The 43,720-nt window shown below is 69.9% G+C and carries 35 protein-coding genes and 5 pseudogenes; 16 read left to right on the forward strand and 24 right to left on the reverse strand.

Annotated features, from left to right (window positions below; all coding sequences use genetic code 11):
• Both HCC78_RS22305 and HCC78_RS22310 read right to left on the reverse strand, forming a co-directional pair.
• Nucleotides 1–871, reverse strand: a pseudogene (locus HCC78_RS22305) (hypothetical protein); the annotation flags it as partial.
• A gap of 139 nt (nt 872–1,010) precedes the next feature.
• Nucleotides 1,011–2,060, reverse strand: coding sequence for a LacI family DNA-binding transcriptional regulator (locus HCC78_RS22310; RefSeq protein WP_172331004.1), 1,050 nt, complete (start codon nt 2,058–2,060; stop codon nt 1,011–1,013).
• 144 nt (nt 2,061–2,204) lie between these two features.
• Here HCC78_RS22310 and HCC78_RS22315 point away from each other — a divergent pair, with 144 nt between their 5' ends.
• From HCC78_RS22315 to HCC78_RS22330, 4 genes are all read left to right on the forward strand, one after another.
• Nucleotides 2,205–3,164: a sugar phosphate isomerase/epimerase gene (locus HCC78_RS22315; protein ID WP_172331005.1), complete on the forward strand. Its 960-nt coding sequence runs from the start codon at nt 2,205–2,207 to the stop codon at nt 3,162–3,164.
• Between the two features lie 85 nt (nt 3,165–3,249).
• Nucleotides 3,250–4,224, forward strand: a complete 975-nt coding sequence (locus HCC78_RS22320; protein WP_172331006.1) for a substrate-binding domain-containing protein — start codon at nt 3,250–3,252, stop codon at nt 4,222–4,224.
• A 198-nt stretch (nt 4,225–4,422) separates the two neighbouring features.
• A complete protein-coding gene (locus HCC78_RS22325) occupies nt 4,423–5,469 on the forward strand; it encodes an ABC transporter permease (protein WP_172331007.1) in 1,047 nt (348 codons plus the stop codon).
• Nucleotides 5,470–5,477: 8 nt separating this feature from the next.
• Nucleotides 5,478–6,299: an ATP-binding cassette domain-containing protein gene (locus tag HCC78_RS22330; protein ID WP_172331008.1), complete on the forward strand. Its 822-nt coding sequence runs from the start codon at nt 5,478–5,480 to the stop codon at nt 6,297–6,299.
• 70 nt (nt 6,300–6,369) lie between these two features.
• Here HCC78_RS22330 and HCC78_RS22335 read toward each other — a convergent pair whose 3' ends face one another.
• A complete protein-coding gene (locus HCC78_RS22335) occupies nt 6,370–7,206 on the reverse strand; it encodes a cyclase family protein (protein ID WP_172331009.1) in 837 nt (278 codons plus the stop codon).
• A gap of 162 nt (nt 7,207–7,368) precedes the next feature.
• Entirely contained in the window at nt 7,369–8,034 is a 666-nt protein-coding gene (gene betI / locus HCC78_RS22340; RefSeq protein WP_172331010.1) for a transcriptional regulator BetI, read from the reverse strand.
• 131 nt (nt 8,035–8,165) lie between these two features.
• Here betI and choX point away from each other — a divergent pair, with 131 nt between their 5' ends.
• Together choX and HCC78_RS22350 are read left to right on the forward strand one after the other, a co-directional pair.
• Nucleotides 8,166–9,080 (forward strand): choline ABC transporter substrate-binding protein, encoded by a 915-nt coding sequence (gene choX, locus HCC78_RS22345; protein ID WP_172331038.1) that lies wholly within the window; start codon nt 8,166–8,168, stop codon nt 9,078–9,080.
• A 2-nt stretch (nt 9,081–9,082) separates the two neighbouring features.
• Nucleotides 9,083–9,979: an alpha/beta fold hydrolase gene (locus HCC78_RS22350; RefSeq protein ID WP_172331011.1), complete on the forward strand. Its 897-nt coding sequence runs from the start codon at nt 9,083–9,085 to the stop codon at nt 9,977–9,979.
• Nucleotides 9,980–10,069: 90 nt separating this feature from the next.
• Here the strand turns inward: HCC78_RS22350 and HCC78_RS22355 are convergent, their stop codons facing one another.
• Complete coding sequence (locus HCC78_RS22355) at nt 10,070–11,476, reverse strand: uracil-xanthine permease family protein (RefSeq protein WP_172331012.1); 1,407 nt, start codon at nt 11,474–11,476, stop codon at nt 10,070–10,072.
• Between the two features lie 120 nt (nt 11,477–11,596).
• A complete protein-coding gene (locus HCC78_RS22360; protein WP_172331013.1) occupies nt 11,597–12,505 on the reverse strand; it encodes a LysR family transcriptional regulator in 909 nt (302 codons plus the stop codon).
• A gap of 106 nt (nt 12,506–12,611) precedes the next feature.
• Here HCC78_RS22360 and HCC78_RS22365 point away from each other — a divergent pair.
• Both HCC78_RS22365 and HCC78_RS33895 read left to right on the forward strand, forming a co-directional pair.
• Nucleotides 12,612–12,906, forward strand: a pseudogene (locus tag HCC78_RS22365) (transposase); the annotation flags it as partial.
• Between the two features lie 118 nt (nt 12,907–13,024).
• A pseudogene (locus HCC78_RS33895) lies at nt 13,025–13,165 on the forward strand (IS256 family transposase); the annotation flags it as partial.
• An 856-nt stretch (nt 13,166–14,021) separates the two neighbouring features.
• On the opposite strand, the gene HCC78_RS22370 reads toward HCC78_RS33895, so the two are convergent.
• The 3 genes from HCC78_RS22370 to HCC78_RS22380 form a co-directional block, all read right to left on the reverse strand.
• On the reverse strand, nt 14,022–14,897 hold the full coding sequence (locus HCC78_RS22370; RefSeq protein ID WP_216671262.1) for a Rossmann-like and DUF2520 domain-containing protein: 876 nt from the start codon (nt 14,895–14,897) through the stop codon (nt 14,022–14,024).
• A gap of 135 nt (nt 14,898–15,032) precedes the next feature.
• Entirely contained in the window at nt 15,033–15,950 is a 918-nt protein-coding gene (locus HCC78_RS22375; protein ID WP_371743907.1) for a glutaminase, read from the reverse strand.
• A gap of 476 nt (nt 15,951–16,426) precedes the next feature.
• Entirely contained in the window at nt 16,427–18,067 is a 1,641-nt protein-coding gene (locus HCC78_RS22380) for a calcium-binding protein (RefSeq protein ID WP_172331016.1), read from the reverse strand.
• A 282-nt stretch (nt 18,068–18,349) separates the two neighbouring features.
• Between HCC78_RS22380 and HCC78_RS22385 the strand changes: the two genes are divergently transcribed.
• Both HCC78_RS22385 and HCC78_RS22390 read left to right on the forward strand, forming a co-directional pair.
• Nucleotides 18,350–19,912 carry a phospholipase D family protein gene (locus tag HCC78_RS22385; RefSeq protein WP_172331017.1) on the forward strand — a complete coding sequence of 521 codons (1,563 nt, stop codon included), beginning with the start codon at nt 18,350–18,352 and terminating at the stop codon, nt 19,910–19,912.
• A gap of 120 nt (nt 19,913–20,032) precedes the next feature.
• Entirely contained in the window at nt 20,033–21,031 is a 999-nt protein-coding gene (locus HCC78_RS22390; protein WP_253949308.1) for a tyrosine-type recombinase/integrase, read from the forward strand.
• Nucleotides 21,032–21,667: 636 nt separating this feature from the next.
• Here the strand turns inward: HCC78_RS22390 and HCC78_RS22395 are convergent.
• Both HCC78_RS22395 and HCC78_RS22400 read right to left on the reverse strand, forming a co-directional pair.
• On the reverse strand, nt 21,668–22,750 hold the full coding sequence (locus HCC78_RS22395) for a ParB N-terminal domain-containing protein (protein WP_172331019.1): 1,083 nt from the start codon (nt 22,748–22,750) through the stop codon (nt 21,668–21,670).
• A complete protein-coding gene (locus tag HCC78_RS22400; protein WP_172331020.1) occupies nt 22,743–24,056 on the reverse strand; it encodes an AAA family ATPase in 1,314 nt (437 codons plus the stop codon). Before HCC78_RS22400 ends, HCC78_RS22395 begins: the two co-directional genes overlap by 8 nt.
• A gap of 382 nt (nt 24,057–24,438) precedes the next feature.
• Between HCC78_RS22400 and HCC78_RS22405 the strand changes: the two genes are divergently transcribed.
• Complete coding sequence (locus HCC78_RS22405) at nt 24,439–25,143, forward strand: MarR family winged helix-turn-helix transcriptional regulator (RefSeq protein ID WP_172331021.1); 705 nt, start codon at nt 24,439–24,441, stop codon at nt 25,141–25,143.
• Nucleotides 25,144–25,149: 6 nt separating this feature from the next.
• Here the strand turns inward: HCC78_RS22405 and HCC78_RS22410 are convergent, their stop codons facing one another.
• The 3 genes from HCC78_RS22410 to HCC78_RS22420 are packed head-to-tail and all read right to left on the reverse strand — an operon-like array spanning nt 25,150 to nt 29,405.
• Complete coding sequence (locus tag HCC78_RS22410; RefSeq protein ID WP_172331022.1) at nt 25,150–26,334, reverse strand: efflux RND transporter periplasmic adaptor subunit; 1,185 nt, start codon at nt 26,332–26,334, stop codon at nt 25,150–25,152.
• A 3-nt stretch (nt 26,335–26,337) separates the two neighbouring features.
• Complete coding sequence (locus HCC78_RS22415; RefSeq protein ID WP_172331023.1) at nt 26,338–28,695, reverse strand: FtsX-like permease family protein; 2,358 nt, start codon at nt 28,693–28,695, stop codon at nt 26,338–26,340.
• Nucleotides 28,689–29,405: an ABC transporter ATP-binding protein gene (locus tag HCC78_RS22420; RefSeq protein ID WP_172331024.1), complete on the reverse strand. Its 717-nt coding sequence runs from the start codon at nt 29,403–29,405 to the stop codon at nt 28,689–28,691. Before HCC78_RS22420 ends, HCC78_RS22415 begins: the two co-directional genes overlap by 7 nt.
• 448 nt (nt 29,406–29,853) lie before the next feature.
• Between HCC78_RS22420 and HCC78_RS22425 the strand changes: the two genes are divergently transcribed.
• The 3 genes from HCC78_RS22425 (at nt 29,854) to HCC78_RS22435 (ending at nt 34,739) form a co-directional block, all read left to right on the forward strand.
• Nucleotides 29,854–30,420, forward strand: coding sequence for a class I SAM-dependent methyltransferase (locus HCC78_RS22425; RefSeq protein WP_172331025.1), 567 nt, complete (start codon nt 29,854–29,856; stop codon nt 30,418–30,420).
• A 78-nt stretch (nt 30,421–30,498) separates the two neighbouring features.
• Entirely contained in the window at nt 30,499–33,843 is a 3,345-nt protein-coding gene (locus HCC78_RS22430; RefSeq protein ID WP_172331026.1) for an ATP-binding protein, read from the forward strand.
• Nucleotides 33,840–34,739 (forward strand): response regulator, encoded by a 900-nt coding sequence (locus HCC78_RS22435; RefSeq protein ID WP_172331027.1) that lies wholly within the window; start codon nt 33,840–33,842, stop codon nt 34,737–34,739. The genes HCC78_RS22430 and HCC78_RS22435 overlap by 4 nt, the downstream gene beginning before the upstream one ends.
• 21 nt (nt 34,740–34,760) lie before the next feature.
• Here the strand turns inward: HCC78_RS22435 and urtE are convergent, their stop codons facing one another.
• The 10 genes from urtE to HCC78_RS22485 all read right to left on the reverse strand — a co-directional run bounded on the left by urtE (nt 34,761) and on the right by HCC78_RS22485 (nt 42,774).
• On the reverse strand, nt 34,761–35,480 hold the full coding sequence (gene urtE, locus HCC78_RS22440; protein WP_172331028.1) for an urea ABC transporter ATP-binding subunit UrtE: 720 nt from the start codon (nt 35,478–35,480) through the stop codon (nt 34,761–34,763).
• 5 nt (nt 35,481–35,485) lie between these two features.
• Complete coding sequence (gene urtD / locus HCC78_RS22445) at nt 35,486–36,256, reverse strand: urea ABC transporter ATP-binding protein UrtD (protein ID WP_172331029.1); 771 nt, start codon at nt 36,254–36,256, stop codon at nt 35,486–35,488.
• A complete protein-coding gene (gene urtC / locus HCC78_RS22450) occupies nt 36,253–37,323 on the reverse strand; it encodes an urea ABC transporter permease subunit UrtC (protein WP_172331030.1) in 1,071 nt (356 codons plus the stop codon). The genes urtD and urtC overlap by 4 nt, the downstream gene beginning before the upstream one ends.
• Nucleotides 37,324–37,326: 3 nt before the next feature.
• A complete protein-coding gene (gene urtB, locus HCC78_RS22455; protein WP_172331031.1) occupies nt 37,327–38,220 on the reverse strand; it encodes an urea ABC transporter permease subunit UrtB in 894 nt (297 codons plus the stop codon).
• A 62-nt stretch (nt 38,221–38,282) separates the two neighbouring features.
• Nucleotides 38,283–39,479: an urea ABC transporter substrate-binding protein gene (urtA, locus tag HCC78_RS22460; protein ID WP_172331032.1), complete on the reverse strand. Its 1,197-nt coding sequence runs from the start codon at nt 39,477–39,479 to the stop codon at nt 38,283–38,285.
• A 115-nt stretch (nt 39,480–39,594) separates the two neighbouring features.
• Nucleotides 39,595–40,359 (reverse strand): MipA/OmpV family protein, encoded by a 765-nt coding sequence (locus tag HCC78_RS22465; RefSeq protein WP_172331033.1) that lies wholly within the window; start codon nt 40,357–40,359, stop codon nt 39,595–39,597.
• Nucleotides 40,360–40,938: 579 nt separating this feature from the next.
• On the reverse strand, nt 40,939–41,994 hold the full coding sequence (locus HCC78_RS22470) for a hypothetical protein (protein ID WP_172331034.1): 1,056 nt from the start codon (nt 41,992–41,994) through the stop codon (nt 40,939–40,941).
• Nucleotides 41,991–42,203 carry an AlpA family transcriptional regulator gene (locus HCC78_RS22475; RefSeq protein ID WP_172331035.1) on the reverse strand — a complete coding sequence of 71 codons (213 nt, stop codon included), beginning with the start codon at nt 42,201–42,203 and terminating at the stop codon, nt 41,991–41,993. The genes HCC78_RS22470 and HCC78_RS22475 overlap by 4 nt, the downstream gene beginning before the upstream one ends.
• Complete coding sequence (locus HCC78_RS22480; RefSeq protein WP_172331036.1) at nt 42,200–42,577, reverse strand: hypothetical protein; 378 nt, start codon at nt 42,575–42,577, stop codon at nt 42,200–42,202. The genes HCC78_RS22475 and HCC78_RS22480 overlap by 4 nt, the downstream gene beginning before the upstream one ends.
• Nucleotides 42,577–42,774 carry a hypothetical protein gene (locus HCC78_RS22485; RefSeq protein ID WP_172331037.1) on the reverse strand — a complete coding sequence of 66 codons (198 nt, stop codon included), beginning with the start codon at nt 42,772–42,774 and terminating at the stop codon, nt 42,577–42,579. The genes HCC78_RS22480 and HCC78_RS22485 overlap by 1 nt, the downstream gene beginning before the upstream one ends.
• A gap of 4 nt (nt 42,775–42,778) precedes the next feature.
• Between HCC78_RS22485 and HCC78_RS22490 the strand changes: the two are divergent.
• Both HCC78_RS22490 and HCC78_RS22495 read left to right on the forward strand, forming a co-directional pair.
• Nucleotides 42,779–43,120, forward strand: a pseudogene (locus HCC78_RS22490) (hypothetical protein); the annotation flags it as partial.
• Between the two features lie 179 nt (nt 43,121–43,299).
• Nucleotides 43,300–43,452, forward strand: a pseudogene (locus HCC78_RS22495) (integrase core domain-containing protein); the annotation flags it as partial.
• Nucleotides 43,453–43,720 lie beyond the last annotated feature (268 nt).

The following is a 43,720-nucleotide window of genomic DNA, read 5'->3' on the forward strand; positions in this document are numbered from 1 at the left end:
TTGACTTCCGTGGCGTCCTGCCGGATCGGGACGGGACCGCCGGCGGCCCGGATGCGCAGGGCGGACGCCGCGGAATGCCCCAAGGGGATCCCGTCTCCGCTGGCAGTCCCGCCGGAGAGGAACCGGCGGCCGCCTCGGCGTCCGGCCGGTCCCGGACCGCCGCGGGCAGCGGTTTCCCCGGCCGCTCCCCAAGGGCCCCGGGCATCGCCCCGAGCCTGCGGTCCAGCCGCCCGTCCCCCGGACCGCAACCGGCGGCCTCCGGTTCGACCCGGCTCCGTGCCATGCCCGCACCCAGCGCATCCGGTGCCGCATGGCGGCTCATGGCCCTATCGCCGCCGCCAGGGCCAAGGCTGGCAGGCGAACCAATTCGCCGCACCAACTTGTGGGGCACTGCAAGCCCGGTCGTGTGGTTTCGCATGAAGAGGAACAGCCCCGGCTCGCGATGGATCGCCGGAAGCCTGCGGTCAGCATCCGCGTCGGCCAGCTTGTCGCTTGCCCGGTCCGGGCCGCTGCGGGGGAAATCGTCGGCCGCGGCCTGTGTCACCAGCTGCTTGCAGTCGAGCGCGACGACCGACTGGTCGAGATCGGACAGCCTGCCCTGGAAGTCGATCCCGCGGTTCGGCAGGCCCTTGCCGGCTGTCAAGACGTTCAGCGTCTCATGGCAATGGTTGCACACCAGCCGGCAATTGAAACCGGCCGGCGGCGGCGCGGTCACGAACGGCAGGGCGATGCAGTTCCAGCCGAAGGGCTGATCCTCGTTCCTGTTCTTCCAGATGCCGGGAAGGACCTTCAGCGGACCCAGCTGATCGTCGAAAGGGTGGCGACATCGACGCTGCGCGTCTTCGAAAGCGGACAGCCCAGCAGTCATCATCAATTTTCTCCAAAAATATCTTCTTCGAAAAAGGAGTGCCGAACAAAACGCGGCCGACACCGGGGCCGACAGCACAAGTGCTTGCCCAGAACGAAGCACTTCTCTCCGGACCCGCCTGCTGCCGCTCGACCGCCCGGCGCTACCGCGCCATGTCCAGCGGAATGTTCTCCGGGCTGTACAGCACGACTTCCAGCGGCTTCGTGTCGTAGATGTCGACATCCTCGCCGGCCGCAGCGAAATCGAAATGCTTCAGGACATGCGACACCGCCAGCTTGGCCTGCACCTCGGGCGACTGGTCGATGGCCAGCGACATGATCCCCTCGCGCAGCATCCGCGCCGAATGCAGCGTCAGCTCGTGGCCGACGAAGACGGGGGGCGCATCGAGGATCGCCGCGCGGATCGCCGCCTCCACCCCGAGATTGGCCGCGCCCACGTTGTAGACCGCCACCGCCTCCGGCGCCTCGGCGAAGGCCTTGCGCAGCAGCGCCTCGGAGCGAACCCGGTCGTCGCGCCCCTCCACCACGCCGCGGATGCGGAAGCCCGGGCCCTGTTCCTTCATGAACGCCTCGATCCCGCGGATCCGCGCGCTGTGGCTCTGGATGTCGCGCGAATTGCACAGCACGATCACCGTGCCCGGCGCCCGCGCCATCGCCCGGATGAAGAACCCCGCCGTCCGCCCCGAGCGGTAATGGTCCGGCCCGGCATAGCCGATCCGCGCCGTCTCCGGCAGGTCGGAGATCAGCGTCACCACCGGCACCCCGCGGGCATCGAGCGCCGCCACGGCATCCCGGATCGCCGGATCGTTCCTCGCATAGACGATCACCGCATCGCATCCGGTCCGCCGCAGCGCCCGCGCCACCGCCGCCGGTTCCTCGGTCTTCAGCATCGTGCGGTGCAGCACGATCGAGGCATCCAGTGCCGCCGCCAGCCGCCGGAACTCCTGGTGCATCCGTGCGATCAGCGGCAGTTCCGGCCGCACCAGGATCACCTCGATCCGGATCAACCGCCGGTGCGACTGCGGCAGCCGCCGGTTCAGCCCCAGCTCCCGCGCGACCGCCAGCACCTTGCGGCTCACCTCCTCCGAGACATTGCCGCGCTCGTTGACCACCCGGTCCACCGTCGCGCTGCCGACCCCCGCGGCCTGCGCCACATCCGCCAGCGTCACGCGCCGGCCTGCCCTCTTTGCCATTGCCGCATCCTCCAGGACTGCAACATGCATTGCAGCGCTGATGGAAATCAATCACCTTTGCCGCTGCGGTAGCGCTGACAGCCCGGCATGGTCGCCGCCATGGGACCGCGCCCCGGGCGCCCGTCCCGGCACGGGAGGACATTCATGAAGATCGGATTCGTTTCCGACAGCCTCGGGGGCATGGCCTTCGAGGACATGCTCGACACGGCCCAGCGGCTGGGCGTCGACGGGGTCGAGATGAACACCTGCGGCTGGTCGACCGGCCCGCATCTCGACCTGGAGGCGCTCGCGACCAGCCGCCAGGCGCGGCAGGCCTTCTCGGAGGCCTTCGAGCGCCGCGGGCTGGAGATCATCGCGCTCAACGCCAACGGCAACCCGGTCCATCCGGGCGATCCCGCCCAGGGCGAGGGGCTGCGCCGGACCATTGTCGCCGCCGGAGAGCTGGGGCTCAAGACCGTCTGCACCATGTCCGGCCTGCCCGGCGGCACGGCGTCCGACGCGATGCCCAACTGGGTCGTCTCCAGCTGGCCGCCCGAGACCCGCGCCATCCTCGACTACCAGTGGAACGAGGTGCTGATCCCGTTCTGGACGGACATTGCCCGGCTCGCCGCCGATTGCGGGGTGGAGCGCATCGCTCTGGAGCTCCACGGCAACCAGTGCGTCTACAACCTGCCGACGCTCAGGCGCCTGCGCGAGGCGATCGGCCCGGTGATCGGCGCCAATCTCGACCCGTCGCACCTGTTCTGGATGGGGGCCGATCCGCTTCTCGCCGCCGACGGACTGGGCGAGGCGATCTACCATGTCCATGCCAAGGACACGATGCTGAACCCGCCGGTGCAAGCCGGGACGAGCCTCCTGGAAAACGGCGGGCTCACCGACATTCCGGCCCGGTCCTGGTCCTACGTGACCCTCGGGATCGGCCATGACGAAACCTGGTGGCGGCAGTTCTGCTACCGGCTGAAGATGGCGGGCTATGACGGCTGGCTGTCGATCGAGCACGAGGACATCCTGCTCAACTCGCTCGAAGGGCTGGAGCGCTCGGTGCGGCTGCTCGACGCCGTCGCCCCGCGCCAGCCCGCGGATTTCGCGCTCCAGGCGATCTGAGGCGCCTTCACCCGCCCTGCCCTGCATCCCTCGGGAGGCGGATCGCGGTCAGGGCCCCAAGACCGGAACCCCAGGGAGGAACTCCATGACCCGTCACACCCGTCCCGGCGCCGCGCTCGCGGCCGCCGCACTGCTCTGTGCATCCGCAGGCATCGCCAGCGCCGCCGACATCGCCGTGATCGGCGGCAAGTCGGACGATCCGTTCTTCAACCTGATCAAGAAGGGCATCGACGATGCCACCCAGGTGGTCGAGGCCAATGGCGGCTCGGTCAACTACCTGCCGCTGCAGAGCTACGACAATATCGGCGCCGATGCGGCGCAGCTGGTGCGCACCGCGATCAGCCAGGGCGTCGACGGCATCGCCGTGCCGAACTGGGTGCCGGATTCCGAGGACGAGGCGATCCGCGCCGCGGTGGACGCGGGCATCGCCGTGATCCTGATGAATGCCGGCGGCATCGACAAGGCGAAGGAGCTCGGCGCGCTGAACTATGTCGGCTCCGACGAATACCTGGCGGGCAAGGCCGCGGGCGAACGCTTCGGCGAGATGGGCACCAAGAACGTGCTCTGCGTCAACACCGTGCCCGGCGCGGCGACGCTGGAAGCGCGCTGCCAGGGCGTGATCGACGGGGTGACGGCGGCCGGCGGCACGGCCGAGCAGCTGCCGCTCCCGGCCAGCGCCAACGGCGACCAGACCGCCGTGTCGGAGGCGGTGAAGGCGACGCTGCTGCAGAACCCGGATGTCGACGGGGTGATCACCGTCTCGGCGCCCGATGCCGATGCGGGCGCCATGGCGATCATGCAGTCGGGACGCATGGGCCAGGTCGCCTTCGCCACCTTCGACCTTTCCGGCTCGATCCTGTCGCGGATCGAGGAAGGCACCCAGGCCTTCGCCATCGACCAGCAGCCCTATCTGCAATCCCTGCTCTCGGTCCAGCTCCTGGCATCGCATGTCGATTTCGGCACCCAGCTCCCGACTGCGCCGATCCTCACAGGACCCGGCATTGTCGATGCCGACAATATCGGAGCCGTTCTCGAGGGGGTCAGCAAGGGGGCGCGCTAACGGCGTTCCGGCTCCGGCCCGGGGCTGAGCCCATCGCCTTCTGCACTGGACCCTCCGGTTTCAGCCCGCAGCGGAGATGCAGCCTCGGGGCGGAACGCAACCAGCGCCCCCGACGGGGCGGTCCGGCCGCAACTTCTTCCCGGGCCGGGCCGCCGCCCCTGACCCCATTCCACTGACGATCGCAGACGAGGATACCCCATGACCACCAAGACCATCGACTCGCCCGGCAATTCGCCCGGCTCCTCCTCCGGCCCCGACCTCTCGATCGGCGGCTTCCTGCGCCGCCCCGAGGCCGGGGCGCTTCTCGGCCTGCTCTTCGTGCTGGGCTTCTTCATCATCTTCGGCAGCGCCAACTTCCTGAAGCCCGCCGGCGCCGCCAGCTGGCTGAACGTCGCCGCCAATCTCGGCATCGTCGCCATCCCGGTCGGGCTGCTGATGATCGCGGGCGAGCTCGACATCTCCATCGGCGCGATGATCCCGGCAGGCTCGATGACCGTGGCGATCCTCTCGGGCCATTTCGGCCTGCCGATCTTCGTCGGCATGATCGGCGCGATCCTCGTCGGCGTCGCCGTCGGCTTCGTCAACGGGCTCGTCGTCGTGCGCACCGCCGTGCCCTCGCTGATCGTGACGCTCGGCATGCTCTTCGCCATCCAGGGCCTGATGCTCGGCCTGTCGGTCCTGCTGACCGGCACCACCTCGGTCGCGCTCTCGGCGGCTCCCTGGGCCAAGTTCCTGTTCGGCCAGTTCCTCTTCAACTCCTTCCAGGTCCTGATCCTGTGGTGGCTGGCGATCACGGCGATCTTCGTGTTCTTCGTCCACTATTCCCCCTACGGGAACTGGATCTTCGCCATGGGCGGCGACAAGACCAGCGCGCGCAATGCGGGCATCCCCACCGACCGGCTGACCATCCTGCTCTTCGTCCTCTCGGCCACCGCGGCCAGCTTCGTCGGCATGTGCCAGGCGATCCTGTTCAACTCGGCACAGGTCTCGGGCGGCATGATCTTCATCTTCAACACGATCATCTCGGTCGTGGTCGGCGGCGTGCTGCTGACGGGCGGCTTCGGCTCGGTGATCGGCATCTTCTTCGGCACGCTCACCTTCGCCATTGTCAACCAGGGGATCTACTTCACCTCCTTCGACCGCAACTGGGCCTCGCTGATCATCGGCGTGATGCTGCTAGCGGCCGTGCTGATGAACAACACCTTCCGCAAGATGGCGCTGTCCTACAGCCCGAAGAAGAAGTGACGCGCGAGATGACCGATCCCATCCTGGAAATGGTGAACGTGGACAAGTCCTTCGGGCCGATCGAAGTGCTGCGCGACATCAGCCTGCGCGTCCATGGCGGCGAGGTGCTGTGCCTGCTGGGCGACAACGGCGCGGGCAAGTCGACCCTGATCAAGACGCTTGCGGGCGTTCACAAGCCGACCTCCGGCACGCTCAAGTTCGAGGGCGAGCCGGTCTCCTTCGACACCCCGCGCGAGGCGCAGGACCTGGGCATCGCCACCGTCCACCAGTTCGGCGGCACCTTCCCGCTGATGACCATCGGGCGCAGCTTCTTCGTCGGCGACGAGCCCACGAAGAAGATCGGCCCCTTCAAGGTCTTCGACCGGAAAACCGCGAACGACATCGCCGTGAAGGCGGTGCGCGATTTCGGCATCACCCGCATCGACGACGGCGACCGGCTGATCGGCGGGCTCTCGGGCGGCGAACGCCAGTCCCTCGCCATCGCCCGGGCGGTGCATTTCGGCGCGCGCGTGCTGATCCTCGACGAGCCCACCGCGGCGCTCGGGGTGAAGCAGGCCAGCCATGTGCTGAGGATCATCCTCGAGGCCCGCGCCCGCGGCCTGGCCGTGATCTTCATCACCCACCAGGTCACCCATGCGATGGCCGTCGGCGACCATTTCGCCGTGCTGATCCGCGGCGCCCTGGCGGCAAATTTCCGCCGGGGCCAGAAGACCCGCGAGGAGATCACCGACCTCATGGCCGGCGGCGAGGCGCTCGCGTCTCTCGACAGCGGAATCGAGGGCTACATGGCCACCCATAAGGGCCACGCGCCGCCGGTGGCCGCCATCTGATCCCGGCCAGTGCCTTGCCGGCGGGGCCCGAAGCTCCGCCGGCACAGGGCCTTCCGCAGCGGGAATGCCGTCAGTGGAAGGCCACGATGCGCGACGGGCCGCCGCTCGCGCCCTCGACCTTCGGACCGCCGACGAAGATCCAGGCCCCGGCCTCGGGGACGGTGTCCAGGCCGGTCAGGCATTCCGCGCCCCAGCGGCCGGAGCCGAGCCAGTCGTAATGCACCGGGAAGTCGCCGGAGGCGAGACCGCGGTCAAGCGACAGCGTGTCGACCGCGATCCCCTTCACCGAGCGCTCGGAGATCAGCATCGCCGCCGCATCCTCGTGGAAGCCCGGAGTGTGGTTGCGTCCCTCGCTGTCGCGCCCGGCAAAGCGCGGGCCGCGCAGATGTGCCGCCCAGCCGGAATTCATCGCCACGCAGGCGCCTTCCGGGATCCCGCCGTTGCGCGCCTCCCAGGCAGCGATGTCCTCCGGCGTCAGATACGCATCCGGATCCTCCGCCGCGCGGGCGCGGATATCGATCACCACCAGCGGGCAGAGCAGGTCGCCCACCGGGATCATGTCGGCGCTCATCCCGTCCTCGGAGAAATGGATCGGCGCGTCCAGATGCGTGCCGGTATGCTCCATCAGCGTCCAGCGGTTCAGGTTCACGCGGTCCTTCTCCCAGGTCACGGGATGCTCCATCTCGAACCACTTGTCCCCTGAAAACGTCGGGAAGCCCTCGAACAGTGGATGGCTCAGATCGGTGATCTCGCTGAAGCTGACCGGACCGCGGGCGGCGGCCACAGCGCGCGGGGCGGCGGCGAAACTGCCGAGGCCCGCAGCCGCGCCAAGGGTGAATCCGGCCTTCAGCAGGCCGCGGCGGGTCGCTTTCCCGCAGATCGCGTGGAGGCAGTTCGGGGGGCACATGGCAGCGTTCTCCTCTGATGCTGTCCGGACGCGCGCCCTGCGGAACCTCCCCGTCCCGCGCCGCCCGGATTGCGGCCATCCGCGCGCCCTCCGGGAAATGTACGGAACAGTTAATTCAAGTCAATGCCGACCTCCGGAGCGGCGGCCGGCCGCCTCCGTCCGTCAGGCGCCGCCGGTCTCGATGCCCTTCGAGGCCATGAGAACACGGCAGGCCCCCGCCATGGCGTCGCGGGCATCGGCGCGCTCGGGGCTTTCGGGGAAGCGGGCGTCGAGCAGCAGCTCGAACTGCGCCTTGGCCTCCGCCGCGGTCATGCCGCCCAGGCTGAGGCTGCAGCGCAGCCAGACCCCGTCGATCACCGAGATCATCGCCCCGGTCATCAGCTCGGCCGTTGCCGCATCCGACAGCTCGCGCAGCGGCCCCACCAGGTTCGACCGCGTCCGCGCATAGATCACCGTCTGGATGCGCTGGTACTGGCGGTTGTGCGGCACCGCCGCCGAGAGCGAAATCCAGCCATGCGCGATCGGCGGCCGGAAGGCGCGCGGCGACAGGTTCGCCTCGATCACCGCATAGATCCGTTCCCAGGGGTTGCGCGCCACCCTCATCATCGCCGCCACCTCGTCGCGCAGCCGCGAATTGCCGTGGCGCAGCGCCGCCTCCAGCAGCTCTTCCTTGGTGCGGAAGTAATGCAGCACGCTGGCCTTCGACACCCCCGCCTCTTCGGCGACGCGGGCCAGCGTCGTGCCGGGCATGCCGTGCCGCGCCAGGCTGGCATGCGCCGCCGCCGCCAGTTCCCTGCGCCGGATTGCCGAAAGTGCCTTGCGTCCCATGTCCTGCCCCGCTGCCCGAGCGGCAGGGGTAGAATAGATTGACTCTGCGGTCAATAAATTCTACCCATCGATTCATTGACCCAAGGGTCAGCTTATAGACCCGACGCACAGTGGAGTTTCCCGTGAAGACCATGAAGGCCGCGCTCGCGACGGGCGCCTTCCTTGCCGCCGCGCCCATGGCGCTTGCCGATTGCGGAACCGTCCGCCTCGCCCAGCCCGGCTGGACGGACCTGGCGCTGACATCCGGTATCGCCGAGATCCTGCTGGAAAGCCTCGGCTACGAGGCCGGAACCGATCTGCTGAGCATCCCGATCATGTACGAGTCCATGGTCTCGGGACGGATCGACGCCTTCCTCGGCTTCTGGGATCCGGCCATGCAGAAGTACTATGCCCCCTACAAGGACAGCGGCGAGATCGAAACCGTTTCGCAAAACCTCGCGGGCGCCAAGTACACCTGGGCGGTGCCCGCCTATGTCTACGATGCGGGCGTGACCGACTTCGCCGACATCGCCGCGCACGAGAAGGAATTCGACGGCAAGCTCTACGGCCTGTCGCCGGGCTCGAACGACTCGATGGTCGCCGCGGTGGAGTCCGGCCGCTTCGGGCTGGAGGACTGGGACGTGGTCGAAAGCTCCGAGCAGGGGATGCTGGCGCAGGTCGCCCGCGCGGTGAAGCGGAACGAGTGGATCGTCTTCCTCGGCTGGGCGCCGCATCCGATGAATGCCCGCTTCGACATGCGCTACCTGACCGGCGGCGACGATTTCTACGGGCCCGATTTCGGCGGCGCCACCGTCCACACCCAGTTCCGCAAGGGCTATGCCGGGGAATGCCCCAATGTCGCCCGGCTGCTGGAGCAGCTCAGCTTCACCGTCGAGATGGAGAACACCGGCATGGGCTACATCCTCGATGACGGGATGAGCGAGCGCGACGCGGCCATGAAGGTGCTGGAAGACAACCCGGGCATGCTGGACGCCTGGCTCGACGGCGTCGAAACCCGCGACGGGGCGCCCGCCCTGGCCGCGGCCAGGGCCGGGCTGGGGCTCTGAGCATGGACCGCTTCGCCGATCTGGGCGGCATCCGGCTGTGCTACCGCGACGAGGGTCCGCGGGACGCGCCTGCGGTGCTGCTCGTCACCGGGCTGGGCATGCAGCTGGTGGAATGGCCCGACGCGCTGGTGGCGCGGCTGGCGCGGCGCTTCCGCGTGATCCGCGCCGACAACCGCGACATGGGCCTGTCGCAGCGCATGGGGCCCGAGATCCCGCAGCTGCCCGAGGGCTTCCGCTGGATCAGCCGCCATGCCGTTGCCGCGCCCTACCACCTGGCCGACATGGCCGATGACCTGCTGGCGCTGGCCGATCACCTGGGGATCGGCCGCTTCGCGGTGGCGGGCTTCTCGATGGGCGGCATGATCGCCCAGCACCTGGCCCTGCGCGCGCCCGGGCGGGTCACGGCGCTGGCCTCGCTGTCGAGCTGCGCCGGCGATCCGGTGGTCGCCGGAACCGACGAGAATGACTGGATGATCTCGCGCTTCTTCCTGCCGCATGCCTCGCGCGAGGCGCTGCTGGAGGCCTATTGCGAGAGCGCGGAGTTCTATTCCGGCGGCACCGCGCCGAAGGATGCGCCCGCCACCCGCGCCGGGGCCGAGGCTCTGGCCGCGCGGATGGAGGCCGGGGGCGGCGATTGCGGCGGCTACCTGCGCCAGGCCTTCGCGATCACCGACTCGCCCGGCTGGACGGCGGAACTGGCCCGGCTCCGGGTCCCCGCGCTGGTGGTGCACGGCACCGACGATCCCTGCCTGCCCGCGGAATGCGGCCGCCTCGCCGCGGCCCGCATCCCCGGCGCGGAGCTGCGCCTGCACGAGGGGCTCGGCCACTGGATCTCGGACGGCATGGGCGGCGACCTCTGCGGGTGGCTGGAGACCCTGGCGGCGCCCCTGCCCGCCTGACAGCCCGCGCCCACCGGGACGCGCAAATGGCTGCCCCCGCCGGTCGGACCTGACCGGCGGGGGCGTCTCATTCGGCAAGGGCCGGACGCCTCAGGCGTCTTCCAGTGCCAGCTGCTCGCTGCGGCTCCGCGCCGCGGTGCCGATCTCGGGCAGCAGCAGCCCGCAGAGGATCGCGGTCAGGCCGCCGGTGGTGATGCCGGAGCTGAAGATCTGCTTCCACAGCGGCGGCAGGAAGCTCAGCACCTCGGGCAGCAGCTGCACCCCGAGCCCGACGCCGACCGACAGCGCCACGGTGATCGTGTCCTTCTTGGTCAGCGGGTGGCTGCCGATGATGCGGATGCCCGAGACCACGATCAGGCTGAACATCACGAAGGTGGACCCGCCGAGCACCGGCCGCGGGATCTGCTGGAGCACGGCGCCCAGCACCGGGAACAGCCCGAGGATCACCAGGATCACGGCGATGTAGCGCCCCACATGGCGGCTGGCGACGCCGGTCAGCTGCACCACGCCGGTATTCTGGCTGAAGGTGGTGTTGGGGAAGGTGGCGAAGGCCGCCGCCAGCAGCGAGTTGACGCCATCGGCCAGCACGCCGCCGCGGACGCGCTCCTCGAAGACCTTTCCCTCGGTCGGCTCGCCCGAGACCCGCGACGTGCCGGTGATGTCGCCCATCGTCTCCAGCGAGGTGATGATGAACATGAAGGCCACCGGGATGAAGGACACCCAGTCGAAGCTGATGCCGAAGCGGAACGGCACCGGAACAGAGACCAGCGGCACCGCGCTGAAATCCGGGGCCGAGACATTGCCGGTGGCCAGCGCCAGGATCGTGCCGGTCACCAGGCCGATCACGATCGAGCTGACCCGGATCATCGGGTTCGAGGCGAACTGGCAGGCCAGGATCACCGCGATCACGAAGGCGGCCATGCCGACATTGGTGCCGTTGCCGAAATTGTCGGCGCCCGCGCCGCCGCCGATGTCGCGCAGCGACACGAGGATCAGGCTCATGCCGATCAGCACCACGACGCTGCCCGACACGACCGGCGTGATGGTCTTCTTCAGCCACGGCAGCGCGAAGGAGATGCCGATCTCGATGAAGGACGCCACGGCGCAGACGCCGAAGATCGTCGCCAGCACCTCCTCCGGGGTGGCGCCGCCTTCCTGGGCGATCTTGCCGGAGGTGATCAGCGCCGCGACGAAGGCAAAGCTGGTGCCCTGCAGGCTGAGCAGTCCCGAGCCGACCGGCCCGATCTTCTGCGACTGGATCCAGGTGGCGATGCCCGACACGAAGAGCGACGTCGCGATCAGGTAGGGGATGTAGGGTCCCAGCCCAAGCGCCGCGCCGATGACGATGGCCGGGGCGATGATGTTGACGAAAGCGGCCAGCAGGTGCTGGGTCGCGGCCAGCAGGGCCGGAACCGGCGCCGGCCGGTCCTCCAGCCGGTAGATCACGTCGTCGCCGGGCGCATGCCGGGCCGTCGGCTGTGCAGTCTCTGTCTGCATTCTTTCAACCTTTCCTGTTGGGGGGTCGTTCTGTCGTGCCCCGAGCCTGCAGGAGAGCGGGCGTTGAAAGAACTGCTATGATTTCGCCGATGCGGTGCAAATCCGGCAACGCATGCCGGATCAGCCCCGACCCGCGTGCAGCGCCTCCATCGCCGCGCCCAGCTGCATGGCAAATCGCGCCGCCGCGACCGGCAGCGTGCGGCCCCGCAGATGGCCGAGGATCAGCGTGGCGACCGCGACGTCGCGCTCAGCCAGCGGCCGGAAGCACAGCGCGCCATCCGCGTCGGGCTGCAGCCCCACCGGCACCTGGAAGCCGATCACGCCCTCATGCGCCACATAGTGCCGGATCAGCTCGAAGCTTTCGGTCTCGATCACCGGGGCCACCTTCCGGCCCATGCGCCGCGCGGCGAGATCCAGCAGGTGGCGCACGCCGTATTGCGCCGAGGGCGCGATATGCGGGTTGTCGAGGCAGTCGCGCAGCCGCAGCTCGGGCTTGGCTGCCAGCGGATGCCCGGCGGGCAGGATCGCCATGACCGGCTGCGGGATTGCCTGCAGCACCTCGAACTCGACCATGTAGACCGGCTCCACCACCAGCGCGATATCGCTCTGGAAACTCGCCAGCTCGGCCTCCGCCCGGGCGCGGTCGCGGATCTTGACGGTGAAGGTGACGCCGGGATGCTCCTTGCGGTAGCGGGCGATCTGCGCGGGCAGGAAATAGGGCAGCAGAGCCTGGCTGCAGGCAATCGTCACATGGCCGCGGCGCTCGCCGGCGAGGTCGGCCACCTGGCTCTGCAGCCGCTGCATGTCCGAGCGCGAAGTGCGGAAATAGTCGAGCAGCAGCTCGCCCGCCGGGTTCAGCCGGACGCCGTTCGGCAGCCGTTCGAACAGCGGCGAGCCGAATTCCTCCTCGAAGCCGCGGATCCGCCGGTTCAGTGCCGAGGCAGTGATGTTCATGTCCTCCGCCGCCTTGCGCATCGAGCCCGCGCGGGCCACCGCCTCGATAAGGACGAAAGTGTAGAGGTGCCGCATCCGAAAGCTCCCTTGCCGCGCATCCCGCCGAGGCTAGCAGGCCAGCGGCCGCTTCGGGCCGCCCGGGACGTCGCAGGGGCGGCCTGCGCCTGCCGCGCCCGTCGACCGCCGCGGCTTTGGCGGTGCGGATCTGGTGATCCCGGACGCGCACGAGGGCATAGAGGCCGCCGCCGCCCGCATCCTGTCCACGACTTGGCAGTGCTTCCGGATGCAACTCCAGCGCAATGCCCTCGCCCATGCCGCGCAGAACAGTCGCCAGGCAGTTTCCGCCTTCATCGCAACCGCCTTCGCCCAGCCTGATCATGCGGCGGCGGAGGCCAGATTACGCCTCGCCGCCGACCAGATGCGCCCCAAGCTGCCGACGCTTGCTGCGCTCATGGACACGGCAGAGGCGGACGTGCCGACCTGCGTGGGGCTCCGCCCGTTCTTGCCTCGAACCGTCCCCCGGACGGTTTGCCGCTTCGCGGACCGGCGCGAACTCCCCAGCAACAGCGGAGAAGACTGCACAGCACGAACCCGATCCGGCGTCTCGTCGGCGAGTTCCTGATGGAGCAGACCGTCGAACGCTCCGTCCAGTCCGCCGGGCGCATGACGCCGGAAACGCTCGCACCGATCTGCGGTGGTTTCGCCGTCAGCCTGCCTTCAGCGAAGAGTTGCTGACCAGCTCCGCACGCCGGCCAGCGCGAGGCCCTTCGCGAGCGGCACCGCCAGGCGGAACACGAACCACGGCTGGCCCCGCCCTCCTGCATTCCGTCCGATCCTGCAGGCTTTTCCCGGATCGCTCGCGGAGCTGTTGGAGGACGGCTGCCAGCCTTCGCCGGAGCGGCCGGGCAGACCACGTTCGCGGGCACATCCTCCTCTCCCCTCCGGGGCTCCGAGACGCACGCGCATCGGCAGGAATTGCCCGCTTCCGAATGTTCCTGCCGGACCCGCCGGCCGCCCCGTCTGCGCCAGACACCCGCAGCGGCGGTCCGCCCTTTGCCCCCCGATCCGCTCAGGGCCAGCTTTCGCGCAGCGATCCGTCACCCATGCCGATGGCTTCGGGCCCGTCTTCCAGGTTGCGCCCGGCCGTGCAGGCCGGGGCCTCGTGCACGGGACCGCTAGCGGCCTTGAACAAATCCGGTCCAAGCGGCGCCGTGGCCAAGGCGTCCCTTGCCAGCGCAGCAAGGGGCCGGGCTCTGAACCCATGGCTCGGCACGCCGCATCCTGCCCCATCCGGCCGAGCACGGACTCATTTCGGCGCGTCACTTCTGGCTGCGCAGCGGGCCGGACCTCCAAGACGCGCCGGAGATCTCCGCTGGGTCATGCCGCCATGCTGCACGGCATCTTAGGCAGAGTGCCCGGCCGGAGGTTGAGCGGGCGAACTGACGGGACAGAAACGCCGGACGGCGCCGTTGCCCTGCCGTTCGCCCGAACGGCGGCGATGGCGGCCAGCCGATCTTCTCGCGGACACCGGCACGGAAAGCGTCATGCCGCAAAGCCGGCCCGGCGGCGGCCCGCGCAGCCCGAGTCCGCCTCAGGCGCCGGGCGCGGCATCCGGCGGCGTGCCGCCCGGTCCGGGAAGGGTCGTGCCGCTGGCCTTCAGCCGCCCCGCCAGCCGGCTCAGCCCGGCATAGAGTTCCGCCGCCTCGGGATGCCATTGCGCAACCGCCGCCGCCTGCAGGCGCAGCACCTCGGCATCGCCGCGGGCGGCGGGACCGGTCAGCGCCGCAGCCGGACCCAGACGGGCCACGCTCGCCGCCGTGCCGTCCAGCAGCGTCCGCCCGAGACAGACGGCGATCTCCGGCGGCACCCCGGCCGCCGCCCAGGCCTCCTGCGCCATCGCCTGCAGCACGGTGGCGAAGTTGTTCGAGAAAACCGCCGCCGCGTGGTAGAGCGCCTTGCCCGCCGGATCGACCGCGAACGGGACGCCGCCGAATGCCGCAACCATCGCCTCTGCCAGAACGGAAGCCGCGGCATCACCCTCGATCGCGCAGCAGGTGCCGGGAAACTGCGCGGCGGCCAGCGCGGGATCGGCGAAGCTCAGCACCGGATGGCAGCTTGCCGCGCTCCAGCCCCGCGCCCGCAGCGGCGCCAGCACCTCCGAGGACAGGAAGCCGCTGCAATGGAGCGCCGCCGGGCCCTCCCCGGCCTGCGCGCCGCGCGCCTCCGCCAATGCTCCTGCCAGGCCGGCGATCCGGTCGTCGGGAACCGACAGCACCCAGAGATCTGCCGGACGCATCTGCGCCATCCCGGCGGCGGCCCGCCCCGCGCCGACGGCCGCCACGGCCTCTGCCGCATGCTGCGGGTCGCGCGCCAGCACGCAGCCGAGTTCGATGCCCGGGGCCGCCGCGGCCAGCCGCATGAAGCTGCGCCCGACCTTGCCCGCGCCGATGATGTTGATCCGCAGCATGCCCTTCTCCCGTCCTGGCCCAGCCATCTGCCGCGGTTTCGCGGCTGGCGGCGCGGTATGCAAGGGCGGCTGCCGACAGCGCGGAGGTTCCCGCCGTCCGTCCGCCCGCGCCCGGCCGCCCGAGCCGTTCCCGGACTAGCCGAAGACCGACCAGCCGGTCTCGCGCGCCAGCCGCTCGGCGGCGTAGGTGCCCATCTGCGAATTGCCGTAGCCGTTCAGCCCCGGCGACCAGATCGCCACCGAGGCGCGGCCCGGCGCCACCAGCAGGATGCCGCCGCCGACGCCCGACTTGCCCGGCAGCCCGACCCGGAAGGCGAAATCGCCCGAGCCGTCGTAATGCCCGCACATCATCATCAGCGCGCTGATCCGGCGCGCCTTGACCGGCGAGAGCATGGCCGGCGCCCCCGCCAGCCCGGCGATCACCCGGCCTGCCCGCGCGAGCTGCACGCAGCTCATCTCGATCGCGCATTGATGGAAATAGGTGCCCAAGGTGATCTCGGGCGGGTTGCGCAGGTTGCCGAAGGATTTGAGGTAGTTCGCCAGCGCCACGTTGCGGTAGCCGGTCTCGGCCTCGGAGCCCGCCACCGCCTTGTCGATATGGATGTCGCCATCCTCGGCCGCCGCCCGCAGGAAGCCGAGGATCTCGGCCAGCGCCTCCTTCGGCACCCGCCCGGCCAGCAGCTCGTCGGTCGTGACCAGCGCGCCCGCGTTGATGAAGGGATTGCGCGGCCGGCCCCTCTCGTCCTCCAGCGACAGGATCGAGTCGAAGCGCCGCCCCGAGGGTTCGCGCCCGACCCGGGTCCAGATCTGCTCGCCGATGCGGCCGAGCACGCAGGCCAGCGAGAACACCTTCGAGACCGACTGTATCGAAAACCGCTGCCCCGACTGTCCCGCGGCGACCATCCCGCCGCCTGGCAGCGCGATGGCAATGCCGAATTGCGCGGGATCGACCCGGGCCAGTTCGGGGATGTAGGCGGCGACCTCGCCCCAGTCGCCGGCCGCGCGGATCTCCGCGTCGAGCCCCTGCAGAAACTGCTCCAGCACTGCGCTCACCGTCATCCCCCTGCCCGCCGCCCTCTCGGCGGGGCGGCCCAGCCCCGATCCATACAAGGCAGCGGGGCACAGTCAACGGCGCAGCAGGCGCGGAAAGGCCGGGTCCCGCAGTTAGCGGACCCGGCCCCGGCCTTGGCCTGTCCCGGCGCCGCGGGATCAGGCAGATGGGCGGCGCGCGCATGTCAAATCGACGCCCAGTCGGTGAAGCGCCAGGTCTCCGGGGCGCGGCGGCCGGGATGGCTGGGGGCGGGGCGGTTGCGGGGCTGCGGGGCTTTCATGTCGGGTTCCTTCCGGGGTGTGGCTGCTGCCGTTGCTTCGATGGAACCAGATTGCCGTCCCGAGGTTTCGGCCCGTTGTCCCGCAGTGTTTCGATTGTTTCGGCACCGCGGCCCCGCGGCCGGAGGCGGGAAAGCCCCCGCAGGCGGCGGCCTGCGGGGGCGGGGGACGTCCGGGGACGCGGCGTCCCAGGCGTTGCTTCAGGCGAACATGAAGTCCGAGGCATAGAGCGCGCTGACATTCTCCAGCTCCACTGTGCCCTCGTCGAACAGCAGAAGCGCGCTGTCATAGGTGAACCAGATCGACGCGTCGCCATGGTCCAGCGCGCCGTTGCCGTTGGTGTCCAGGTCGGTCCAGTGGCCGATCTCGCTGCCGTCCCAGGCATGCAGCCCGTCGAGCATGACGAAATCCTCGCCATGGGTGAAGTCCGTCACCGTGTCGAAGCCGAAGCTGCCGCCGCGGTCGCGGAAGACGAAGACATCCTCGCCCCCTGCCCCGGTCGCCACGTCGTCGCCGAAGCCGCCCTCGAACCAGCTGTCGGTGTCATTGCCGACGAAGGTGTCGCCGGCGCGGCTGCCGATGTAGCTCTCGAAATCGACCAGCTTGTAGATGTCGTCGCCGATCCTCGCATCGTGGTTGTAGGGGCCGGCATTGCCGAAATCGATCAGCACGGAATTGTACATGCCGCTGAAGTCCACGGTGTCGAAGCCCGCGTCGCCATGGTAGATGTCGGCGCCGCGGCTTGCATAGACGATGTCGTCGCCGTCGCCGCCGTAGATGAATTCGCGGTAGCCGCCGAAGCCGCCGTTGCTGGTGCGCATGAAGTCGTCGAAGCGGCTGCCGACGAAGGTCTCGAACCCCGAGAACTCGTCCACGCCCATCTGCTCGCCGTCGACCCAGGCCCCGGCCCGGCAGTAATGCGAGCTGACATAGACCGCGATGCTGCTGTTCTCGTAGCTCAGCACGTCGCGCCCTTCGCCGCCGTTGTAGTAGTCGGGGCTGACGTCGCGGTCGTAGATGCTGGCCGTGCCATAGACCGTGTCCCAGTCGTCGCCGGCATAGACCCGGTCGCTGCCGGTCCCGGCATAGATCACGTCCTCGCCCGCGCCGCCGTAGATCAGGTCGTCGCCCGCCTCGCCATGCAGCACGTCGTCGCCGTCGCCGCCGTCGAGCGTGTCATTGCCGTTGCCGCCCCAGAAGGTGTCCACGCCGCGGGCGCCGATCAGCTGGTCGTCATCCTCGACGCCGCAGGCGAACGAGCCGCCGTCGCCGGCATGGAAGATGTCGTCGCCGCCATGGCCCCAGAAGGTGTCGAAGCCGCCGGTGCCGTAGAAGATGTCTGCCTCGTGCGAGCCGGTGACATAGTCGTCCCAGTAGCTGCCATGGATTTCCTCGAGACCCGTGAAGGCGATCTCGAACGGGTCGACCGAGCTCGGCGCCCAGTCGGTCACCTTGCCGTCCATCAGGTCGAACTGGAAGCCGCGGTCTCCGTCCGCCTCCCCGGCCAGCCCGGCGAAATCGCCGATGTCATAGCCCTCGCCGCCCTCGATATGGTGGTCCTGCTTGGAGCTGACGTTGAAGCGGTCGTCGCCGGTGCCGCCGAAGGCCGTCACCCTGCCGCGGCCGTTGATGTTGATCACGTCGTTTCCGTCGCCGCCATAGGCGACGTGATCGGCGTCGCCGTAGAAGCTGATCGTGTCGTTGCCTCCATAGCCGAAGACGAAGGTCGGCGTGGGGCTGGTGATCATCAGGAAATCGTCGCCTTCTGTGCCCGCCACCACGGTCGGGTAGGCGCCTGCCAGCATCTGGGTGCTCTCGGGGGTTGCGGTGATCATCTTCATTGGGGTCTCCTGTCTTCTCTCTGCGGGGCGTCCGGCGCCCCATGTGCCTTCGATGGCAGGAGTTCTGGCCGCCGCGGTTTTCCGCCCTGTGTCGCCGGCGGTCCGGACGTGTTTCGATTGTGGCAGACCGGTTTCGGTGCTGAAACGCGGGCCCCGGCAGGTCGGGAATACCCGTCCCGCCCAACAGCCGCCGCCGTCCCGGCGCGGCCTGCCCGGCTTGCCAAGCCGCTTGTTCCGCGGCTGCCGCGCGGCTACGATTCCCGGAAAACGGCGGAGGACGGCATGAGCTTGGCGGACGGACTGGCAGGAGGAAGGTGCAAGCGCGGACTGGGCGCTGCATTGGCGGCGGCGATGCTTCTGGCGGCCTGCGCCTCCTGGCCGGAGGACTATCCCAGGACCGAAACCCACGCCCTGCCCTATGTCAGCACCACCTTCCTCGCCCGCCAGGCGCAGAAGCTGGGCGATCCCGGCGACGGGCGCTCGGGCATCCGGCTGGTGTCCGACGGGCCGGAGTCGCTGGCGCTGCGGCTGATCCTGGCCGACCGGGCGGAACGCTCCATCGACGCGCAGTACTACCTGCTGCACGACGATGCCTCGGGGCATCTCTTCGCCTGGCACCTGCTGCAGGCGGCCGACCGCGGCGTGCGGGTGCGGCTGCTGCTCGACGACATGGACACAGCCAGCTACGACGCGATGATGGCCGCGCTCGGCAATCACCCGAATTTCGAGATCCGGCTGTGGAACCCGTTCAGCCGCGGCCCCGCCAAGGCGATCGCGTCGGCCCTGGAATTCGACCGGATCAACCGCAGGATGCACAACAAGTCGATGACCGTCGACAACGCCGCCACGCTGGTCGGCGGCCGCAATATCGGCGACGAGTATTTCGCCGCCCGCAGCCAGAGCAACTACAACGACCTCGACCTGCTGGGCGCGGGCCCGGTCGCGCGCGAGGTTTCCGAGGTCTTCGACAGCTACTGGAACAGCGAGCACGCCATCCCGGCCGCCGCCGTCGCCGCGAAGAAGGCGGATGCGATGACGCTGGACGAAGCGCGGACCAAGCTGGCGCAGCTGGCCGGCGCGGCTGGCGGCACCGACTACGGCAGCGCGCTCAAGCATGCGGTGCGCGAAAGCCTGCTGGAGGGACGGCTCGATCTCGACTGGGTTCCGGTCGAGGTGATCTCCGACCCGGTGGAGAAGACCGCGGGCGAGGCGCGCCAGGAGGACATCGTCGCGGCGCGCATCCTTCCCTACATCCGCGGCGCCAGGGACAGCCTCTACGTCGCCTCGGCCTATTTCGTCCCGCGCGACATGGGAACCGCGCTGCTGACCGGGCTCGCGGAGCGCGGCGTCGCCGTCACGGTGCTGACGAACTCGATGGACTCCACCGACGTGCTGCCGGTCTACAGCCATTACGCGCGCGACCGCAAACCGCTGCTCGAGGCCGGCGTGACCCTGTGGGAGCTGCGCTCCGACGGCTCCCGTCCCGACCGCGCGCGGCTCGGGCTCGGCCAGTCGCTCTCGTCGCTGCACACCAAGGCCTTCGCCGTCGACCGCCACTGGCTCTTCGTCGGCTCGTTCAACTGGGACCCGCGCTCGGTGGCGATCAATACCGAGATGGGCGTCCTGATCGAGTCCCCCAAGCTGGCCTCCGCCGCGGTGGCGCAGTTCCAGGCGGGCATCCGCGAGAACGCCTACCAGCTCCGCCTGGGAACCGACGGCGACATCGAATGGCTGGAGCACAAGGACGGCAAGGTCCTGGTCCATCGCGACGAGCCCGCCGAATCCGGCTGGCGCAGCTTCAAGAGCCGCATCTACGGTGTCCTGCCGATCGGCGGGCAGCTCTGACCCGGGCGCGCCAACGGCGGTTTTCCGTATCCAATTTAAGTTAACCGCCGTCACTTGCCTCGGCGAGACACGTCCGGTAATGTGGCGCAAACCATGTTTGCCGGGGAGACGGACAGCCCAATGCAGGAAGACGAGCGGACGCCGCCCCTCGCCGCGCCCACGAAGGCGCTGGAACAGCTGGCCGAGGCGGCGCAGGACTATGCCCGCGCCGCCGCTTCGGAGAACACGCTGCGCGCCTATGCCCAGGACTGGGCGGATTTCTCCCGCTGGTGCCGCCTGCGCGGCGCCCCTGCCCTGCCGCCGTCGCCCGAGCTGGTCGGTCTCTACCTGACCGAGCGCGCCGGGACCCTCACGGTCTCCAGCCTGGAGCGGCGCCTGGCCGGCATCTCGTGGGGCTACCGGCAGCGCGGCATGGTGCTCGACCGGGGCGACCGCCACATCGTCACGGTGATGAAGGGCATCCGCCGCCGCCACGCCCGTCCGCCGGTGCAGAAGGCGCCGCTATCGGCCGAGGAGCTGCTGGCGATGGCCGCCACCCTGCCCCGCGACCTCCGCGGCTTCCGCGACCGGGCCATGCTGCTGCTGGGCTTCGCCGGGGCGCTGCGCCGCTCCGAGCTGACCGGGCTCGACCTCAACCGCGAGGATACCGGGGACGGCGCCGGCTGGGTGGAGACCGAGGAACAGGGCGCCCTGCTGATCCTGCGCGGCAAGACCGGCTGGCGCGAGGTGGAGGTCGGCCGCGGCTCGACCGAGCGCAGCTGTCCGGTGGCGGCGCTGGAGCGCTGGCTGGAGCTCGCGCGGATCAGCCACGGCCCGCTGTTCCGCCGGGTGTCGCGCGATGGCCGCCGGGCAATGGACGGGCGCCTGAACGACCGCCATGTCGCGCGGCTGGTGAAGTCCGCCGCGCTGGCAGCCGGGCTCCGGCCCGAGCTGGGCGAGGCCGAGCGCGCGGCGCTCTTCTCCGGCCATTCCCTGCGCGCCGGACTGGCCAGCCATGCCGATGCCGCCGACCGCGACATCCAGCGCCAGCTCGGGCATGCCAGCCTGGAGATGACCCGCCGCTACCAGCGCAAGCGCGACCGCTTCCGGGTGAACCTGACCAAGGCGGCCGGTCTCTGACCAGCCTTGCCCGCCCGTCCCGGCGCGGACTGCGCGCCGGGCTACGGCTCGTTCCAGCAACGGATCCCGGCCGGACCCATCCTTCGGCAGCTTGCATTCCTCGGGCCCGGCGGCTTTCCGCAGCAAGTTCCGCACCGGGTAACCCGCGGGTTACCGCGCTCCGCAAGCTCCGCCCCCATCCATGTGGCGGCCAGCCCGGAGCCCTGCCTCAGGACAGGCTACCCGCAAGCTTCTGCCCCGATCACCGCTCGCCGCCGCCGCAAGTCGAGACCTTCCAGCCCGCCCCAACGGCGCGGGACTGCTTCGCCACGGCTTCAGGCCGCGCACGGCATTGTCCCGCGCAGACTCTCCCGGGATGCAGGAACACTGGAGCTGCCCTGCCGGAAGCCAGCGCTCCACGATCTCAGCCGTCCGAGACAACCCGCCGGTTCCCCGGCCAGGGAAGCGGATCACCTGCCCGCCCGTCCACGTCCGGCAACCGGCCTGCAGCATCCGGCGGACCTGACGAGACCCGCGCGCGCCGTCCTGCCTGCTGATTTGTCCATGGGGAGGTCCGGATGCGCTCCGGCCGCGGCGTCCGCGGGAAGAAACCCCGGCGGACGGACGGGCGCGGCCCCGGCGGCCGCGCCCGGAAACTCACAGCTGGGTAACCCGCGGGTTACCGTCTTCCTCGTGCAGCGCAGCCTCGAAAGCCCGGATCGCACGCATCAGGCGCTCCTTCGGGATGTCGGCGAAATCGTCGCCCGAGACGATCCGGCACTCGCCCTTGCGGGCCGTCACCTTGGTGGTGCCGACATGGAACTCGTACTTCTCGCGGCGCTCCCGCTTCGGCCGGGGCGCGTCGACCTTGCGGCGGTCAGCGATGAAATCCGACAGAACCTGCGCCTGGTCCTCGGCCGTGCCGACCGCGGCCAGAGCGCGGCGTAGTCCCGCCACGCGGTCGGGCTGGGCCTTCATCGCGCGGGCCACTTCGACGCCGACATTGCGCGTCACCGCGCGCGGCCATTGCAGCGCCGACCCGAGGTCGTCCAGCAGGAAGACGAAGCTGCGGATGTAGCTGCGCTTCATCTTGTGGAGCGAACCGTAGAGCCGCGCGACCAGCGCCTCGGGATCGGTCTCGGGCACGTCCGGATCCGCGGCGGCGGCCAGCGCGACCTGCGCCATCTCGGCGAAGGTCAGGTCTTCGCGGACGACGTTCTCCTCGACCATGTCGACATAGCGCGCGACGCGGTCCTCGCTCTCGGCATTGTCGATCCGCGCCACCACCTCGGAGAAGGCACGGTCGTCGGTCTCGAGATAGAGCTGCTTCAGCGCCGTCAGGCGGCGCCAGCCCTTCTTCAGCTGATAGCGGCCCTTGGCATCGAGGAAGACCTCGATCGGCTCGCGCTGGCCGCGGGCCCGGATCGAGGCCTTGAGTTCCTCCATCTCGTCGGAGGAGGCCACGGCCTCCAGTTCCAGCCGGTCGCGCGGCAGGTCGTCAGTGCGCACGTCGCCGATCGACAGGCGGCGCAGCACCAGTCCGGACGCCTCGGCCTCGCGGAAGGCCTTGGCATCCTCGGCGTTCTTGCGGCGCATCTCCACCTTGGCCTCGGTGGTTTCCTGCAGGCTCTGCGCCGCCTCCCGTACGGCGGCGCCCATCGGCCCGACGGAGCGTTCGCGGCGCTTGGAGGGCAGCCCGGTATCGAGCGCGTCGAAGCCGAACTTGTTGCGGTCAGCCATCGATCAGTTCCTTCTCGCGCGCACCCTCCGGCCAGGAGGCCAGCACCGTCGCCTTGAATTCCTGGTAGGCCGCATCGAAGCTCTGGCGCGCGCGCTTCCAGGTCTCGCGGGTCATCTGGCGGTAGTCCTGCTCGTAGACCGACATCTGGAACCGGCCCGACTGCTCGACCGCACGGGTCATCTCGATCGGATGGTGGCAGACATCCGCGCCGAAGACATTGCGGAACGCGCCCTGCATCGCGGCATGCAGCGGGTTCGAGACTTCGAACCGGGTCATCAGCAGCTTGATGTCGCGGAACTGCTTGGGCAGCGACAGGCCGGCATCTTCGGCCAGCGAGTCGAAGCCGTCGGCAATGTCCTGCATCGCATCGCCGAGCTGGCCGAGGAAGGAGGTGGTGGAGTCGTATTCCCAGTAGCCCGGACCGGACGGGATATAGAGGATGTCGGCAGCGAAGGCCGCGTTCAGCGACTGGTAGCCGATGGCCGGCGGGCAGTCGAAGATGATCAGGTCGTACTGGTCGTCAGGCAGCTCGGACAGGTAGCGGTCCATGCAGCCGAAGAAGCTCCAGGCCTTGTGCATCGACCGGTACTGCGCGGAGGCGAACTCGACGAAGGCGGCGTTGGCGCAGGAGGGGATGATGTCGATGGTCGGCCAGCAGGTCCGCTGGATGAAGTCCTGGAAGCGCTGCGCGCCGATCGACTGCACGTCCTCGGGCAGCTCGTCCGAGGCGGGGTAGGGGCAGTCGTCCGGGTCGTCATAGCTGGCGGCAATGCGGTCGGCCTCGCGGCACAGGTCGCGGCACATGATGCCCCAGACCGTGTTCCACTCCTTCACCTCGACCAGCCCCATGGAATGGGTCAGCGTCGCCTGCGGGTCGAAATCCACGCAGAGCACCCGGTAGCCGTCGAGCGCAGCGGCATTCGCGAGGTGCTGCGCGACCACGGTCTTGCCGACGCCGCCCTTGAAGTTCGACACGGCGATGCGCGTGGCGCGGCCCTTGGGCCGGCGGGGCAGGAGCGACTTGCCGCGCAGGCGCACGCGGCGGCGCAGCTCGTTGATCTCCTCCAGCGTGAACCAGCGCTGGCGGCCGTCTTCCTCGGTCTCGCCCTGGGGCAGGGAGGGGTCCTCGGCCAGCTTCTTGCGCAGCGTGTCGGCGGCGACGTCGAACATGAACTGGCTGATCTCCCAGATGGAGAAGCGGCGCAGCTCCTTCGTTTCGGCGGGCGAGAAAGTCGCGCGGCGCACGGCGGTCTGCTGTGCGAGGCTGCGCTCGTTCATTGTCTGGAGGTCGGTATGGTCTCTCATTTTTGCGCTGCTCGTGTTTTTTCCGATTGCCCCCTGAATAACGCGAAACCGGGAATCTGCAAAACCCCAAATCTGCGCGCGTTATTGCCGGCAGCCGCGGGAAAAAGCCGGTCGAAGGAAAATGGCCGAGTCGAAAAGGGGACAGCTTTCCCGGCACTTCCGGAAAAAGGGTGACAGGAGGACCTTTATTTGGTGACACTTTGGGAGTCCTGCTTTACCTATAGGACTCTCCAATCCTCATTTTTCGGATCCGGGGGAATAAATCCCGTAAATCGCACCTCGTTGACATATTGCGCGACTTCGTGCTTCACTTTGGGCAATCAGGAATCGAGGGTCCCCGAAAAGAGGGATCCCGCATTGAGGCACAAGGCAGATCGCGTTCATGGACCGCGCACGCATCACTGGCCCCGGGGCCGGTGTCTGGAAGTATGACATCCTCACGGCCTTGACGCTATGGGGACTGAACGGATCGCAGGGTGAACAGGCCACTGCGATGCGGCTGATCGCGATGGTCACCGCCCGGTACAACTGGCAGCGCGACGAGGTCTCCATCGGACAGCGCGACCTTGCGCGGCTCTGGGGCGTGACCGACCGGACGGTCAAGCGCGAGCTGAAGCGGCTTGCCGCGATCGGGCTGATCGAGACATTGCGGCCGGGCGTGCGGGGCAGGGTGGCAAGCTACCGGTTGGTCCCCGAAGCCGTGGCCGCGGTCTCGGCCCCCTATTGGGACCGGGTCGGACCGGACTTCGCCGAGCGGATCGGCGCCCGACAGGCAGCCGCGGTGAAGCAGGAGGGCCCGCAGGTCCTGCGGGTGGATTTCCGCCAGATGCGCGGCACGCCGGAGCCAGAGTCCGGCGATCCCTGGAGCCAGGTCCAGTCCCGGCTCAGGGCAGCGGCGCCGGAAGCCTACGGCGCGTGGTTCGCCGGGCTGAGCCTGCGCGACGCGACTGCGGACCGGATCGAAATCGCCGCCCAGAGCGCTTTCGTGCTGCGCTACATTGAGACCCATTTCGGCGAGCTGCTGCGCAGTGCCGTGGCGGAAGCCTTCGGGCCCGGGCCCGAGCTGGCGCTGAGCTGCGGTGGCTGAGCGGCGTCAGGGCAGGGGGGCGACGCGGATGCCGTCGCCGAGGCTGTCGGCCGGGCGCAGGATGACGGCATCTCCGGCGGCAAGCCCGCCGGTCACCTGCGCGAAGGCGTCGTTGCGCTCGCCGATCGAAATGCGGCGCAGACGGGCGCGGCCGTCCTGCACGGCGAAGACCGCCCAGTCCGGCCCGCTGCGGAAGAGCGCGCCGACCGGGACCGAGAGCACGTCCGTGCCCGACCAGGTCTCGATCCGCACCATGACGCGGTAGCCATGGCCGAGCGCAGCGTGCCCGGCCGGATCGCCGGCGAGGCGGAGAATGACCTCGACGCGCTGCTCCTCGATGCCGAGCGCCGAGACCTTGGTGACCGCGGCGGGCTCCACCCGCTCGACCGCCGCCGCCAGCGGCGGGCCGCCCCAGCCGGTGATGGCGGCGGCCGCACCGGGACTGACGCGGACGGCGTCGCGCGACAGCAGCTCGGCGGTGATCTCCAGGTTCGCCGGATCGCCGATCTCCATGATCGGCATGCCCGGCTGGACAACCTGCTCGTCCTCGGTGACGACCCGCAGGATGCGGCCCGAGACCGGGGTGACGATCTCGACGCAGCAGCTGGCGGTCGCATTTCCGATGCCCTCGGCCAGCAGCGCGTTGGCGCTGTCGAGCTTGCGCTCCTGCACGGCAAGGTTGGCGCGCGCGCTGTCCACCGCGGCTTCTGCCGTGCGCTGCACCAGCAGCGCGTTGTCGCGCAGCTGCGCCGATACGGCGGCACGGTCGAACAGCCGCTGGGTGCGGTCGGCCTCGGTCCTGGCATGGTCGCGCTCGGCCTCGGCCTGGACCAGCGCGGCCCTGGCGAGATTGACCGCGGCTTCCGCGGCGGCGGCGGCGGCTTCGGCCACGGCGCGGGCGCGCCAGTCCAGCAGTTCGGGCGCCGCCGGGCCGATGCGGGCGACGACGGTCTCGTCCGCCGTCACGGCGTCCCCGGCATGGAGCGAGATGCGCTGCAGCTTGCCGCCGATCGGGGCGGAGACGGTATAGACCTCGCGGATGCGGGCGCGGCCCTCTTCCTCGACGCCGACCGAAAGGCTGCGCGGGGCGACCGCGGCGGTTTCCACCATGACCGGGCGTGGCTGGAACGCCCAGGCGAGCAGGCCGGCCAGGGCGGCGGCAAGCAGGAGGGGTATGAGCAGGCGGCGCATGGGTCACTCCCTTGTCTTCAGCACGCCGACGATGTCGAGCCGGCGGATGCGGCCCGCGATGGCGAGAGCCGAGAGGATCGCGGCGGCGCAGACCGCGAGGCTGGCGGTGGCATAGACGTCGCGCCCGACGAGGAACGGCACGCGGTAGAGGTCGGAGGCGAAGGAAGCGGCCATCGCCGCCGCCATGCCGTGGCCGATCAGCCAGCCGAGCGGCTGGGCGGCGAGGGTGACGAGGCCGAGCTCGGCGAAGAGCATGGCCGAGACCTCGGCATTGGTGAAGCCCAGAACCCGCAGGCTGGCCAGTTCGCGCCCCTGTTCGGACAGCGCGATGCGGGCGAAATTGTAGACCACCCCGGCGGCGATGATCGCGGCGAGGCCGACATAGACGCTGACCATGACGGTGATGTTCTCCGCCAGGGTCGCGCGGAACCGGGCGAGGACGAGGTTCTTGACCGCGATCGTGCCGGTGCCGGGCGCGGCGCGGGCGGCTGCGAGGAATTCGTCCATGGCGGCCGGGTCGACCAGCAGGGCCGCCCCCGAGATCCGGTCGCCGTCGCCCGCCGCGCGGTTGAGCGCGTCCAGCTCCATCGAGGCGCCGAGGCCGACATAGCCGACCGAGATGCCGCTGACCGGCAGGGTGGCCTCGTTGCGGCGGCCCTCCAGAAAGGCGACGGTCACGAGGTCCCCGCGGCGCAGGTCCAGAGCGTCGGCCAGCGCCTCGCTGAGGATCAGCCCCCGCTCGGGCATCGCCATGGGCTCCAGGTCCGGAGACAGGACGCGGGATAGCTGCGGCCCGGCCGGGCGGCCCTCCACCGCGACGCGCTTGGCATGCGGGCCGTTCTCCAGCCGCGCGGCGATGCTGCGCCAGGGCTCGGCCGCCATGACGCCGGGCAGGCGGCGGATTTCCTGCAGCGCGGCGGGCGGCTCGGCGGCGGCGAAGGCGACGCGGACATCCTGCCGCTCGCCCAGGTGGAAAGTGACGGCGATCAGCTGCTCCAGCGAGCCGAAGGTCCAGAGCGAGGCGACCAGGATCGCCACCGCCATGGCCAGGCCCAAGATCGCCGCGGCGGTCCTGAGCGGCCAGTGCAGCAGGTGGCGCGTGACCATGCGCAGGCTCTGTGGCAGCGCCAGCCGGTCGGACAGCGCGCCGAGGCTGCGGCGGTAGGCGGGCGGGGCAGGGGGAGCCATGGCAACCGCCGGGGGCAGCGCGGAGACCTTGAGCGCCGCCTGCAGCGCGCCGCCGGTGGCGGCGGCCAGCGCCACCAGCGCGGCCAGCCCGTAGATGGCGGGGCTGCGCGAGAAGACCAGGTAGGGGAAGGAGAAGAACTCGGCATAGAGCCGTGCCATGCCCGCGCCCAGCCAGGCCCCGGCGGCAAAGCCGAGGGCGATGCCGAGGACGGCGATCAGCAGCACGAATTCCAAGTAGTGCCAGGCGATGGCGCGGCGGCTGTAGCCGATCGCCTTGAGCAGGCCGATCTGCTCGCGCTCCAGCGCCACCAGCCGCGACATGGTGATGTGCACCAGCATTGCCGCGACGGCGAGGAAGATCGGCGGCAGCACCCGCGCCATCGCGCCGAGTTGGGTCAGTTCGGCATCGAGAAAGGCATGCGAGGTCTGGTCCCTGCGGGCGATCGCGCCGGTGCCGCCATAGCGGGCCAGCAGCGGGTCGAGCGCCTCGATCACCCGCTCCGCGGAGGCGCCGGGGGCCAGCCGCAGCACCAGGTTGGAGAAGGCGCCGTCCAGATCCCAGGCCGCCGCCAGCGGCGCGCGCGGCATCCAGGCGATGCCGAAGCGCGCCGGGTCGGGCATCATCTCGCCGGGCCCGAGCGCATAGATGAACTCCGGCGAGATCGCCGTGCCGGTGACCGTCACCTCCATCCGGCGGCCGTTCATCACCAGCGACAGCGGCGCGCCGGGCGACAGCCGGTGGGCGGCGGCGAACTCCTCGGACAGCACCACCTCGCGGTCCGATTGCGGGTCGGGCAGCCGCCCCTGCCGCAGGTGCAGCAGGTTCAGCCCGCCGGTTCCCGGCAGCGACACCATCATCAGCGTGGCGGGCGCCGCTCCGGGCAGCTCGGGCCGGGCGGTCTTGACGATGCGGGCCTCGGCCGAGAGCACGCCGTCGAGCGCCTCCGCCTCGGGCAGCAGCGCCAGCGGCGCGCGGGTCAGGTCGGCGAAGACATCGGCGAAGCGGTTCTGGGCGTAGTAGCGGTCGCGGGTCTGGGTCAGCGAGTCCTGCGCGCCGCTTCCCAGGATCGCCGTGGCGACGCCCGCCGCCAGCACCAGCGCGATGGCCAGAACCTGCGCGCGCAGCCGCCACAGGTCGCGCAGCACCTTGCGGGAGAGCGGCGCGATCACCATGACACCTCCGAAGGCGCCTTGCGCCGCGGGTTGAGGGTCTCTTCCACGATCTGCCCGTCGGCAAAGCGCAGCGTGCGCCCGGCGATCTCGCGGATGGCGGCATTGTGGGTGATGACCAGGGTGGTCGCGCCGGTGGCGCGGTTGACTTCGGTCAGCGCCTCCAGCACGCGCACCCCGGTTGCGCTGTCGAGCGCGCCGGTCGGCTCGTCGCAGAACAGCAGGCTGGGCCGCTTGGCGATGGCGCGGGCGATGGCGACGCGCTGCTGTTCGCCGCCCGAGAGCTGGGCAGGGAAATGGTCCCGCCGCGCCGAGAGCCCGACCAGGTCCAGCGCCTCGTCGGGACGCATCGGCGCGCGGGCGATCTCGGTGACAAGCGCCACGTTTTCCACCGCGGTGAGGCTGGGCACGAGGTTGTAGAACTGGAAGACGAAGCCGACATGGTTCCGCCGGTAGAGCGTCAGGCCGCGTTCGGAGAGGCCGGTCAGCTCCTGCTCCCGGAACCAGGCCTTCCCCGCGGAGGCGGTGTCGAGCCCGCCGAGGAGGTTGAGGAAGGTCGACTTGCCGGACCCCGAGGGACCGAGGATCACGACGAACTCGCCCGGCGCGGCGGCGAAATCCACCCCCCGGAGCGCCTGCACCTCGAGCGCCCCGCTGCGGTAGGTCTTGCCCAGCCCCGCGGTCCGGATGATGCTGCCGCCCGATTCCCCCATGTCGCGTCTCCCGTCCGGGCAGACTCTACCGCAGATGGGCGCCAGGTCCCTGACCTGCGTCAACCGCTGCATCCGGTCTCCGGGGGGGATTACCGGACATTCCAGAGGCCGGAAAGGGCGGCGGTTATCCGCCACAATTCCAAAGTTTCCGCCGCTTCGATGTGCTCCCGGCCGGCGTCGCAGTGGCGGAAGCGGCCAGTCCTGCCGCGGCGCGCGGGCGGGTCCCGCGGGCCACGTCACGGAAAAGTGGGACAAAAAGCGGGCCGGCGGTGCCGGATATGTCCTTGCGGAAGGCGCCAGTCGGACCCCTGCGGTGCAAGCACGCTTGCCCGCGGCACGAAGTTGGGCCTACGCTCCGAGTCCAGGCAAGGAGAGGTGAGCGATGCAGATGCGAACAAGGAAGCCCCCGGCACCGGCGAGCTGCGGGCTTCCGCATGCCAGACCTGGCATGGAGGGGGATTTCGCACGCTTCTTCCGGTCCTGGATCGCCAATCCGATGCGGGTCTCGGCGATCGCCCCGTCCGGGCGCCGCCTTGCAGCCATCATGACGAAGGAGATCGATCCCGGCGCCGGTCCGGTGATCGAGCTGGGCCCGGGCACCGGCGTCTTCACCCGCGCGCTGGTGGCGCGGGGCGTGCCCGAGAGCGATCTGACCCTCTTGGAATTCGGCCCGGAATTCGTGCCGGCGCTGCGGCTGCATTTCCCCGCGGCCAATGTCCTGCAGATGGATGCGGCGCGGCTGGGCGAGCTGTCGGGCTGGGCCGGGCGCCGGCCCGGCTATGTCGTCAGCGGACTGCCCCTGCTGTCGATCCCGATGCCGCAGCGCCGGCGGATTCTCGGCGGCGCCTTCGAGGTGCTGCGGCCGGAAGGCAAGTTCTACCAGTTCACCTACGGGCCGCGCCCGCCGGTGCCGCGGGAGATCCTGGCCGAGCTGGGCCTGGACTGCCGCCGGATCGGCGGCACCTTCGGCAACCTGCCGCCCGCCTCGGTCTACCGGTTCCAGCGCGCGGCCTGAGCCGCAAGACGCTTGCACATGGCCCCCGGACTCCCATGATGGACGGCGGTGTTGGTAAGGGTGGCGCGCAAGGGGCCGATGACGCAGGCGCAGCAGATCGCGCTCGAAAGGCGCAGGTACAACCAGTATGTGGCTGACGAGACGCGCGAGGACTACGCGCTGCGCTTCACCGCGCGCGGATCGCGCCTGCCGGCGCGGCGCGTGGCGCAGACCGCGCTCGGCGCGATGGCCTTCCTGGCCTGCGAGGCGATCGGCGGCGCGCTGACCCTGTCCTATGGCACGGCGAACACGCTGGCGGCGATTGCCGCGCTGACGGCCATCGCCTTCGCCATCGGACTGCCGGTCGTGGCAAATGCAGCACGGGCGGGGCTGGACATCGACCTGCTGACCCGCGCTGCGGGCTTCGGCTATCTCGGCTCCACCGTCACCTCGCTGATCTATGCGACCTTCACCTTCGTGCTCTTCGCGATCGAAGCCAGCATCATGTCGGTGGCGCTGGAAATGGTGCTGGGCCTGCCGCTCTGGCTGGCGCACCTGGTCTCGGCGCTGGTGGTGATCCCGGTCGCCGCCTTCGGGATCCGGCGGATTTCCCGGCTTCAGCTGCTGACCCAGCCGGCCTGGCTGGTGCTGCAGGTGGCGCCGCTGGTGCTGCTGGCGCTGTCGGGCACGGCGGAGATCCCGGGCTGGCTGGACTTTGCAGGGGAAGGGCCGGGCGGGCTCGATCCGCTGATGGTGGGGGCGGGCCTGTCGCTGCTGATGTCGCTGCTGCCGCAGATCGGCGAACAGGTCGACTACCTGCGCTTCATGCCCGCGCGGCGCAGCCGCGGCTGGTGGGGCTGGCTGATGGTCTCGGGGCCGGGCTGGGTGTTCCTGGCGGCGGCCAAGCTGGCGCTCGGCTCGCTGCTGGCCTGGGCGGCGCTGTCGCAGGGCGCGGCCCCCGAACTGGCGGCGCAGCCCGCCGAGATGTTCCGGATGGCCTTCGAGGGGCTGACCGGCAGCCCCGGGATCGCGCTGGCGCTGACCGGGCTCTTCGTCTGCATCTGCCAGGTGAAGATCAACGTCACCAACGCCTATGCCGGTTCCATCGCCTGGTCGAACACCTTCTCGCGGCTGACCCATGCCCATCCGGGCCGGGTTGTCTGGCTGGTCTTCAACGTCGCGCTGGCGCTCTTCCTGATGGAGCTGGGCATCTTCCGCGCGCTGGAGAGCATCCTCGACCTCTTCGCGATCCTCGCCGCCGGCTGGCTCGGCGCGGTGGCGGGCGATCTGGCCGTCGCCAAGCCGCTGGGCCTGTCGCCGCGCACGATGGAATTCAAGCGCGCCCATCTCTACGACGTGAACCCCGTTGGATGCGGCGCGATGGGGCTGTCTATCCTGGCGGCGGTGGCCTGCCTGTCCGGCCTGGCCGGGGACATGGCGCAGGCCTTCTGCGTGCCGGTCGGGCTGGCCACGGCCTTCTGCGCGGCGCCGCTCCTGGCCTGGGCGACCGGCGGGCGCTGGTACATCGCGCGGCGCTCGCAGGTGGCGGCTGAGCCGGACGGGCTGTGCCGCTGCGGCATCTGCGAGCACCGCTTCGATCCCGAGGACATGGCGCAATGCCCGGCCTACCAGGTGCCGATCTGCTCGCTGTGCTGTTCGCTCGACGGCCGCTGCCGCGACCGCTGCAAGCCGGGCGCGCGGGTGTCGCAGCAGGCCGCGGCGGTGGCCGACCGGCTGCTGCCGCCTTCGCTCGCGCGCAGGACGCGGTCGCGCATCGCGCAGGTCGGCGGGCTGGCGGCGGTGCTGGCGCTGGTGGTGGCCGGGCTGCTGGGCGCGGTGGCGCACCAGCTGGCCCCCTCGCTGCCCGGACCGGAATTCGCCGCCGTGTCGCGCGCGCTGTGGACGGTCTTCGCGGTGCTGCTGATCCTGTCGGGCCTAGTCGCCTGGTTCCTCGTGCTCAATGCCGAGGGCCGCCGCAGCGTCGAGGACGAGTTCGAGCGCCAGGCCGAGGCGCTGTTCGAGGAGAACGCGCTGCGCCGCGCATCCGACGAGGCGGCGCAGAAGGCGCGCGAGTCGGCGGAAGCGGCCAATTTCGCCAAGTCGCGCTTCCTCGCCGGGCTCAGCCACGAGCTGCGCTCGCCGCTGAACTCGATCTTCGGCTATGCCCAGCTGATGGAGCGCGCGCCGGAGACGCAGGAAACCGCCACGGCCGTGATCCGCCGCAGCGCCGAGCATCTGACCGACCTGATCGACGGGATGCAGGACATCTCGCGCGTGGAAAGCGGCACGCTGGTGCTGTCGCGCGACCGCATCGCGCTGCCCGAGCTGCTGGAGCAGCTGGCGGGCATGTTCAGCCTGCAGGCGGAGGCCAAGGGCATCGGATTTTCCTACGACCGGCGCGGGCGTCTGCCGCGCCACGTCATGGCCGACCGCAAGCGGCTGCGCCAGGTGCTGATCAACCTGCTGGCCAATGCGGTGAAGTTCACCGGGACCGGCGAGGCCGGCATGCGGGCGGCCTATCGCGGCTCGACGCTGGAAATCGAGGTCTTCGACACCGGGATCGGCATTGCCGAGGCGGACATGGAGCGGATCTTCCAGCCCTTCGACCGGGGCAGCTCGGCCGCCGCGGAGGCGATCCCCGGCACCGGGCTGGGGCTGACCATCACCAAGCTGCTGACCGAGATCATGGGCGGCACGCTCTCGGTGGACAGCCGCGAGGGCGCGGGCACGCGGATCACCCTGCGGCTGATGATGTTCGAGGCCTCCGGTCCCGCTCCGGGCGAGGAAGCTCCGATCTTCGGCTATGCGGGCGCGCGGCGGCGGGTGCTGCTGGTCGACGACACGCCCGAGCATCTCGACCTGTCGCGCCGCCTGCTGGCACCGCTGGGCTTCGCCATCTCGACCGCGCGTTCAGGCAGCGAGGCGCTGCGCGCCGCGCCGTCGTTCCAGCCGGACCTGGCCGTGCTCGACGTGGAGATGCCCGGCATGTCGGGATGGGAACTTGCAGCGCAGCTGCGCGCGCTCCGGCCCCGGCTGCGGATCCTGATGGTGTCGGCGAATGCCCAGGATGACGAGGTCCGGGCGCCGCGCGGGGCCGGGGCGGCGCATGATGCCTTCCTTGCCAAGCCGGTCGAGGCCGGGAGCTTCCTGAAGGCGGTCGGCGACCTGCTGGGCCTGGTCTGGCTGCGCGGCGAGGCCGCGGCGGAGCTGCCGGCACCGGCAGCGGCGCCCGCGCCCCGGCCGCGGGCGGCCCCGCTGGCAGAGGGGCCGGCGCTGGAGAGCCTGCGCAAGGCGGCGGGGATCGGCCACCGGCGCGGGGTGCGCGATGCGCTCGAGCGGCTCGAGGTCGAGGGTTCCGATCCGGCGGATCTGGCGCGCTGGCGGGACATGGCGGCGCGGTTCGACCTGGCCGCCATCGCGGCGGAGCTGGAGGACACGCCGTGACCGATCTCGGCGATACCGTCCTGATCGTGGACGACCAGCCCGAGACGCTGGAACTGCTGACCGACACGCTGGAGCGAGAGGGCATGACCGCGCTGGTGGCGATCCGCGGGCAAGCGGCGCTGGACCTGCTGGCGAAGGTGGAGCCGCATGTCATCCTGATGGATGCGCAGATGCCGGGGCTCGACGGGTTCGAGACCACGCGGGCGATCAAGCAGATGCCGGGGCGCGAGCATATCCCGGTGATCTTCATGACCGGCCTGACCGAGACCGAGCACGTCGTCAAGGGCCTTGCCGCGGGCGGGGTGGACTACGTGACCAAGCCCGTGGTGCTGGAGGAGATGATCGCGCGCATCCGCGTGCACCTGGCCAATGCGCGGGTGGCGCAGGGCGCCCGGGCGGCGCTGGATGCCGCGGGCCGCAGCCTCCTGGCGCTCGACGACGGCGGCGCGCTGCTGTGGTCGACGCCGCGCGCGGAGGAGATCCTGGCCGATCTCTTCGAGGACGGGCGGCTGGTGCCGAGCGAGGCGCTGGCCGGGCGGCTGCTGTCGATGCGGGGCGTGCCGGACAGCCGGTCGCGGCTGACACTCGGCGACCGCGAGCTGGAATTCCAGTACCTGGCGCCGGTGCGCGCGGGGGAGTCGCTCTACCGGGTGACCGAGAGCCGTCCCGGCGCGCGCGAGGCGGTGCTGCGCGACCGGTTCGGCCTGACCGCGCGCGAGGCGGAGGTGCTGCTGTGGCTGGCGGCGGGCAAGTCGAACCAGGACATCGCCGACATCCTGGGCAATTCCGCCGCCACGGTGAAGAAGCACCTGCTGCAGATCTACGCCAAGCTCGGGGCGGAGAACCGGGCCACCGCGGCGGCGATGGCGGTGCAGCTGCTGGCCGAGCTGGGCTGAGCCCGGCCCGGCCGGCAAGGGTCAGACATTGACCAGATGCGCGACCTCGGCGGCGCTTTCCTCCGCGGTGCGTCCGCGGCGGACGGTGCGCCCGCGCATCAGCACGCAATACTCGTCGGCGAAGGACCAGGCGAAGTCCAGGTACTGCTCGACGATGACGATGGTCACCCCGAGTTCCGTCCGCACCCGGCGCAGCGCGTCCTCGATCTGCTGGACCACGTTGGGCTGGATGCCCTCGGTCGGCTCGTCGAGCAGCAGCAGCTTCGGCTGGCCCGCGAGCGCCCGGCCGATCGCCAGCTGCTGCTGCTCGCCGCCCGACAGCACCCCGGCCTTGCGGTGCCGGATCTGGTCGAGCTTGGGAAAGAGATCGAAGATGTGGCCGGGGATGCCTTTCGCGATCAGCCCCTTGCCGCGCCCGGCCAGCGCCGAGAGCCCGGTCATCAGGTTCTCCTCCACCGTCAGGTGCGGAAAGACGTGGCGGCCCTGCGGGACGTAGCCGATGCCGGCACGGGAGCGGTCATGCGACGCCTGCCTGGTGACGTCCTCGCCGTCGAGCCGGATCGCGCCGGAGGTGGCCTTCTGCACGCCCATGATGGTCTTCAGCAGCGTCGTCTTGCCGACCCCGTTGCGGCCGATCAGCGCCAGCGCGCCGCCCTTTTCCACGTCGAGATCGATGTCCCACAGCACCTGGCTCTGGCCGTAATGGGCGGCGACGCCCTGCATGTTGAGAAGGGATTCCATGGGTCTCACTCCTTTGCCCGGCCGAGATAGACCGCGGCGACTTCGGGATCGGCGCGGATCTCGTCGACCGTGCCCTGTTGCAGGAAGCGGCCCTGGTGCAGGACCGTGACCGTGCCGCCGAGCTCCTCGACGAAGGCCATGTCATGGTCGATCACCAGCACCGCGTGGCGGCCGAGCAGCGACTTCACCAGCTTGGCGGTCTTCGAGGTCTCGTTCGGCCCCATGCCCGCGGTCGGCTCGTCGAGCAGGATCAGCGGTGCGTCGGTGGCGACCACCATGCCGATTTCCAGCCACTGCTTCTCGCCATGGGCCAGGTCCGCGGCGAGCGTCTCGGCCCGGTCGGCCAGGCCAACCGTGTGGAGGATGCTCTCGACGCGCTGGACTTCCTCCGCCGCGCGCCGGTGGCTGAACGTGGTCCACCAGCGGCGGTCCTTCGCAGCGGCGACGGCGAGGTTGTCGCGCACCGACAGGCTGGGCAGCACGCCCGGCGTCTGGAACTTGCGGCAGATGCCGCGGCGGACGATCTCGTGCTCGGGGCGGCCGATGATCTCCTCGCCCATGAAGCGGACCGAGCCGGAGGCCGCCTGGACACGGCCGATCACCGTGTCGCAGAAGGTGGATTTCCCGGCGCCGTTCGGCCCGATCAGGATGCGCAGCTCGCCGGGCTGGAGCGTCAGCGAGAAGCCGTCGATCGCCTTGAACCCGTCGAAATCTACCGTGATGTCCGTGACTTCCAGAAGCGGCGTGCCGGGCTTGATCTCGGAATGAAAGGTCATTGGGCTTCCTCCAGCAGGGCGGCGTCGGGGGCGGAGGCGCGGTCGCGGCGGCGCTTCAGCAGGTCGTCGGCCAGCCCCGCCAGGCCGTTCGGCAGGAAGGTGACGACGAGGATGAAGACCAGGCCGAGCACGTAGAGCCAGGCTTCGGGCATGGCCGAGGAGACGATGTCCTTGGCGAAATTGACGATCAGCGCGCCGGCCACGGCGCCCCACAGGCTGTTGCGCCCGCCGACCGCGACCCAGACGATCATCTCGATCGAGGGGACCACGCCGACGAAGGCGGGGGACACGACGCCGGCATGCAGCGTGAAGAGCGCGCCGCCGATCGAGGCGAAGACCGCCGAAAGCGCGAAGGCCACGACCTTGTAGGGGGTGGTGTCGTAGCCGAGGAAGCGGACGCGGTTCTCGCCGTCCCGGGTGGCGCGCAGGAGCGTGCCGTAGCGCGATGCCATCAGCCATTTGCTGCCTGCGAAGACGGCCACGAGAAGTCCGAGCGTCACCCAGTAGAGCGTGCGGTTGGCGCCGTCGGTGCCCAGCTCCATGCCGAAGAGCGTGGTGAAGCCGGTCAGGCCGTTATAGCCGCCCGTGGTGCTCTGCTGGCTCGTCAGCAGCGTCGCGAAGGTCAGTGCGACGGCCTGGGTGATCAGCGCGAAATATACGCCCGCGATGCGGCGGCGGAACACGAGCCAGGCGAAGAGACCGGCGAAGGCGGCCGGGACCAGCACCACGGCGAGCAGGGCGAACAGGGGGGACTGGAACGGCACCCACCACCAGGGCAGAGACATGACGCCGGACCATTCCATGAAGTCGGGCAGGTAGCCCGGGTCGAGCGAGACGAGCTTCAGGTACATGGCGATGGAATAGCCGCCGAGCCCGAAGAACACGCCCTGTCCGAGGGTCAGGATGCCGCCCTCGCCCCAGATCAGCACGATGCCGATGGCGAGGATGGCCATGGCCAGGAAGCGGCCGAGCAGGTTGAGGTCGTAGGAGGAGACGAGGGCGGGGGCGAGGACGGCCAGCGCGAGGACCGGGATCCAGGCGTGGCGCAGCAGCGGATGGTCGGTCATGGATCAGCCCTCCAGGGCGCGGGAACGGGTTGCGACGACGCCCTGCGGCCGGAACTGCAGGAAGATGATGACAAAGAGCAGCATCAGGACCTGGCTCATCGAGACATCCAGGAAGATCTGCGAGAGCGCGGAGACGAGGCCGAGGATGATCGCGGCCGCGGTGGTGCCGACCATCGAGCCGAGCCCGCCCATGACCACGACGAGGAAGGCCGGGACGATGTAGCTCTGGCCGACCGAGGGGGTCACCGGGCCGAGCAGCGACAGGACCACGCCGGCAAGCCCGGCAATGCCGGTGCCGAGGCAGAACACGGCGAGGTCGACGCGGCGGGTGTTGATGCCCGAGGCGGCGGCCATCATCCGGTCCTGGTTCACGGCGCGCACCAGCAGGCCCAGCCGGGTGCGGGCGATCAGCAGGCCGAGGCCGGCCAGAACCGCCACGGCGACGGCGAGGATGAAGATCCGGGTCGAGGGGAAGTAGAGGCTGCCGAGGGCGAAGCCGGTGTTCAGCCAGTCGGGCGCGGTCACGCCGACGCCGATCGGCCCGAAGACCGAGCGGGCCGCCTGCTGCAGGATCAGGCTGACCCCCCAGGTGGCCAGGAGCGTGTCGAGCGGCCGCGAGGACAGCCGCCGGATCACGGTGACTTCCATCAGGCCGCCGACCACCGCCGCGCCGAGGAAGGCGACCGGCATGGCCACGAGAATGGCCGCGGGGCCGGGTACGATCAGGTAGGTCAGGTAGGCCAGGTAGCCGCCAAGCATCAGCATCTCGCCATGGGCCATGTTGATGACGCGCATCAGGCCGAAGCTGAGCGCGAGGCCGAGCGCGGCGAGGACGAAGAGCGAGGCAAGGGAGAAGCCGTTGAAGACCTGGCCCGCGAAGAGGGTTGCATCGAGCATGCCGGTGTCCTTTCGGGAGGGAAAAAATGGCCGCCCCGGGGGAATGGGGCGGCCGGCCAGGATCAGTTCGTCACGAAGCCGCAGGTCTTGCCCGGGAAGGTGAGGGCGTCATACGGTTCGGGCTCGATCGCCGCGTCCGAGGACCAGACGATCTCGAACTGGCCCTGGCTGTCCAGCTTGCCGACAAGCGCGGCCTGGCGCAGCGACTGGTTCGGCGAGAAGGAGACCGTGCCCATCGGCGTGTCGACGTCGAGCCCCACCGCGGCGGCACGCACGGCATCGGTGTCGAAGCTGCCCGCGGCCTCGACGGCGGCCTTCCAGGCATAGACGTTCAGGTAGCCGTGCAGCATCGGGTCGGTGACGGCGGCATCTTCGCCGTAGAGCGTGCGGTAGGCTTGGACGAACTCGGCATTTGCCTCGGTGGGCAGGGTCTCGAAATAGTTCCAGGTGGCATAGGAGCCCGCGACCAGCGAGGCGCCCATCGCCTGGGCTTCCTGCTCGGCGATGGAGAAGCTCATCACCTGGACCTTGTCGGGCCCCATGCCCGCGGCGGCCATCTGCTTGAAGAACGACACGTTGGAGTCGCCGTTGAGAGTGTTGAAGATGATGTCGGGCTTGGCCGCGCGGATCTTGGCGATCACGGCGGAGAAGTCGGTGCCGCCCAGCGGCACGTACTGCTCGCCCGCCAGAGCCAGCCCGTCCTCGGCGAGATGCTTCTTGACGATCAGGTTGGCCGTCCGCGGGAAGACGTAGTCGGAGCCGACCAGGAAGTAGCTCTGCTTGCCTTCCGCCTTGGCCCAGTCATAGGCCGGCAGGATCTGCTGGTTCGGCTGGGCGCCGGAATACATGATGTTGGGCGAGCACTCGTTGCCCTCGAACTGCACCGGATACCACAGGAGGCTGTCCGCGCGCTCGAAGACCGGCAGCATCGCCTTGCGCGAGGCCGACGTCCAGCCGCCGAAGACGGTGGCGACATCGTCGTTCTGGATCAGCTTCGAGGCCTTCTGCGCGAAGATCGCCGGGTCCGAGGCGCCGTCCTCGACCACCGCCTCGATCTGGCGGCCCATCACGCCGCCCGCGGCGTTGATCTCGTCGATCGCCATGACTTCGGCGTTCTTCACGGTGACTTCGCTGATCGCCATCGTGCCCGAAAGCGACTGCAGCACGCCGACGGCGACTGCGTCCTCGGCATGGGCGGCGGTGACGGCAAGCGCGATCGTTGCGGCGCCGCAGAGCGCGCCGGTTGCGGAATTCTTCATGGGTCCGTCCTTTTCCCTGTCGGTGGAGGCTGCGCCGGGCGGTGCCCTGCGCCATGTCCCGGAGACTAGGGAAAGCCGCCGCGGGGCGGTATGGACCGAAAGGGGTATGCGGGGGCTACCAGGCGCGGGCGGCGCCGATCCCGGCATAGACCTGGTCGCGCGACAGCACCGCCGGGCTGTCCGCCGCCTCGCCCAGCAGCCGCGAATACATGAAGCCCGCGCCGACCGCCCAGCGTTCGCTGACCGGCTGGACATAGATCGCGGTCAGCCGCGCGTCGCGCCAGCCCCCGCCGGCGGCATGGTCCTGCGCCGGGTCGGAGAAATAGGCGTCCATGTAGTTCTGCGAGGCCCAGCTGGCCGCCAGCCCCAGCCCCAGCGCGGCATGGCGTCCGACCGGCAGCCAGCGCCGCAGGTTGACGTCGATGACATGGCCGTCATGGACCCCGGCCGCATCCTGCAGCAGGCCGATGCCGGTACGCCAGCGGTCGCGCGGATCGGGCCCGCCGGTTTCCCAGGCGAGGAAGCCGCCGAGATCGACCGACATGCCGATGTCGGGCAGCGGATCGCCGCGGTCGTCCTCGGCGTCGCTGCGGCCGAAGCGCAGGATGCCCGCCGGGCCGGCCTGCAGGTGCGGATGGCCGGCGAGGTTCACCGACAGGTAGTTCGCCTCGAGGCTGACATAGCGGCGGCCGAAGCTCCTGCGCGCCGCCGGAACCACCGCCCAGACATTGCCGTCGGCCCCGACATAGCCCGGGCCCGCGCCGGTGCCCAGGATCACGTAATCGGGGAAGTTCGGCAGGTCGAGGACCGGCCCCTCGGCCCGCGCCGGGGCGGCGGCAAGCGCGGACAGGGTGGCGAGGATGGCGGCGGAACGTCTCATGGCGGTGTCTCCCCTCGATGCGGCCCGGCAGGCAGGAAAGCCGATCCGCAGCCGCGGGGCCGGAGCCGGGCGGGTCGGCAGTCCCCGGCGGTCGGCAGCCCGGCCGGGGCAGGGATCCTGCCGGCGCCGGTTCCGGCGGCTAGGTGCCAGGGGCAGGCCCCGGCGCTGCCGACCGGCCCGGCAGTCCGGCCCGGAGCGCCCCGCCGTCCGCCCGGATCCGTCCGGCTGCATCGCGCGGCACGGGGGGCTCCGCTGCAGCCCGCGGGCATGGACGGGGAATGGACAGATCTCATCTCGGGCCTTTCCGCGCCCCGTTCCGGAGACGCAGCTGGTGCATGGCTATTCAAGCAGGGGAGCCGCGTCCGACCCTACGGTCAACTGCCTCGGGGCCCGCCCGCGATTTCGCCGCAGGACTCGGCACTTGGGGGCGGCCGCCCCGGGAGGATCAGCAGTCCCCCGGCTTAGGTCATGTCGGTCCGAGTCTGACCTCGGGTACCATCCAAGTTTCAATGACTTCCGGTATTTCTAGCCACCGTTTGCAGCTTTCGGAAATCGGCGTAGCTCACATTCCCGTTTCGTTCATTCTCTGTTCGTTCCGCGCTCGCGCCGCATCTGGGCATTGCGCGACATCAGCAGTCGGTTCGCCCGGCGCCGGTAATAGGCGATGGTTTCCGGCGTCTGGTTCGTGATGGCCTGGATCTCAGCCTCAGAGCACCCGGCCTCGGCGAGCTGGACAATCGCCAGCTTGCGGAGACCATGCAGCGTGAACGGCTTTGCAGCTTCGCCCATCGTCTTCCGCCAGTCGCGGAACTGCTTTTCGACGGCATCGTAGCCCAGCGGCTCGCTCAGGTTCTTGGCTAGGACGAAGGTGCCGCGCTTCTGGATGGTGGCGAGGTAGTCAGACAGAGACGGCGGGCAGAACACCTCCCACGTCTCTCCGCCCTTCTGGTCGATCACGGTCATGCTGTCGCCGGCGAAACGCTCCCAGCGCGTCAGCACGGCGGCGCCCGGGCGCTCACCGCGGCCGAGGATCAGTCGGGCGAGGTTGCGCACGTCTTCCGGCGCTTTATCGAGTTTGGCAACCATCCACTCCGGCCACGGCTCGAACGGGCGGCTTGTTTCAAAGAGGTCGAGCCCCTCGGCCGGGTTTTCTCCAAGGCTCCAGCGCAGCTTCTTGTTTCCGTAGTTCCAGAGCAGCTTGACCACCTGGACGAAGTGGTCCGCCTTGCGCGGCGTGCCGCTGTACTTGTCATGCACGGCGCGCAGGCGCTGGTGGGTCAGGCTTTTCACCGCCAGGTCGGCGTTCTTCTCGAGAATCCATTCCATCGTACGCCGGTAGCTGACCTTGGTGCTGTCGGCGAGCTTGCGCTGGATCCGCTGATCCTTCCGCCACTCGATCACGAGGTCCCGCCAGGTCTTCTCCGGCTTCTTCGGCTTCTGCACGTCGTGCAACCCGGCTTCGCACTTCCAGTACAGCTCCAGCAGCCTGCCGGTGTCGCCCTTCCAGTCCAGTCGGATTGTCCGCTCCTTGCGCTTTCCGCCTTCTGTCCACGTGATGCGGTGCCGTGGCTCGAACTCGCCGGCGCGCGGGTTCTTCTTCCATTCGAGACGCGGCAGATCAGGGCGGCGGGTCATGCGTCGAACTCAGGCTCCTGCGGCTTGGCTGCATCTCCAGACAGGATTGCCTCGATCTGCGCGACTCGCCAGCGTTCGTGATGCCCGAGCCGCACCGGGCTGGGCAGGGCACCGGCAGACACCAGCCGCCGGAACTCGGCGCAAGGCATGTCGAGCATGGCTGCCGCTGTCTTGTCGGTAACGGCGAGGGGCTGGTGGCGGGCGGTCATGCGCCATCCTCCCGTTCAGGCAGCAGCCCTGCCAGCTTGAGCGCCTCGATGTCGCGCAGGATTGTCGTCAGCGGCGCGTCGAGCGCCGCCGCGATTTGCGTCGGCGGTGTCGCAGGGTCGCGCTGCCTGGCGGCCAGCACGGCCTCCCGGCGGGCGCGCCGCAGCTTGCTGCCGTCGCCCTTGGCGCGGCGGACGACGTCCGGGGTGAGAACGTAGACCCGCCCGCAGCGCGTGTTGTGCTCGGCGACGATCCGGCGCTGGAATTCCGCCGGCGTCTCCTTCGCGCGCTCGTCTTCCGGTTCCGGCGGCCGGTGGCGGATCAGGCTCTGCTCGAGCTCGGCGAAGAACGCGCCGATCGGGGACATGCCTGCCATCAGATCAGCCCTTTCCCGATCGCCATGTCCTCGCCGATCGTCAGGATGGCGAGGCTGCCGGTCGTCTTCTCGATGCGGACCGAGCTGCGCGGCAGCTGCACGGCGTCTTCCCGGTCGCCGCTGGTGCTGACCCAGATGTGCGATTGGGACCGAAGGTGGATCTGGATTTCGATCTCGATGATGTCGGTTGTCGTCATGCCGCTCTGCGTCGATAACCCGGTGATGCACCGCCATGCCCGCGAGCGGATGCCGCCCGGCCTGCCCCGTCCGCAGATCGTCCAGCCCCGGTGGTTCGGGGAGCGCGCCTTCAAGGCCACCGGCCTCTACCTGCGCGGCCTGCCGCCCCTGGCCGCCACCGACCGGCTGGAGCCGTCGAAGCCCGGCACCGAAGACCACAAGCGCTGGTCCGCCATCCACCGCGCCCCGCCGGGCCCGGACCGCTGGAAATGCCGCAGCCGCACCTTCGGCGGCGTCGCAGAGGCGATGGCCGCGCAGTGGGGCAACTTCGCCGACGATCCGGTGACCGGAACGGTGACCGCGTGAGCGACATCCCCGTGACCCTGGGCGGCCAGCAGTACCGGATGCGGCCGACCTATGGCGCCATGAAGGAGATCGAGCGGAGGCTCAACCTGGCCTTCGCCGAGGCCTACGAATGCGCGCTGGTCGGCCGCCTGCGCATCCTGGAGATGGCCGAGATCATCTTTCAGGGGTGCCAGGCGGCGGGCGAGGTCTTCTGCTCGTTGAGGGAGGCGCAAATCCTCATCGAAAGATGGCGAAAACACTGCAACATGGACCGGCCGCATAGTGCCCTCGGATATCGGGCGCCCGCGCCCGAGGTCTTCATTCCAGTAGATCGAAGGCCGACCATGCATTAGCGTTTGACCCGGACCACTCGCTGGGATCAGTTCAGCTCTACACTCTATGTCGCAGCGGCCATTGGGACCGGGTGCCAGTGCCTGACCTCTCGACGTTCGACCGGTCGGCGGTGGTGGCGAGGTCGCGGGGTGGTTGTGGCTCAGCATTGAAAAGTCCCCCGGCATCCGGGCGATAGGCTCTGAAAGGGGGCTCTGACTCAATTTTGATGCAGGCCGCGCATTCGGGGCACCTATCTTTCTGACGTAAGTTCAGGAGGATAAGCGAGAT

Origin of the sequence: Mangrovicoccus sp. HB161399 (genome assembly GCF_013184745.1) — a bacterium.
Taxonomy (GTDB): Bacteria; Pseudomonadota; Alphaproteobacteria; order Rhodobacterales; family Rhodobacteraceae; genus Mangrovicoccus.

Excerpts from the sequence above, each read along its gene's own strand:
- HCC78_RS22475 (WP_172331035.1), bottom strand. The coding sequence starts at position 42,203 with ATGACCGCCCGCCACCAGCCCCTCGCCGTTACCGACAAGACAGCGGCA.
- urtD (WP_172331029.1), bottom strand. The coding sequence starts at position 36,256 with ATGACCTTTCATTCCGAGATCAAGCCCGGCACGCCGCTTCTGGAAGTC.
- HCC78_RS22485 (WP_172331037.1), bottom strand. The coding sequence starts at position 42,774 with ATGACGACAACCGACATCATCGAGATCGAAATCCAGATCCACCTTCGG.
- choX (WP_172331038.1), top strand. The coding sequence starts at position 8,166 with ATGAAGGCCGCGCTCGCGACGGGCGCCTTCCTTGCCGCCGCGCCCATG.
- HCC78_RS22420 (WP_172331024.1), bottom strand. The coding sequence starts at position 29,405 with ATGGGGGAATCGGGCGGCAGCATCATCCGGACCGCGGGGCTGGGCAAG.
- HCC78_RS22320 (WP_172331006.1), top strand. The coding sequence starts at position 3,250 with ATGACCCGTCACACCCGTCCCGGCGCCGCGCTCGCGGCCGCCGCACTG.
- HCC78_RS22380 (WP_172331016.1), bottom strand. The coding sequence starts at position 18,067 with ATGAAGATGATCACCGCAACCCCCGAGAGCACCCAGATGCTGGCAGGC.
- HCC78_RS22480 (WP_172331036.1), bottom strand. The coding sequence starts at position 42,577 with ATGGCAGGCATGTCCCCGATCGGCGCGTTCTTCGCCGAGCTCGAGCAG.
- HCC78_RS22325 (WP_172331007.1), top strand. The coding sequence starts at position 4,423 with ATGACCACCAAGACCATCGACTCGCCCGGCAATTCGCCCGGCTCCTCC.
- HCC78_RS22430 (WP_172331026.1), top strand. The coding sequence starts at position 30,499 with ATGACGCAGGCGCAGCAGATCGCGCTCGAAAGGCGCAGGTACAACCAG.
- urtB (WP_172331031.1), bottom strand. The coding sequence starts at position 38,220 with ATGCTCGATGCAACCCTCTTCGCGGGCCAGGTCTTCAACGGCTTCTCC.
- urtC (WP_172331030.1), bottom strand. The coding sequence starts at position 37,323 with ATGACCGACCATCCGCTGCTGCGCCACGCCTGGATCCCGGTCCTCGCG.
- HCC78_RS22355 (WP_172331012.1), bottom strand. The coding sequence starts at position 11,476 with ATGCAGACAGAGACTGCACAGCCGACGGCCCGGCATGCGCCCGGCGAC.
- betI (WP_172331010.1), bottom strand. The coding sequence starts at position 8,034 with ATGGGACGCAAGGCACTTTCGGCAATCCGGCGCAGGGAACTGGCGGCG.
- HCC78_RS22315 (WP_172331005.1), top strand. The coding sequence starts at position 2,205 with ATGAAGATCGGATTCGTTTCCGACAGCCTCGGGGGCATGGCCTTCGAG.
- HCC78_RS22410 (WP_172331022.1), bottom strand. The coding sequence starts at position 26,334 with ATGCGCCGCCTGCTCATACCCCTCCTGCTTGCCGCCGCCCTGGCCGGC.
- HCC78_RS22400 (WP_172331020.1), bottom strand. The coding sequence starts at position 24,056 with ATGAGAGACCATACCGACCTCCAGACAATGAACGAGCGCAGCCTCGCA.
- HCC78_RS22425 (WP_172331025.1), top strand. The coding sequence starts at position 29,854 with ATGGAGGGGGATTTCGCACGCTTCTTCCGGTCCTGGATCGCCAATCCG.
- HCC78_RS22310 (WP_172331004.1), bottom strand. The coding sequence starts at position 2,060 with ATGGCAAAGAGGGCAGGCCGGCGCGTGACGCTGGCGGATGTGGCGCAG.
- HCC78_RS22395 (WP_172331019.1), bottom strand. The coding sequence starts at position 22,750 with ATGGCTGACCGCAACAAGTTCGGCTTCGACGCGCTCGATACCGGGCTG.
- HCC78_RS22465 (WP_172331033.1), bottom strand. The coding sequence starts at position 40,359 with ATGAGACGTTCCGCCGCCATCCTCGCCACCCTGTCCGCGCTTGCCGCC.
- HCC78_RS22415 (WP_172331023.1), bottom strand. The coding sequence starts at position 28,695 with ATGGTGATCGCGCCGCTCTCCCGCAAGGTGCTGCGCGACCTGTGGCGG.
- HCC78_RS22330 (WP_172331008.1), top strand. The coding sequence starts at position 5,478 with ATGACCGATCCCATCCTGGAAATGGTGAACGTGGACAAGTCCTTCGGG.
- HCC78_RS22385 (WP_172331017.1), top strand. The coding sequence starts at position 18,350 with ATGAGCTTGGCGGACGGACTGGCAGGAGGAAGGTGCAAGCGCGGACTG.
- urtE (WP_172331028.1), bottom strand. The coding sequence starts at position 35,480 with ATGGAATCCCTTCTCAACATGCAGGGCGTCGCCGCCCATTACGGCCAG.
- HCC78_RS22470 (WP_172331034.1), bottom strand. The coding sequence starts at position 41,994 with ATGACCCGCCGCCCTGATCTGCCGCGTCTCGAATGGAAGAAGAACCCG.
- HCC78_RS22350 (WP_172331011.1), top strand. The coding sequence starts at position 9,083 with ATGGACCGCTTCGCCGATCTGGGCGGCATCCGGCTGTGCTACCGCGAC.
- HCC78_RS22370 (WP_216671262.1), bottom strand. The coding sequence starts at position 14,897 with ATGCTGCGGATCAACATCATCGGCGCGGGCAAGGTCGGGCGCAGCTTC.
- HCC78_RS22335 (WP_172331009.1), bottom strand. The coding sequence starts at position 7,206 with ATGTGCCCCCCGAACTGCCTCCACGCGATCTGCGGGAAAGCGACCCGC.
- HCC78_RS22390 (WP_253949308.1), top strand. The coding sequence starts at position 20,033 with ATGCAGGAAGACGAGCGGACGCCGCCCCTCGCCGCGCCCACGAAGGCG.
- HCC78_RS22405 (WP_172331021.1), top strand. The coding sequence starts at position 24,439 with ATGGACCGCGCACGCATCACTGGCCCCGGGGCCGGTGTCTGGAAGTAT.
- urtA (WP_172331032.1), bottom strand. The coding sequence starts at position 39,479 with ATGAAGAATTCCGCAACCGGCGCGCTCTGCGGCGCCGCAACGATCGCG.
- HCC78_RS22360 (WP_172331013.1), bottom strand. The coding sequence starts at position 12,505 with ATGCGGCACCTCTACACTTTCGTCCTTATCGAGGCGGTGGCCCGCGCG.